This is a genomic window from Ktedonobacterales bacterium, from assembly GCA_036557285.1.
Classification (GTDB): Bacteria; Chloroflexota; Ktedonobacteria; order Ktedonobacterales; family DATBGS01; genus DATBHW01.
This window is the reverse complement of sequence record DATBHW010000004.1, coordinates 1-53,651: the sequence shown is the minus strand read 5'-3', so window position 1 is coordinate 53,651 and position 53,651 is coordinate 1. Positions and strand designations below refer to the sequence as shown.

Genomic DNA, 53,651 nt, shown 5'->3' with positions numbered 1-53,651 from the left:
TGCCAAAGCAGCCATCAAAGTGATGGGCATACGTCTCCAAAGGCGCGGGAGCAGGCGTCACGAGGCGTTGGTCGGTCATAAGCGCTTCCCTCCTCCCGCTCCTTGTACCACCTGGCCTGCCCCCTCGTCAACAAACTACCGGTAGATGCACATTACCTGCGCAAACACTATCAGACTTTGTTAGAACAGCAGCGTTATCTGACATTGGTAGGCAAGGTAAGAATCTCCGAGCTTGTAGGGGCCTTCCAAAATTATTTCCCCAGTGCATTACTCACCTTGCTGCACTGTGAGGTCGATCTGACGGCGAGTATGCACTCTAGCTGGCTCATGAGACTTGTTGGAACAAAAAAAAGGCAGATTCCTCTCCATCATATTCTTACCCTGCAGTTTCTCAAGAGTTCGGTGCAGCAATCTTTTCAAGAACCACAGAGTACTCCTCGCTCAGCTGTATTTGGGCAAGGACCGTGGCCATGCTTAAACCCGATCTGTCTGCATTACAAGCAATTGCATATCCACATCTGCCGCATCCGCCAAAAAGCTCGCTCAAAGTTTAGCGGCATCTTCGCTTGCGACTGTGGGTTCGCGTATTCGCGTAGCCTCTCTGAGGCTGACCCGGACGACCCCTATCAATACAACAGCATCCTTACTTATGGAAAACTATGGGAAAGCACGTTATCCGACCTACGGCTAGATTCCACACTGAGCAATGCACAGATTGCACAACAGCTAGGAGTAAGTGTCAACACCATTTTTCGACAGGTGAAAAAGTTGGGTTTGCCCTCGCGTCTCCAGATGCTAGAACGTGAGAGAAAGACCCCATCTGAAGTTGAGCTATCCTTTCATCGCGAACAGTGGCTGAAAACGATAGCAAACTACCCTGGTCAGGGAATCGGTGTCGTGGTCAGGCAATCAATGGGCGGATATGATTGGTTGAGGAGATATGATCTTACCTGGCTTCAAGCCCACTTACCTCCTCACAAAGCCCGCCAACCACCAGGTAATCGCTGGCATAGGCAAGTCAAACCATATGGATCAAGAGGGGGCCAAAAAATTCTCCCACAAGAGTGGGAAGGACGCGATCGAGAGACTGCTGAAGTCATACGACAAAGAGCACAAGAACTTCTTGATGCCCCTGGCGCGCCGCAAAAAATAACACTTCTAAAACTGCAGTTGGCCCTACCCTCCTCTTCAAACTGGTTCAGAAATGCTGCCTTCTTGCCATTGACAATGCAAGCTCTCGATGAAGTTCTAGAATCAACTGAGCAGTTCGCGGTTCGTCGCGTCAATTGGGTAGCTCAGCAAGGGAATATAGCACGGAAACCCCTTTCGCACCGGGAGTTAGTAAAGCTAGCTGGGGTAGATGTCCAGCAGCATAAACCGTTGGTGCAAGCAGCAATTCAAGAAGCCATGAGAATGCTTGATCGCTTGAATTAGAACAAGGGCACAAGCCACATGGTGCTAACCGGCGCAATTGGCGTGTGGGAAAAGCAGCAAGTCCCGCACCCCGTTGCAATAAAGCATCATTGGAAGTGAATTGACTCTCGTTGCTGGAAATTAAACTCACTTCGAGGAAAGCCCAGCCATCATCTCTTGCTCCCATGAGCACTGGCTGGGCATCTCCTCTTGTTTCAGGAGAAATTGTTAACTCTCCCAAGTGAGGTTGAGCAGGAAAAGAAGATATGCTCATGCTCACTGAAAAACGAGAGAAGGGGCCGCTATTTCATGGCGGCCCCTTCTCTGCTCGTAACGTATACCAGACAACATCTCATAGTTCACAACCAAGCGGTCAGGAAACCAGCGAAGTTGGCGAGCGACTTTCTTCGCTCGGTCTATCCTCATCAACAAGTGGAGACCCAACTTTATTGTCCGAGACCCAACTTTATTGTCCGGCTACAGGAGCATCTTGAACAGCGCTGGGGTCGCCAAGAATCAAGCAAGCTGTACAACCAGACATTCCACGACAAGTGGCACAGGGTACAATTCGATAAGCTGATAGCTGGAGCGGAAATGTCGATCTACGGGGTGGCTGGGAATCCACTAGGCTTGACATTATCCAGCCTTCAGACTAATAGAGGCTCTCGAGGACTTCAGATTGTCACCTTGATTTTCAATAGTGTCTCCCCTGCCAAAGCTTTGTGTACTCTCACAATGAGTTCCTTCGACTTCTACAGTTTGCGGCGTTTCCGGTGGCCTCCTCCGGGAACAGAGATGAACACAGCGGAACGTCTGGAGCGAAGTTTTACCATCTCTGATGTATCGTTGGTAGCAGAGATTCATTGGTGGGCACGTGAAGAGCGTTACCAATTTACTCTGCGCGGCGAACAAACATTCCTGATGGGAGAGGCGTCTAGTTTCTCACAGACAGAACTTTTCCAGTTGCTTGAGCATTTAGTAGTCATCAACGACCGTCCCGAACTCATCGCCCAGTATCAAGCTGAACTATACACAAGATGAGTTTTGAGGCGATTTAAGGAATTGTATGTCCGCCCATTGAGTCTACCTCAGTGTGCCCGCCATCTGGTTGTCGCGGCGCTCTATAGACTGCGGCACTTCCTGATGCAATGTCTCAGCCTCTGACAGGCCAGCTGGGAGCAAACGAGGATTCAAGCCGTCATGGTGGTCGTTGCGAGTGGCACAGCATATCCACGGCCACAGCCGAGATGTTAGCATGTTAGTGGTTGAAGGGCGGCGTTCGTGCTATCCTGTCCGTGTTTGAGGGGAATGGGGGGTACGCTCCAGGAGAGCGGCGCAGCTCTTTTTTCATGGGATATGCTCCGGAGGGGCGCGTCTCAGTCCCTGGACAAAAGTTTGGAGCTACGAGTTGGTAGGTACGGTCAACGATGGGAGCAGAAAGATGAGGTAACACGTGGGAGGGCTTACGGCCTACATCTTGGATGATGTCGCATTTCCTCGTAATCTACCATCGTCATTTGCCTTCTTCATGGTCCTCTTGGGAAGGACTATTACGTTCGCCCAGCCCATTATGCCTGCCCCGTCGGAGAAGCTTGATCAAGCGCTCACGGGAAATACCAAGTGCTGTTGCCAGTAAATCGATGGCGCCATAACGGGCGTTCGCGCCACGCTCCAAGCGACTGATGGTACTGACGCCATCGCCCGCGCGTTCGGCGGGTTCGGCCTGGGAGAGTCCTTGCTGGCGGCGCAGGGTTGCCAACCGGGGTATGGGTACACCACGCGGGGAGGAACGCTGAGGCCACTGGGACGACCGCTGTTGAAAATTGAAACGTTTCTTCATGGTTCACCTCATCACAAAAATTATCTGCTCCCCAAGGCACTACGCCCTGGAGAGCAGATAAGAGACAAAAGACACGCTAAAGCTAGGCTAGCACAGCTCCAGAAAACTACTCATGGGCGAGCCGATTAACCAGTTCCATCACCTGGGATGGGCCTAAGAGTAGGCATCGTTTCGCATGCCCCGTTGCCGCGATCACCGCGGCGGCATCGTGGTGCTGTTGCTCGGTAAGGGCAAAGCAGGCCACGCGAACGGCGTGGAGCAGAGGCGCATAGCGCTCCATCCTGCTTTTCCAGAACATGGCGCTGGCCTGGGGATGTCCAATGATGATCAACACCAGCGCGTTGCCAGTCTCCAGGAGCAGATCAGGGCGCACCTTCACAGGTGTGGGGACGATGGTATGCGTTGGGAAGTGCTCGCCATACCGGGCATAGGCGACCCCGGTGAGCAGCCCGATCAGCGCGGGACGGCACTCCTCGTCAGTCGTGAGGAGACGCCAGCCATACCGTTCAGCCCAGAGCGCCAGTTCATGCCGTACCTGCTGCGCCTGGTAGACTTCCCGCCTCTGCTTCCGGTAATGATCGGAACGCAGCGACGTCAGCCCGATGGCTCGCGCGCCTTTCAGGAGCAGGCGATAGGCGCGGGGCGATCCATGCCCCCGCTCTGGGAGCAGCAACTCGGCAGCCATATATCTCCCTTCCACCAGCCTGGCTAACCTGCGGTAGAACTGGGTTCTTGAGAGGTCACTGCATGCGTGTTTGTGGAGATCGCCTGCCGTCGCGCGCCTGACCCGGTGGAGGAAGGCCAGCAGGGCGACCTCGTCTGGGTGTAATTCGTTCATAGTTTGTTCACCTGTACGACCTGAATATTCGCCTGCCCTGCCGTCGCACGACTCACCGTGCGGAGCCGGGCCTGACTTGCAACGACCCACAAGGTGGGCTTCCCCGCTTTCCCAAAGCCTGCCACCTTTTTTCGTAACCGCTGCCCGGTGTAGTGCGGGGAATCAATCTCCAGCAGATACTCCACTCCATCCAGGCGCATCCGCCCATCAGCCAGCACCGTGCTCAAGCCTCGTTTATGTTCCCCCTTCAATGCGCGCTCCGTGGTCACGTCTGTCACCCTGTACCGCTGCTTCAACTTTTCCAGCACATCTCCCATCGTCAGCACATGCCCAATCTCGGCCTGGGCTGGCCTCCCTTTGACAAAGCTGGCGCGTTCTGCCGCAGCAAAGAGGTGCTCCGCCTTCCGACCGAGCCAGTATATCTGTTCAGCCTTCCCACGGGCGTCGGTCATGGCGGTATGCAGATAGCCTCCTTTCACGAGTTGGGCGAGTCGGTCCTGGCAGGTTTGTATTTTCCGTCCTGCCCAAAACTGCTGATGAATCGCCTGCGTGTTGGACAGCCCTCGCTGCCCGATGTACCGAAACAGCGCGACATCTCGCGCCGTTGGCTGCACGTACTTCCCCATCTGATACCTACCAATCGGATGCGGCTTGCCTTGTGGCAGACGTCGTTGAAGGCTGCCGGTTCTCTGGCTCTGCCCAGATGGTGGGAGGAGCGTACATGGGGACGGCTGGCTCGTGATAGGGCGTTGTGGGCAGGTCCAGCAGCCTGGGCTTGCGCGCCAGCACATGCGCAGCCGTCTCACGCCCCTCGACGGTCAGGATCAGCACGTGGTTAGCATCCAGCCCCCGGATCTCATGGGGCTGCACCAGATAATCCCAGGTGTCGGAGACGGTGGCATGCGGCTCTCGGAAGCGTGCATACGACCAACTGCGCGTCTGAAAGTTGCGTTTGCCGATGTTGTCTGCCACGACCTGCGCATCAAGATGGAGCAGGCCATTATGCACGATCCAGGTGCGCGCATTGGTCGTAATGGTCTGGCGAAACGGCTCCAACTGCTCAAACGCCTGGAATCCCAGCTGCAGCGCCACCCGACGCTTGCGCGCCGTCGCAATGAAGGTTGGGAAGTTCGCCGTAAAGTAGAGATGCGCCTCATCCAGGAAGACACTCACCAGATGGGGGGAGTGCGTGATCGCGCGCTGGGCCGCATACGCTTGCAAGCTGATCATGTAGAGCAGGCCAAGCGTGTGTTCCTGGGTGCCGACTGGCCCACCTGCACGGATCATCACCACCTTTTTTTGCTCCAGGCACTCGGCCAGCGTGGGGGCGTGGCGCTGGTTATAGAGAAACGCATTGCGGCCTACACAGAGCCGATCCAGGAAGTTGACCAAGCCGGAGAGGTTTTGATCAAAGTCTGATTTCGACCAGTTGTTGCAGAAGAGGGTGTACTCGCGCGCCTCAGGGGATCCAGCCGCTGCTGCCAGGAGGCCCTCGCGTCTCTCGTCGCTCAGGCACAGTTCAAGCAGTTCTTGCAGCAGCATTGGCTGCCGATAGGCGCGTTCGTAGAGTGGAATGGTTTTCCGAAGGAACGACTGCGCCTTTTGCAGATAGTAGCCTGAGGCGCCTTGCGTTCCTGTTTCGCTCACCTGGGCGAACAGGTCAGCAAACAAAGCGGCATGGGCGTGCGGGCCTCCGGGTCCAACCAGGGGATTAAACCCGGCATCCGGGTACAGCACCACCTCGCGGTGATGCCGTTGGGCCAGGGCCAACACCTGCTCGGTCATCTCGCGCTGGCCGTCAAACAGCACCAGGGCGACATCAGGCCGGGCTATATCTGCGGCAATGAAGGTGCTCAGGAAATAGGAGGTCTTGCCCGCTCCCACCGGACCCAGGTTGATCACATTCAAGCAGCGTGACCGTTCAGGCAGGATGATGTCCTGCCTGGGCCACGCCTGAAGGTTCTTCCCTAACACCACACTGGCCCCACGCGCGAGTTCCTGAAGCGCCTTCCTGGAGCGTCGCCGCTGGCGGGTTTTGAAGCGATCACGCAGCTTTCTGGAGCCTGGTCCCCCACGCCGTCGCTGGATCAGGATCCGCGCCAGCATCGTGATGAAGCCAATCCCTACGAGCGCCAGGACAAACACCATCAAACGATCATTCCATGCCTGAAGATCGGAGAGCAAATCTCCAAAGAACATGATTTTCTCCTTCACAACTTAATAGCTTTTCGCAACAAAGACGATGTGAGGCCAGAATCCTATGAAATGGACTGGGAACAAGCGTGAGGCGTCCACGACTGAGGCAGTTGGAAGAGCATGCTGTCCTGACGAAGCACGTCAATGAGTATGGGACACTCAGCGGCGATCTGGAGGTCAGATGAGGCCATCTCATGTTCTGACCTGTTCGATGCGACTCTGGCTCCGAAGAGCTGCCCCTGGGGACCAAACAGTGAAAATGAACCGCAGCCCTCCTTCATGCCAGGAAATTGCTCCCAAGCATGGCTCCCCAAATGGCTCCCCCTGGTGGCTCCCGTTAGATCACTTCCTGTTCTGGCTCCACCTCCTCTTGCTGATTCCCCGGAGTGGCTCCTGTTTTAGCGCGGAGCCACTCCGTCGCCGCCGCGCGTTTGCACCTGGCCCGGTCAGCCAGCGCGCGACCAGAGACGCGGATGCCTGTCGCCACCAACTCCTGATAGGCAGCCTCCAGCCTGGCGGCTCTCGCCTCGCGCCCAGCGAGACTTTCTTCTGGCTCAAGCTGCCCCTGGCGTGGATCCCTGGCTGGCGCCAGTGCCACCACCTGGCGCCCAGAGGTGGCTCCAGACCCAGGCAACGGCTCCAGCGTGTGGCTCCCACCCGTGGGACCGGAGCCAGGTAGTGGCGCTGGTGCCTGGCTCCCATGTGCGGTTCCCAGAAGAGAGCGTGGCTCCTGTAAGCGGCTCCCCAACGGAACATGGGAGCCACTGATTGGCGCCCGTGTCTGGCTCCCAAGGTTGGCTGCGAAGCCACTGTGGAGAACTGGCGTCGCTGCGAGCGTACCCTGGATTTCTCGAATTTCCCGTACCATGGTCGCCTTGAACGTGGCCTCCAACTGCTGCGCAATCGCCTGATAATCAACGTGGGGTGCTGGCATCAACGGCACCAGATGCCGTGCCAGCTCCTGATAGTCGATCTCGGGGGCAGGTGCTGGCTGTGGGAAGAGTTGCTGTCCCTGGTCACCTTGGTCATGGGTCAGCACGCGCAGCAAAATACTGTAGCTGATGCTGACAGCGCAGCGGCCCCACATGAGCACACTCACCGCATCCTGGGGCCAGTGGAAGAGAAACAGGTCGCCCAGTGTCACAAAGGTCAGCATCACAAAGAACCAGCTAACCCAGTACAAGAGCTTCGCACGTGATTCACCACGCGCGCTGTACTGGCCTGCCAGCACAAAGGAGCCGGGAAGAATCACCTCTGGGGCGCCAATCATCACCGCGACTCCGGTGTTGTAGAGGCTCTCCAGCTTCCACTGCGGGATGCCCGCGCACAGAATGATGTAGATGGCGGAGAGCGTCATCAGCGGCTCGGCCAGCCGACTGAGCAAGAGAAACAGCCAGGTAAAAAAGGCGGTGATAAAGTGCAGTTCGCAGATAGCTCGCCAGAAACGGCGCCACCCGCTCATCGGCGCCTGAGGTGGGACGGATACCATAGGAATGGCCTCCTTTCAATCAAAGCACTGGCTTTGGCACGTCAGCGTCAAGGTGACGGGAAATCTACAGGCGTTTGTGGTCGTCGGTGGCGGCCAGACTCGCTAGAGCGTCCAAGATCAGACTGCCGTAGATGAGCCACTCGCCGCGGCGACCCTGCCGAGGATGAAACCAATGCAGGGCGCCGCTTGTGAGGGTCAGCCGCGCCTGCGCTGCCTCTACTCCTGCCTGTGTGGAGGCAATGAGACGGATCTGAATCGCAGGCTGGCGACGAAAGGAATGGGGCATGGGCATCAGATGGCTCCTTTTTCACTGGGTGACGCCTCAGCAGACGCATGGTTTGTTACCTGCTGAGCCTCAGTGATGATGCGCTTAATGAGCGCGACTTTGTTGTTGCTGATATGCAGCAGACTGGCGAGCGCAGACGCCGAGAGGTCCGGGTTTTCCTGGTGAGCCGCTAAAATCCTCTCTCTCTCCCTCTCTTCCGGGGTGAGCGCCTTCGGGACGCGCTTGAGCGGCGCCACAGGAGAGAGAGAGGAAGAGAGAGCAGAGGCGTCACCTGTCACTGGCAATGGGGTCCGTCCCGGCTTGTAGGGCAGCGGAGGCAGGGTGGGCATGGTCGGGTTCGCCTGCGGCGATGGCAGCCGTAGGTATGCCGCGATCAGGCGCAGGTCCGCCTCGGAGAGAGAGGGGATCTGGACAAAGAACGGCTCCCCGGCGCCCTCGCTATCCACGTAGACCTGCCCGCGCTCCAGCCGGGCAATCTGCTGCTGCTGTTCAGTCAGCCCCAGCATCTGGGCCTGCTTCTCGCGCATAGCGTGGACGATGCGCGTGTTGAAGGTATCGCGCACCTCGGTACCCCCATTGCGTGAAGCGTTAGTCGCCTGTCCAATGCAAATGGCATAGCACTGGTGTTTGCGCCCCTCAAAGTTCAGATCTTCGACGAGGGCCACCAGCTCACGCGCGACCGTCTCCCAGGGGCCACCGGACTCGCCTTGCCGCAGGATCGCCGAGAACTCATCCACGACCAGCAGCAGGGGGAAGGAACAGGGTTCCCCTGCTAGCCGTGCCTCGAATATGGCGCACGCCACCCCAAGCACCTGGAGCGCCGTATTGGGGGCATCCCCTACGGGACAGACCAGGCACGCTTCCAACGGGCGCAGCTTGGCGTACAGACTGTCTTCCTCTGAGCGGGCATGCTTATCGATCACCGCCAGCCGCCCGCCGCTAAGCACCACCTGCGCCAGCATCCAGCAGGCTGTTGTGGTTTTCCCGCCGCCTTGCAAGCCGAGGATGAGGATGGCCTTGAGCTGCTTCCAGGCCCGGTATATGGCGTTGCCTTCGGCATCAAAGCCCAGCAGGATGTCTTGCCCGCGACCAAGCGCGCCCTGCTCGATCAACGTGCGGGTGGAGGGTACGGGACGAACCGTGACCGGCATGGCCTCCGGCGGGACGGATACTGATGATGCAGGGGCAGGCAGCCCGCGCGGTTCATAGGAGTAGGTCAGCGTCTGCAAGCCTGGAGGCAAAACGGGCTTCTCCAGGGCAACCCAGGCGCCATCGCGTGAGGCGACAACACGGGCAGGCTTTTCCTCACGCTCGTAGTAGACACGGGGACCATGCCAGGCCCACCACGCCCATGCCGCGAGTCTGACGCAGCCAGCTAGCGTGCCTATACACAGCAAGACTAGCAGCAGCGCAGCCAGCAACTCAGAGAAGTGGAGGAGAAACGCGATCAGGAAGATGGCGACCACCAGGCCGATGATCCCACCTGCGATGGTGGCCGCCCGTTTGAGAAATTCGGTCATGGACCACTCCTTACGGCCCGCGAGCCGCTACCGCGCTGTGATGCAGTGCTCACCACGAATGCTGCCGGGGCAGATGTGCCACTGGCGCACGCTCGAATGCGCGCCACCAGACGATCCGACCAGAGGGGCGCCGGGTGACAACTGCAACAGACCTCCTCTCCCCAGGGCAGGCGGCGCCACAGATGCCCGCCACAGGCGCCGCAGATCAACCAGGGATGAGAGGCCACTCGCCAATCCGCCGCGAGGTCGGCCACCAAAGCCTGCGCCTCCAACTCATCGTGCGGCGCCCTCCTGGAGGGCAGGGCAGCGAGCATAGTTCCCGTGTTGCTATGAAAAGCATCTGTAGGGAGCTGGGAACCAGCAGAGAGAGCACTGGTGGGGGTCTCCCGCGGCTCGGTCTGACGGTGGATCCTCAGCCAGGCGCTGGCGGTCGCTTTGCGCACATGAGCGGCCTGGCGCAGCGCCTCCACTGTGACGCTGGCCCCTGCCTGGCAGAGGTCTGCATAGGTGCGGGCCAGGCGTTCCTGCTCGGCAGCGCGGCGCACTGCGGCGCGATCCTCGCCGCCTGCTGTGAGGAAGGGTAGCGTGGTGATTGTCTCGCTCACGGGCAGGAAGTCAATCGTGCCCTGGCACAGCGTGATAACCGTCCGCGCTTCCTTCCCGGTGTAGCGCAGAGGCCGGTTGCGATGAGCGCATTGGGTCAGTTCCGCCCGGCTCAAATACTCTGCCAGCCGCTGGAGGCGCGCATCAGCATAGCGCCAGGCGCCTGTCTCCGCATCGCGGGTAGCCATCTCGTCAATGGGCACGGGATCGTGTCGCCACAGGGCTCGCGCCAATCGCGCGGTCTCGCTGGGGCGCAGCGTGGGCGTGCCCACGACCAGCAAGAGTCGGCAATCCTCCAGCGCATTGCTCCCCCGCGCGCCCCAGAACCAGAGTCGCCGTTCCTTGGAGATGCCCAGCGCCTCGCCCAACGCATCCACACAACCCTTGAAGGAGATCAGCCCGATTTGGCCGGAGGCGGCCAGCATCCCTTCCGGGTCTTCCCGGCGGAGCAGATAACGACACTCGGCGAGAGCGCGGAGCAGATCAGGTTGGGAGCCATCTTTGCGCAGGATACAGAGGCTCCGCTTGCCATAGCGCTTGCCTGTCCTGACGGCCACATGACGCATGCCTGGAGGAGCCTGCACCTCAGTGCGTTCGACCGTCACCGTCCCATGCAGAAGCTGGAGCAACTCCGGATCAGCGGTGGCATCCAGCACCAGCCGGGGCGGCAGATGCCCGGCCTCATCGGGCGTGAAGGCCAGCGGCTCGGTGAGGAACAGGTTCCAGCCATGCCGCCCTGGTCCCACGCGCAGCAGACTGTTCCAGGGCTGTTCCTGCTCCCATTGGGGCAGTTCGCGGAAGAGCGCCGTCACCAGATGCGGCAGCACGACCGGCGGCAGCCGCTCGGCCTGCTCGGCGGCATCCGGGGCGCTGGTATCCAGGTCCACCCAGGGGCGCGGGTCCATGAGCGTCCCTGGCGCGTTGTGCAGTCGGCTGACCCAGGCCGCCAACTGGCCCTGGCAGCGCTGATTGAGCGCAGCAAAGAGCGCCTGGCCGTGCAGGGGCGTCTGAGCGCGCTCAGCATCGGTGAGGGTCGCCTGCACCGCCAGGAGGAGCTGCTCCGCTTCACTGCCTGGCGCACTGGCGACGGTGGCAGCGTGCAGGGGAGCGATGCTCAGCTCGCGCTCAGGCAGCCATTTCGAGAGGTCCATCTCATCCACCACCAGCCCTTGATGTTGTGCTGGATAGCGAGTCCGTATATGGGCCAGTTGGTAGACCTTCGAGCCGGGCTGGGTGAACTGCTCAACGTAGGCGCAGGGCAAGGCATGCTGGCGATGGATGGCGCGCGTGTTGAAGCCACGCTCGCCTACCAGACGATGGATCATCCAGTCGGGGCAATTACTTGCCAGGCACGCTTCCACCTCCTGGTACCTTTTGAGCGCCTGGACGCTCTCGATCATGCTGTGCCGCTCGGCGACCCAGGCCAGATCCATGTGGCCGGGCAGCCCCAGTTCGGCCACCTGATGGCTCTTGCCTACCCCTGGAGGTGCGAGCAGCACGAGCAGGTCTGTAGCGCCTGTTTCCAGATGCGCGCGAGCGCGGGCCTGAAGCTGCACGCCTACCTGAGTAAGGAGGGCCTGGCGATCCGTCGGCGTTTCAGCAGGGCGCTGCTTCGGCTCGGTATGTGCGACGCTGTGGAATTGTCGTCGGGAACGCAGAGGCTCATGGGGGCCGCTGCATCCTGGCCGCAGCGCGTTGTAGATGGTCACTTCCCCATAGGTATGTCCACGCCCTGAGAGTTGCTGGTCCCACTTGGCGCGCATCAGGCCAGAGCGGCGGAAGAGCCGGTCCATCTGGACAGCGTCGCCATTCGTCCAGTAGGCTAGGAGCAGGCAGAGCCGGTAATCGGCCTCGCTCTGGCTCTGACACCCGGACGGATCGCCCCTCCAGATCTGCTGGAAGGTATCGCCATTCCTGGCGGACATAGCCTTCGCCAGCACCGCTTCATCGTCGAGTGTGATCGTTGGAGGGTCTGCTGGTGGCGAGGTCCAGCGTACCCCCCAACCAGTGCTCTCTCCTTCTTCAGGGGCAAGTTGGACGTAGAGCGTTGTCACCTCTGCCTGGCGGATCTCAATAGTGGTCGGGGTGCCTGCCAGGTGCTGGCCCGTCACCGTAAAGAAGCGCTGATGGTCGTAGATCTCAACCGGACCGCGTTTTCGGCCCCGATGGTCAGGGAGGCGCGCCCGGACCAGGATATGAAAGCCTCTGCCAGAGGGTGTAATCTCCGTGTAGCTGTTGAGACGCGTGATGAGAACCTGCGCCCAGGGGGTGATCTCGCCCGTCTCTCGATTCCGGCAGCCGTCCAGGTCTACCCCGCAATAGGGATCAGCCTGGTGGAAGACATAGCCCAGACCATCATAGCTACCCGACCGGTAAGCGGCCTGAGCCTGGGCGTAGCTGCCCCAGGTGGCCGGGGTAGTGGTGCTGGCGCGTTGCCCGGTGGCGGGGGTGTAGGGCACTTTGGCTGGCTTAGCCTTGCCGGGGCGTGGCTCCAAGCGCCAAATCACCCACTGCAGGTGAGCAATCAACGCAGGTGGAAGCGAATGCGATTCCATAGACGACTCCTCTCTAAAGGCCGGGCGTTTGGAGCGACCCTTCTCTGGAGGGTTGGCGGGAAGACAGGAAGAGGGTAGAGCGAGACAAGAGCAGATGAAGTTAACGTAGCCTAAGAGCGGTATGACGGGTTTGGGTGCGGTGCGCAGCGTCGTAGCGGTTGTGACAGGCAGGGCACCAGATGCGGAACTCGGCATCTGGATTCCAGGGGTCGTGAGCCAGGTGGCAGCCCTGAAGGTAGACCATATACGGTTCGCCACGCTGGTTGTGAGCGATACTGCGATGGACTATTCCACACTGTTCACAGCGGTGCCCGACTAGAAGCAGGCGTGCCTTGACGCGGACACGCCAGTTGCGCGCATAAAGTCGCTGGGAATTCATGGGGATCTCTTCCTTGCCATGACCGGAAAAAGACCCCAGCGAGAGAATGCTGCTCTGCGGGGTCTCTTCCGCTCCGGCCAGACTAACAGGGCAAAAGGCAGTCTGGCCGGTTTTTTTTGCTCACCTACATGCAGAGGGTCGTAGGGCAGGAGACGGGGAGAGTCTCTGCGCCTTCCTGACCCTCCTGGAGAGTGCGCAGTTCGGCCTCGATCTGGGCAAGCTTGCGATCCAGCACGGCCATCTGGGTGCTGATTTCAGGAGACTGCTGGCAATCAGCCAGATGCAGCCAGCGGCGGGTCAGGTCATTGGCAAGCCGGATAAGGCGGCGGTAGACCTGGGCCTGAGATGGGTATGGGGACAGCTCCGATCTCCTCGGCTCGTCGGTGAGCAAGGCATTCACCGCCTGATGCCAGGCGGCATGCGCTTGCTGTGCTGCCTGGAAGGTGGAGGCGATGCAGGCGGGCAAGGCGAACGCGGGGTTGGCTTGGGCCTCGCCTTCGAGTTCCAAGAAGAGCGTGGTGAGCCGTTCCACAAAGGTGTGGCGCGCTTCCGTCGCGCTGGCGAGTTGGGGAGGTATAGTCATCGGCATATATTCCTTTCCCATAGAAGAACCCCTGCATGGAATCCCACGCAGGGGTCTGGGAGATCTGCCCTGTTGGCAGACCCAAGGCATTCCGAAGAGCCTGTTTGACGGCAATTTTGACGGCAGAGCCATCACATGTTGGTGAATGGCAGCGAAAGAAGATGAAGAGGTAAGCCAGGCTGCAAAAGCCTACGAAAAGAAGCTAAAGCTCAACAGTGAGTTCGTAAACCGTAGGTCGTGGGTTCAAGTCCCACCGCCGGCTCCGATTCACACCTGGCCCGGTGCGACTAACAAGCACCGGGCAATCCTCTTTTTGGCGGCCATTAGCTACTAAACAGCCGATGTGATGGCTACTATCTTTGTCCCGCCGCATTGGTTGGCCTGGATTCTGCGGGGCAGAAGACGAAACGCGGGATGAGTGCGGCTCACACAGGAATATCTTGCTTGTATGCCCCTCTTGCTTCGTACCTCTCCTAGAGGCGCACCAGGGAGCCTCTGCCATTAGCTCTGCCTGCCGCCTAGAGAGGCCAGGGAACACCTTGAAGCTTGTCCCCACACTGCCTGCCAGGCCACAGAAAACCCGGCTTGCTCCACGCTCACCTCCAGCGCTGGCCCAGTCCTTCTGGCGTGATCCAGTGCTGCGGATTGCCTTCCTGGTTGTAGGGGGGCTTATTGCTTACCAAATCGCCGTCACCTTGCTTCAGCCACCTTGGATCAATTCAGTCACCGACTGGCTCCGCGCTCTGCTGGCTTGGCCGGAACTGCTGGCAATTGTCTTCGTGAGTTGGTGGCTCACCCGCGCCCGCCAACTGGGCGGACGCTCCGGGTGGATGATGAGCGTGGCTCTGCTCTCCTACGCTATAGCTCGAACCGTGTGGACCCTGGATGATCAGTTTATCCATCCTAACGCTGTCCCCTTTCCCTCGTTTCCCGATCTGTTCTTTCTCCTTCAGTACCCCTTCTTTTTCCTGGCCCTCGCCCTGTTGCCTGGGGCGCCACCCTGGGGGTCGCGGATAAAAGTCATCCTGGATTGCTTGCTTGTGATGGGGGCGGCTGGCGCCCTCTCCTGGTATTTCCTCCTGGCTCCGCTCTATCTGCAAAGTGGAGAACCGCCGCTGGGCAAGGCAGTGAATCTGGCTTATCCGCTGTGGGATCTCTGTCTGCTGTTTGGCCTGACAGTGGCCTTCATCTATCGTCAATGCCAGATGGAGCGTGCGGTCTTGACACTGCTGATCGTAGCGTTCCTCTGCCTGGTGGCCGCCGATTCCCTGGCTGCCTGGCTTCTCTTGTATCCCAGACATGTCTACCGAACAGGCTATCTTTCCGATGTATTCTGGAACGCCTTCTATTTGCTGGTGCCCCTGGCAGGGCTGGTAAAGTTCCGGCTGACCCAGAAAAAACTGGCCTACGCCAATGCGCTGCCTGCTGCAACAGGGCAGCGCCCACAGTTCCTGAAAGAAGACCTCAAAGCTGTCTCCCGTTTCCTCCTTCCGTTGGTGGCAGCGTTGTTGGCAAGCGTACTCATTGCTATTCGGACCATCATCGCGCCGCTCCATTTCATGCACCCGCTGATTCCCAGCGTGGTGATTTTCTCCTTGCTCCTGCTGGCGTTTGTGCGCCAGGCGATCATGGTGCTGGAAAATGCTCAGTTGCGGCGCGCCTGGGAACAGGCGCGTACCGATGAACTGGCTGCGCAAGCGAATGCAGCAGCGCTGCGTGAGACCAACCGCCGCATGGAGTCCTTCCTGGGGATTGCTGGGCATGAACTCAAGACCCCTCTCACGACGCTCATCCTGAGCTTGCAGATGCTCCAGCGACGCGCCCAACATCGGGCGTCCCAGCCGGAAGACGAGACTGGGCAGGCGAAGACAAGGAAAGAAGGTTCTCAGAGCGATCTGGCGCTTCCACTTCAGCAGGCAGAGCGTCTGAATCGCCTGGTCAGTGAACTTTTGGATACCTCGCGCATCCAGGCCGGGCAGCTCCAGCTCGATCTGAAGCTGGTGGATCTGGCGGCCATTGTGTGCGCGACTGTCGAGGAGCAGCGCCAGGCGTTCCCTGGGCGCACTATCTCTCTGTGCTTGCCAGATGAGTCAATGCCGGTACTCGCCGACGCCGACCGTATCGGACAAGTGGTGACGAACTATCTGACCAATGCCCTCAAATACTCGCGGGAAGATCGACCGGTGGAGGTAGGGGTGCAGGTGAAGGGGCAGCAGGGCCGCGTTTGGGTGTGGGATCAGGGGCCAGGGCTGCCGCCTGCCGAGCAGGAGCGCATCTGGGAACGCTTTTACCGCGCGCCAGGGATCGAAATACAAAGTGGGTCGGGGATCGGACTCGGATTGGGGTTACATATCAACAAGACGATCATTGAACAGCACCACGGGCAGGTCGGTGTCCAGAGTCTGCCAGGACAGGGATCCACCTTCTGGTTTACCATGCTGCTAAAGGTTCCAGAGGAAGATGGGTGATTGAGTGATCCAGCGGGATCACAGGTATTGTTATAGCAGCCCTTGCTGATGAACCCTGCTTGAAGCAGCGCAGCGACCAAACCCTATAACTGTATGTCCTATGGCTCTGGCCTTACAAGATGGACGTGAGCCGCGAGATATGATACCCTACTGGGGAAAATGGCCTCTCAAAAGGGCTTTTTATCAAGAGTGGATGCGCCAGTCTACGAAAGTGGTTAAATACTATCAATAGGGCTGGCTCATGATCAGATAAGGCCAGGTGGCGCCAGGATGGCTGAGATAAAGAAATGGCGAACGACAACCCAGGAGGCGAGGCTCTCTCTGAGTCAGAATGCGCTGGCCCTGCTGGTCACGAGGGAGGGAACGCTTGGGTAGATCACTAAAGGGCCTTGAGGTCTTGAAGGTTCTCCGGCACCCGGCCCTGCTGCGCCTCTGGCTGGCCCAGATTATTTACCTCAGCGTACAATTTACCGCCAGTTACGCGATGATCGTGTTGATTACCGATGAGACGCACTCGGCAACGCTGGTGGGCCTGGTGATTATCGCGCTGAGCTTGCCGCTGGTTTTGTTTGGCGCGCCAGCCGGGGCGCTGGTGGATCGACTTGATCGCCGCCGCATCCTCTGGATCAGTAATGTGGTGCGCGCGCTGTCAACCGCGCTTTTTGTGGTTGCGCTGTTGATCGATCCGCACCAATATCTCTATATTTATGCGCTGGCGTTCTTGTTCTCGCTTGTTGGCCTCTTTTTCAGCCCGGCAGAAGGCGCCATTATCCCTCGAATAGTCGGTGAGGCCGAATTGCTGCCCGCGCTCTCGCTCTACAATTTGACGCTGAACGCGAGCCAGGCAGTGGGATTGCTGCTGCTTGGCCCGCTGGCGCTCGATCTGTTGCCCACTCTTGTGCTGGGGACAGACGCTCATCATCTGACCTTGATGCCAGTTGAGACGCTTTTTATCATTCTCACCATACTCTATCTCATTGCGGCTGGTCTGACCGCGAGTTTGCCACGCGAGCGTCATAAAGAGGCACGCCCTTCAAGCGATCTGATGATTACCAGAGCCGAGCAAGAGGCCCTGCAAGCTCTGCCCCTTCCGGTAGACACCTTGCCCGTCCAAATGGAGCTATCTGTTGGTATCTGGAAAAGGCTGCATGTAGACCTCAGCGAAGGCTGGCAACTGGTGCGCAAGGATAATATTTTGCTGGATGCCTTGTGGCAGGCATGCTTCGGGGGCTTGATTATGCTCACGGTTGCCGAACTGGCGACCACCTTTGTGCAGCGTTTGCTGAATCTGCCCACCAGCGATACCGCGTTGATTTTTGCTCCTGCCGGTATCGGCCTGGTGCTAGGCTCGCTGCTGGTTCCGGCGGTGGTGGACCGCCTGGGATCAACCCGCACGATTACTGGCGGAATGATCGGTACGGCTCTAGGGATTGGTTTACTGCCGATTGCACAGAAAGTGGCGAGTCTCTCGGACCCGACTGGCTGGTGGACAAATCCATTCTTTTTGCTGACAGTGGCCGGGCTGACGGCGCTGGTGGGTCTCTGTTTAGATTTGATCGTTGTCCCGGCGCAAACGCGCATGCAAAAACGTTCGCCCGATGAGATGCGTGGACGCGTGCTGGCGCTCTATCAGGTGCTCTTCAATGGCGGCGCTATTCCGGTCATGCTGTTTATGGGCGCGCTGACCGATCTGTTGGGTATCAACGCCGTCATAGATATGCTGGTGGGGTTCAGTCTGGCAGCGGCGCTGGTAACATTGCTGCGGGCGCTGGCGAGACGATCAGGTGGCTCTGGTGATGGCTCGGCGCCTGGACCAGACAAAGACCAGGCACAGGGGAACCAGCCTTCTACAGTGCTAGTGGATGAGGAGACGCCGGTGTATGAGCCGCCAACGCTCAGTAACTAGATTGGGCGCTGGCCCGAACCGCTGTTGTCTTAGAACCTCTGCTCCTCAACTCTTCCTCCATCAACACCCTTCGCCATCTTTCGGGTCATCTCGATAGATTGCCGGATTCCTAAGTTTTGGGATAAGCAGCCAGCCAGGATGTCAGCGCCTTTATAACCAGTGGAGTCGCCGGGTCATAGAGCAGGCAGTGATAGGCTTCGGGAAAGGTGACAACGCGGCGATCATTGGCTGCTACCCGTCGCACAAAGGCGGCGGTCCCGGCGGGATTGGCGACATAATCGCATGCCCCCTGAAGCACCAGCAGTGGAAGAGAAAGCTGGGACGCCTGGCGACGGGTCTGCCAGAGCCATCTGGTCAGGCTGTTGAGGAAGCGCACGCTGACGTGGCGCACGAAAAGAGGGTCAGCACGCAGGCGAGCGTTGAAAGCATCGTCACGGCAGCCCAGTTCCTCGCGTCCGGTTACGGGCATGGCTGGACGGGATGGCGCGGTCAGGAGTAGACGGAGATAGCGCACCGCTTCGCTGATAGTTGGTTGGATGGCAGGGCGCAGGACCGGTGAGATGAGGACCAGCCCGGCAAGCGGGACCGGATCAGCGCGTCGGTGCGTGCTGGCGATGTACTGAATGGTGATGGATGCCCCCATGCTTTCACCCAGCAGAATGATTGGCTTGTCCGGCCAGGAGGCTTGCGCCCATCTCAAGGTCGCGTCTACATCCTCCAGGTAGCGATCAAAGCGGTCAATATTGCCGCGCACGCCGTCTGATCGCCCATGCCCACGTAGATCGGGAGCTACGACCGCTGCGCTCGCAGGGGCAAGCTCGCGCGCCAATGTCTGGTAGTAGTTGCCATGCCCTCCTAATCCCTGGATGCAGACGACGATTCGCTGCGGGGATGGCGGCGCCCAGGCGCGGGCAAAGATAGTGATTCCGTCAGCCAGGTGGAGGCTTGCCTCGGTCTCCACCAATGTTTCCGTTCCAACGGTTTCCCTGGCCCTCTGGCTCTTCTCGATCATGGCGCGCCTCCCGATGGTTCTGGAAGCGCGGCTTTGCCAGGTCGTATGCTTACTTCACGCAGCAATCGCTGGAAGAATGTGAGCCTGGGATGCTTGTGGCTCTCGGCAATCTCTGCTGCTGGCCGGTAGTCTTCATAGATTTCGTGCAGCGTGGCGATGAAGATGGGGCGCATCAACATAATGAGCATCCAGGTAAAACCGCCTGCCACATACGGGTTGGTAATCCCTTGAATCAGCAGGTAGATTGGCCCGATGACCGGCCCTTCGACCAGAACCGAACCAACAAAAGCGGCGACGACCATGCGCCAGCGGCGATGGGCGATGCCTATGCTGATAAGTACGGAACGCACCCCTGGCTGGTCATCAACGATAGCTGCGTAGGTGGCAAAGACCAGTCGCACATGCCAGAAAAGCATGGGGATGCCCAGTAGTACAATGACCGTAAATGACGGCCAGCCCCAGTGGTCCGTCAACATACCAAGTCCCCCCTGGGCAGGAATAAAGATGCCCCAGAAGAGGACAGTCGTAATGCCGTTGGCCCAGAGGTAGCGGGGGAGCCAGCGCACAGCCGCCGGTAAAATCTCTGAGGGAATGATTGGCTTGCCCGCGTCAATCGCCTCGACAGCCAGTACGACGGAGATGTTTCCGAGTGTGATAGTGATCCAGGGCAGGGCGTTGGCGATCCAATGAGCGATCTCTCCTGGCTGGCTGCCAACAACGACTGCTGCGAGCGGCGGGAGCATGAAGAGTCCCACCAGGGCCGTCAGCCCTGGTATGTCTTTGCGGCAGATACGAATGCCAGCCGCGACATAGCCAGCGGCCTGACGCCACCAGGGGCGCGGAGTCCTGGGAAGCACTGCGATAGAACCTTGATCGCCGTCTGTTGGAAGCATTGAAGATGCCTGGGGGGCCATAAAGGGGTGATCTCCTTATCATGGTGGGAGAGCGTTTCAGCTATCATCCTCTCTGCGCATCTCTCCCCTACCGCTTTGCTGCAAAGCATAAGGGGGTGTGTCAAGTCTCTGAAACCTTTCTGATTGGATTTCTACAAGGTATTTTGTAATATGCTATGTGATACCATATCTTTTTGCCTCTCTAGAAGAGAGACGAGCGTTGTGCTTTACCAGTATAGCGTAATTGTCGCAGCTTTGTCACACATGCGCGCGTGACGTACTGAATAGCGGTTTTCATCCGTTCTTTTTGAGCAGAGTATACGCCGGTAGGGCAGGGGAACACGGGGCTGTGCCGATTCAAGTTGAAACGCTGACCTATACCTATTTTGCCGGGACGCCGCTCGCAAAGGTGGCGCTGGCCGAACTCTCCTGTACTATTGAGGATGGAAGCTGTGTCGCTATTCTTGGCGTAACCGGATCAGGAAAATCAACGCTGGTGCAGCACTTCAATGGGCTGCTCCGGCCCACCAGTGGGCGCGTCATGGTGAACGCTATTGATGTGGGGGCAAGAGGCGCTGACCTGGCAAAGCTTCGTCGTATGGTGGGCCTCGTCTTTCAATCACCGGAGACGCAGCTTTTTGCCTCCACCGTGTTTGATGAGGTCGCTTTTGGGCCGCGCCAGATGGGCCTGGGGGCGGAGAAGGTGGAGCGCGTGGTCGCAGATGCGCTGCGCATCGTCGGCCTGCCCACGGAAGAGTTTGGGCGTCGTGATCCCTTTTCGCTCAGCGGTGGACAAATGCGCCGCGCCGCGCTGGCCGGAGTGCTGGCGATGGAGCCAGCTATCTTAATTCTGGATGAGCCAACCGCAGGACTGGATGGTGAGGGGCGCGCTGAACTCTATCGCTTTCTAGCCCGCTTGCGAGGCGAGCGACAAACGACTATCTTGCTGGTGTCGCATGATATGAGCGAGGTTGCGGCGCTGGCCGACCGCTCGCTGGTGCTGCACCAGGGCCGATTGGTTCTGGACGGCAGCCCGCGTGAACTCTTCAGGCAGGCGCATCTGCTGGTAGAATGGGGGCTTGATGTGCCAGCATTGAGCCAGGTAGCAGCTTCGCTGCGTAAGCAAGGCTTTCCCGTTCCCGCCGAGGCATTGACGCTTGATGAGATGGCCCAGGCCATCCTTGCTGGCCTGGTCGGCTCTCAGCCATCCTTTGGAGCGCGGCGCGATGCTGAATAATCTGCCCCTTGGCGTCTATATTTCGGGAACATCGGTGCTTCATCGCTTGCAGGCACGCACCAAACTGCTGCTGGTTCTCTGGCTGGCGGTGCTGCTCTTTCTGGCGAATCGGCGGGCGTGGCATCTCGGCCCCTATATTGTGACGCTGGCGCTTCTGCTGGTGGCGGTAGGTCTGAGCGGCATTCGCCCCGGCTATATTTTTCGGCGGATGCGTTTGCTCGTGCTGCTGGTCGGGCTGGCCGCTATTCCCGCGCTGCTGTTTACTCCTGGGGATACGACGCTGGCTACCATCGGCCCGGCGCATGTGCATCTCTTTGGCGTGGATGTGGCGATTGGTCCGGTGGTCATTAGTTCGGATGGCGCCTGGCTTGTGCTGGGCTTCTCCACCATTTTTCTCCTGATCTTCCTGGCCTCGCAATTGCTGGCGCTCACCACCAGTCCGGTGGCTCTGGCTGAGGGACTTGCGCTGCTGCTGCGCCCGCTGCGGCGCTGGCGTGTTCCGGCAGATGAACTGGCGCTGATGATGCTGATCGCCCTGCGATTTCTGCCGCTGCTGGTGGATGAGGCCAATCAGCTTATCAAAGCCCAGCAGTCGCGCGGGGCGCAGTTTACCAGAGGCTCGCTGCGCAAGCGGCGACGCGCGGTGCTGGCGCTGATCGTGCCTATGCTGCGCGGAGCCTTGCGGCGGGCTGGTGAATTGGCGGTCGCGCTGGAGTCACGCGGCTATGCGGCGGCTGGCGAGCAGACGATGCTCTATGAAACACGCCTGCGGAAACAAGACTATGCCGCCCTGGCGCTGGTCATAACGCCAACGCTGGCAGCGTTGCTCTTTTTTTAGCTGCTTCGCAAGTAATGGCTTCGCAGGTCGGTATCTGGCATGCGTGTCGCCTGGAAGCCCTTCTCGCGTCTCATGGGGCATTCCGCACGTAGAGGTTTCGCCCGCTGCCATAGGTGCGCGCCAGGTGAAAATGCTGCTCTACCCAGGCGCGAAAGCCTCGCAGCTTACCAAACCGGCCAGTGTAGAAGAGAATCGCGCCAACCTGTGGCTGTTCAGCGATGGCAATGACCTGCTCAGTGGTCAGATAGCCGGTGGTGATACGCACTTCGGAGGTATCTACTAACGCTGGCGGTATATCGCGGTTTGCCAGCATCGCCATGTATTGGTCATCGGTGATTACTTGCTGCTGGGGCGTGGTCAGATGTTGCAAGTCGCTGACGACCTGCGAGATTTGGGCTGCGTTCACCAATGGCGCATGCATTTCGGCAGCCGGTCTGTCTAACGGGTAGCGGACGATGTCTTGCAGGTTGAACGCCAGCATCCCTATCAAGAGCAGCGCGAGCAGACCCAGGATCACTATCTTACTCACGCGCGCGTTCCAGGCTGGTCGAATGCGTTGCAGCCGGGCGTGCAGAATCGCCGCCTCTGCGGAGAATGCCTCCGTCGTGGGCGCGAGACCAATGGCGGCGCTGAGGGCCAGGCCCGGAATGAGCAAGGCGAGATGGTGCGTGAAGAGCGGCGTCTGACGCAAGAGGATAACCAGTGCAGCCAGTATCCAGGCAGCCGCCGTGAGGATATGCCAGCGTCGGCGGATCAGACCCACAAGAAAGCCGAGGAGTCCCAGGATCGCCAGCGGGTACTCTGTGGTTGCGTTGAGCAGCGTCTGGGGGTTCCGGCTCACCGTACTGGCAAAGCTCTGGTCGGCAGCCAGGTGGAGAGCGATCACCTGCTGGTAAGCGGCATGAAGCTGGTTGAGATAGGGGAGAAAGACCAGCAGCCCCGCCAGCGCCATCCCCGCCAGGTACGCGCTTATCAGCAGTGCGGCGTGTGTGATCGTTTGCCGCTGTGGCAGGCGCAAACGGGAAAAGAGACCTGTGCGCTGCTCTGGCTGCTCTTCGGATCGCCGCGCGCGCTCGAAAGCGATCAAACAGCCCAAAAAAAGAACCATAATCGGGGCAATCGCCGCGACGGCAAAAAGCTTCTCCAGCGCCGCCAGAGATGTTGCCGCGCCTGAGAGCAATGCAGCTTGCCAGGGATAACGATTGACATAGGCGGCGGCGGCCACCGCAGCGATCATCAGCGCGACAGACGGAGCTTCGGCCTGGATGGTCTGCGATTGAATCAGGTAGAGGTAATCGCAGGCAAGGAGCAGAGCCGCGATAGCGCCTGCCCAGCGTCCGCCCAGCCGTCTGGCGAGCAGATACATCGCCAGGATGCCAATGAGTGAAAAGCAGACGATTCCCCAACGCGCTGCAAGCATGGTTGGCCCAAACAGGGCGACCAACGGATAGAGTGAGAGCAGGAAAAGCGGAGGTTGCGAGGAAAAGACTGGGGTAAATAACCCATGTCCTTCGTACATGGCGCGGAGCGAGGCCCAGTAAACGCCCTCGTCATAGTTGTCTGTCAGGGCGGAAAGATGCCACAGCCGCAGGAGCAGCGCCAGCAGCAACACAACACCGACCAGACCTGCTTCCAAGAAGAAAGCGCGGCGGCCTTGCCCGCCTGGCGCTGCTCCTGAAGTTGGCAGGGTTTGGTCCTGCGGAGGTAACGTTTGTTGCCGGGCCACCGTCTTTTCTTGACCTGCTCTTTCTATCAGCCGCTTCTACCAACGTCTCTGAAACGCCGCTGCTGGGGTCCAGGCGTCGGCGCTTCAGAGGCACAGTATAGCCCCCAATGAAGCGCCGTGTCAAAAAACGCTCCCTGGCCTGGTAGGGCTATATTTGAGAACTCCCATAGGATGCTCTCAGAAGATGGCAGAGTATTGTGCAGAATGCACAAGAAAAGTTGTATTCTTTCCTGCTAATCTGTCCAAAGACAAGCGGAAAGCCGCTCTGGTATCCTTATCACAACTGATAGGTGCGCCGTCATATTGTGCATTGCGCACAGTATGACGGCTTCTCCGTTTACTAGAACCTTTGCTGGCGTCCGAAAAGGAGTTGAAGAACAAATGACCCCCGATGAAGTCTTACGGTTTGCTGAAGAGCGGAATGTAAAGATGGTGGACTTCAAGTTCACCGATGTGCCAGGCACCTGGCAGCATTTTAGTGTTCCCCTTTCTGCGTTCAATGAAGATGCCTTCGAGGAGGGCGTGGGTTTTGACGGGTCGAGCATTCGTGGTTTCCAGGAGATCAATGAAAGCGATATGCTGCTGATGCCGGACCCGGATACCGCTATTCTGGACCCGTTTACGGCTGTTCCCACGCTCAGCTTGATTTGCGATGTAGCGGAGCCAGGGGCCGTGCATCGGCCATATAGCCGCGATCCGCGCTATATCGCCCGTAAGGCCGAAGCGTATCTGCGCAAGAGCGGCATAGCGGATACGAGCTATTTCGGGCCAGAGGCTGAATTCTTCATTTTTGATTCTGTGCGCTATGCCTCCAACCAGAATATGCAGGTTGCCGAGGTTGATTCTGCCGAGGCCCATTGGAACAGCGCAGGTGGGGCAGCGGGCAGCCTGGGCCATACTATTCGCGGCAAAGAAGGCTATTTCCCAGTTGCGCCAGCCGATACCCTGCAAGATATACGAACCGAGATGGTGTTGACGATGGAGGCGTGTGGTATACCGGTGGAGGCGCAGCATCACGAGGTTGCCACCGCAGGCCAGTCCGAGATCGACATGCGTTTCGATTCACTGATGCGCATGGCCGATAAGCTGATGCTCTACAAATATATTACCAAGAATATTGCGAAACGGCATGGCAAGACCGTGACCTTTATGCCCAAGCCCCTCTTTGGGGACAATGGGTCGGGGATGCACGTCCATCAAAGCCTCTGGAAGGATGAGCGCCCGCTCTTCTTCGGCGACGGCTACGCCTGCTTGAGCAAGACGGCGCTCTACTACATTGGTGGTTTGCTCACCCATGCTCCGGCGATTCTGGCGCTGGCAGCGCCCACGACCAACAGCTACAAGCGTCTGGTGCCTGGTTTTGAAGCGCCCGTCAATCTGGTCTTCTCGCAGCGCAATCGCTCGGCGGCGGTGCGTATCCCTATGTACTCGGATAACCCCAAGGCCAAGCGCCTTGAGTTCCGCCCGCCGGACCCGTCGTGCAACCCATACCTGACATTTGCCGCGCTCTTGATGGCGGGATTGGATGGCATTAAGCGCCAGATTGATCCCGAAAGACAAGGCTTTGGTCCGCTGGACAAGAACATTTATGAACTGAGCGCCGCCGAGGCCCATGAGATTCGTTCGGTGCCCGGTTCGCTCGATGAGGCGCTTAGCGCGCTGGAGGCGGATTCCGACTTCCTGCTGGAGGGTGGGGTCTTCACCGAGGATCTGCTGGAGAAGCATATCGAGATCAAGCGCGCTCAGTCTGTTGAGGTGCGTCTGCGCCCCACGCCGCTGGAGTTTGCCCTCTTCTACGATGCCTAGCCTGGCAGCAGGTGAAGCTGCCTCTTAACAGCCTTTTCTATGCAGAAGTGCCTTGCCCATGTACTCGGGCAGGGCACTTCTGTTTCTGAGCGTTCCAGGCAGCAGCGATTCAATAGGATGTGCTATGATTTGTCGCCGACTCTTTGCCAGCTTGTATGATCGATGCTCTCGGCCATGTCCTTCCCATACAGGAGCGTCGCCAGAATCTCAGCGGATCCGACCAGGCGCGGCCCGGAGCGGTTGAAATACTGGTTGCCATCGACGGCGAAGACGCGCCCATTACGCACAGCGCGCAGGTTTGACCACCCAGGGCGTGCTTCCAACAGGGGAATATCTTCGAGCGTGCGCTCAAGGGTAAAGCCGCAGGGCGTGAGCACAATGACATCAGGATCGGCGGCCAGCAGGTCTTCCCAGGCCAGCCAGGGCGAGTGCGCGCCAGCTTCGCCAAAGAGGTTGATGCCGCCTGCGTACTCGACCAGTTCAGGCGTCCAATTGCCACCAGCCATTGGCGGATCGATCCATTCGAGTATGGCGACGCGCGGATGCTCAGGCTGTGCGTCAGAGCGGCTGCGCAGCCGCTCCAGGCGCGCTTGATACCCTGCTACCAGCTTCTCTGCCTGTGCCTGGCGCTCCAGGGCAGCGCCCACGCGCAGCACGTCCTCCCAGACATCAGCCAGCCGGTAGGGCGCCAGCGAGAGAATGCGCGGCTGGATGCCGATCAGTTGCGCGACGGCGCGCGCTACATCGCGCTCGCTGACGGCGCAGACCTCACATTGCGTCTGGGTGAAGATGATGTCAGGGCGCAGGCGCTGCAATTGATCCGTGTTGATGCTGTAGATGCTCAGCGCCTTCAGCGCAGCGGTATCTTCGTGCGCTGCGCGACTCAAAGCCTTGACCTGCGCGTCGATCTCGGCGCTGCTGGTGTCAACGTTAATCTGTACCCGGCTTACTACCGGCAGCATCTGCACCGCCTTGGGGTAATCACATTCGTGTGAACGGCCAACCAGTTGATCGAGGCATCCAAGTTCTGCGATCATTTCTGTGGCGCTTGCCAGCAACGATACAAGCCGCATAGCATCCCCTTCCTAATTTTATGCGCCGCTGGTGGAGAAAGGCGCTTCCAGCAATATATCAATCAGCGCGTAGCCGGGCGTGGAGACACGCTCCCCCAGGCTAACGGGAAGCGGATAGCGAAAGAGCGGGCCGCCGCTGACAAAGGTATGATATTCACCGCGCTCGCCGCAGGCATCAATGCCTGCTGTCTCGAACTCGGCGATGAGGGCTTCGCTGAACGGCTGGCCCAACCACACCTCTCGGGCGCGTGCCAGTTCCACGCTGGTCAATATCGCGTGATAGCCGCGCTTGATGACCTCACGCGCCAGCAGCCCCACTGGCTCGCCCCAGAACGGCTCCAGATGCCTCAAGCCCTGGCCGGTGGTGCGCTCTTCATACCAGGCGCGCACATCGGCCAGGTGGATATTGCCGAAAATGATCGCGTCCACGCCGCGCTCGCGCAGATCAGCCAGCGCGTCAAGAAAAACCTGCTCAAATGTTTCTGGCTGGGTCGGATAGGCGAGCAGCGCGATGCCCAGCGCGTCGGCCTGCGCCTGGATAAGTTCTTTGCGCACACCATGAAAGCGAACGCGCTGGCTGGCCGCATCGTAGAGATTCAGCAGAGAGGTCACAGGCCAGCCGCGCCGGATGGCGCGGTCCAGGGCAAGCATCGAGTCTTTGCCGCCACTGAAACTCAGGGCGCAAGATTTCGGCTGGCTTTGCATGCTGGTTCTCCTGCTCTCCATAGCACTATCTTTTGTTACTATACCGCTTTGAGGGTTCTACGCGCCAGAACTGCCGGTTCTTTGCTTCGCTGTAATTGAGAGTGATACAATGGGCTGGAAGTTCAGCTTTTTACTCCCTTATTGTGGTTGCTCTCTTTCAGTTGAGAGGATTGCTTTTGGCCTTGCCGGTGGATCAGCAAGCGCGAATGCGCTGTTATGAAGTGCAACTGACCGGCTTCACCCGCGAGGGCGATGCCGTTGGGCAGATCATTGCCAGATTGCCAGATGCCAGCCAGCCAGCAGAGGAGGCAGACGAACGCTTTCCCCAGGAGGTGAGTGTGCCGGGAGGGATTCCAGGCGAGCGGGTGATCGTCTCTGTCGAGGAGCCACCGCCGCGAACAGGGCGGCGTAAGAACCGACGGCGGCGCTTGTCGCCGCGTATCACCATGCTTCAGGTGCTTGAGCGTTCGCCCTGGAGGGTTGAAGCCCCATGCCCGCATTTTGGCGTGTGTGGCGGCTGCCAGTTCCAGCATATTGACTACGCCCGGCAATTGGAGATCAAGCGCGAAATGGTCGCTGATCTGCTGCGCGGTGAAGGCGGTTTTGTTGATCCGCCTGTGCTGCCGACGCTGGCCTGCGAGACTCCCTGGCGCTATCGCAACCATATGCGCTTTTCGGTGAACCGCGAAGGACAGGTGGGTCTGACGGTGCGTGGCTCGCACCGGCTTATTCCGCTCGATGCGTGTCCGATTGCCCACGAATCCATCAATCGCGCCTTGAAGGCGCTGTCTGAGCTACCGCAGCCGCGTCCACAGGTATTGGTCCGCTGTGGGGCCAATACCGGCCAGCTTTTGCTGCAACCTGCACCCGCGCCGGAAGTTCAGGCGCAGTTAGAGGCGTCGGGGTTCGAGGTGCGCGAGGAGAGCATGGAGGAGGAACTGGCGGGAGCGCGTTTTCGGATACGGCCCAGTTCGTTCTTTCAGACGAATACACTCCAGGCGGACCAGATGGCGGCGCTGGTCTTGCGCGGTCTGGAGTCTGGCCCGGAGATGACGGTGGCCGATGCCTATTGTGGCGTGGGAACGTTTGCCTTGCTGCTGGCGCGGCATGCGCGGCGCGTGATTGGCATTGAGGAATCGGCAAGCGCGGTGCGCGATGCGCTCTGGAACGTGCGCGACGCCGCCAACGTGCAGATTCTCCAGGGTAAGACGGAACTGGTGCTGCCGTCTCTGCCAGAGACGATTGACGGGCTGGTACTGGACCCGCCGCGCCAGGGCTGCCAGCGCCAGGTATTGGATGCGCTGATAGAGCGGCGCGTCTCCCGTGTAGTCTATGTTTCGTGCGATCCGGCCACGCTGGCCCGCGACCTTCGCTACCTCTGCGAGACAACGGCGGGCTATCACCTGGTGAACGTGCAGCCGCTAGATATGTTTCCTCAGACGGCGCATATCGAGTGCGTTGCCGTCTTGCGTATATGTTAAGCGGCTAACAGCGTTGTTGATCAAGTAGGATGGATGCGTTGAGCGAGCAAGAACACCCAATGGCTTCTGGGCAGATGCCTTCGCTGCTGCTGGCGTCGGGTTCGCCCAGGCGGCGCGAAATCTTTGGCAGGCTGGGGTTTCCGTTCAGGATTGCGCCCGCTGATCTGGACGAAGATGCCTTTGCCGAGGCGTTTCGAGGCAGCTTTCCCGATCTGGTCGAGGCGTTGGCGGTAGAGAAGGCGCGGGCCGTGGCGGCCAGCAAACTAGATTTTGACGGCGTGATTCTGGCCGCCGATACCACCGTGATTCTGGATGGCGAGATGCTTTCCAAGCCGTCTGATAGCGCGGATGCGGAGCGGATGCTGCGGCGGCTGCGCGGGCGGGCACATCAGGTGGCGACAGGTGTTGCTTTATGTGACTGCCGGAATGGTATCTTAACGTCAGGGCAGCGTTGTACAGCCGTCTGGATGCGCGGCTACAGCGACGCGGAGATCGCGGCCTATGTGGCGACGGGCGATCCGCTGGATAAAGCCGGGGGCTATGCCGTTCAGCATGAACTTTTTCATCCTGTCGAGCGGGTTGAAGGATGCTATCTGACGGTGGTGGGTTTGCCGCTGTGTCTGGTGACGCGCTTATTGCTTGAACGTGGCATAGCGGTTGCTCCGCTTCTTTCCGCTGGCGGCTCCCAGGGCTGTTCGTGGTCGGCAAGTTGTGTGCCGCCGCTGCCATCGGGGGCGCGGACGCCCGAAGGCTGAGCCTGGCTGGGCGCTCTATTTGATGTTTTCCATAATTGGTTCCATTGAGAGAATTGCTTCCTATAGTCATGAACAAGCCGCCCATTCGGGGGCGTTATGCTCCCAGCCCAACCGGCGACCTGCACCTGGGGAACGTTCGCACAGCATTACTCGCCTGGCTCTTTGCGCGCAAGGCGGGCGGCGCGTTTGTGCTGCGCGTGGAAGACCTGGATCGGCCTCGCGTGCGCCCAGGAGCTGTGGCGCGGATAGTGGAAGATTTGCGCTGGCTGGGCCTGGATTGGGATGAGGGGCCAGATCGGGGTGGGTCCTTTGGCCCCTACCTGCAAAGCGAGCGCCAGGCTATCTACAATGATTATCTAGCGCGTTTGCGCGCGGCTGATCTGGTCTATCCCTGCTATTGCAGCCGCGCCGAGGTGGCGCGAGCAGCGAGCGCACCCCAGGACGCAGGTGATGAGGGGCCGCGTTATCCAGGCACGTGTCGGAACCTGAGCGCGGCGGAGCGGCAAGCGCGAGAGGTGGCGGGCAGACGGCCCTGCCTGCGCTTCCGGGCGCCAGACCGGCTGATCCAGTTTACCGATCTGGTCGTTGGCCTGGTGACGCAAAATGTGGCCCAGGTCGTCGGGGATTTCATCCTCTCGCGCAGCGATGGCATCCCGGCCTATCAGTTTGCGGTTGTCGTGGATGATGGATTGATGCAGATAACGCAGGTGTTGCGTGGCGCAGACCTGCTTAGCTCAACGGCCCGGCAAATCACGCTCTTTGAGGCGCTGGGCTTTGCGGCTCCGGTGTTTGGGCATGTGCCGCTGGTCGTTGATGCGCAGGGCGCGCGCCTGGCGAAGCGCGAGCAGGCTGCTGGTGTCGGGGCGCTGCGCGCGGCTGGCCTTTCACCAGAGCGCGTGCTGGGCGCGCTGGCGGCAAGCTGTGGGCTTTGCCCAGCAGGTGAATCACTCAGCGCCCACGAACTCTTAGCCTTCTTTAAGCCTGATCGGCTCTCAGGGGTAGCCGCCGGGCCAGTTGTAGTGTTTTGAACTTGCCCCGTTTCTAAGAAAGCCGTCGGACCGCTCCTGACGAGGGCCAGGGCGCGCTGTGATATAATGGCGCGGGGAGAACTCTGGTGAACACTCAATGGTTGCTAGGGGTGATGCGGTGTTGTTACTATCGGGTATAGCCAGAACCAGAGACAAAGGGGATGGTGAGCATCTGTGCGATCTCACAGGTCTATGGCGCAATCTTCGGAACGCCCGCGCTCGATACAACGGCAGTTTGGCGTGTTGGGCGGGACGTTTGATCCGATTCATGTCGGGCATCTCATTGTGGCCCAGGAAGCTGTCTCGGCGCTGCATCTTGATAGGCTTTACTTCCTTCCCGCGGGCGATCCTCCTCATAAGCGTGACCATCTGATTACCCCTGCCCAGCACCGGCTGCGCATGGTGGAGCTAGCCATTGCGGGCAACCCCGCCTTTGCTATTTCCCTGGTGGACCTGGAACGCCCTGGCCCATCTTTCACGGTGGATACGCTCAGGCTGCTGCACGAACAATGGGGGCCAGAGACAGCTATCGCTTTTGTGATTGGCTTTGATATGCTGGATGATCTGCTCACCTGGCACGATCCGGCGGGTGTGGTCCGGCAGGCGGATACATTAGTGGCCGTTCACCGGCCCGGCTATCAACTGGACCCGGACTACCTGGCGCGGCTAGAGGAAGCTGTACCGGGCATCAAGCAGCGATTGATGCCGCTGGAAGCCCCGCAGATTGCTATCAGTTCAAGCGATCTGCGCAGACGGGCAGCGAGTGGCTGCCCCATTCGCTATCAAGTACCGGATGCCGTAGAAGCCTATATCCTGGCGCATGGCCTCTACCGCCAGCCACTCGCGGCATGGCAAGAGGTACGCCAGTCAGCGCCTCATCGTTCGCCCGGCTTGTGAGGTTAACCAGGCACATAGAGGATTAGATGATGAAGTTTGTCCCGTTCGCGTTGCATGATCGCATCCGGCTGCGCAAGCCACATCCCTGTGGCAGCTATGATTGGCTGGTGGTGCGGCTGGGCGCTGATATTGGCCTCAAATGCGAGGGCTGTGGCCGTCGGGTTCTGTTGCCCAGGAGTGAGGTTGAGCGCCGCTTGAAGCAGATTCTCAGCCATGCTGCGGAAACGAGCGCGTCCGCTGACAATGAGGGCCAGGAGTAACCAGGCGGAGCGGACCTTTCCCTGATGTCGAGGGCATTTTGTGACCAGGAGGCGCGGTCAAACGATTTGTCTATTGGTGGAGGCTGCTGGTTTCTGGCCTGGTTTACTGATTGCCCGGTGTAGTTTGGGGAACGCATGACGAGTGTTGCGCCGCAGGTAGGCTATCGCAGCCTGCTGCGGAATCGCTTTTTTTTACAACTCTGGCTGGCACAACTTATTTCGCAAACCATCCAGAATGCGGCAAATTATGGTTTGCTGGTCCTGATTGCTGAGGTGACAGGCTCTTCGACACTTATCGGCCTGGCAATTATCTCTTTCAGCCTGCCAGCGGTGCTCTTCGGCGTTCCTGCCGGGGTCATCGTTGATCGCATCAATCGGCGGCACGTCCTCTGGATGAGTAACTTGCTGCGGGGCCTGTGCGCCCTTGGGTTCGTTGTCAATCTGATAATTGATCGACATGATGTGCTGCCAGTCTATATCCTGACCTTTATTATTGCGGTCATCAGCCAGTTCTTTACCCCCGCAGAGGGGGCAGCCATCCCCCTGCTGGTGGATGAACGTGAACTGGTGAATGCCCTTTCGCTGTTCAATATTACCTTTACGCTGGCCCAGGCGCTGGGATTTGTGCTGCTTGGCCCGGTGATTCTGAATGTCATCTCTTCAGTGACCATTGCTCCGAATCTTTTTGCTACTACACTTGATTCGGTGCAGTTCTTGTATCTGATTATCGGCCTGGCCTTTTTCCTGTGCGCCGTCCTGACGTTTCTGCTGCCAAATCGCTTTTTTGTCTTGAAACGCGAGGCGCTGGGAGCAAGAGCAGATGTCGCGCTGCTCCGGCGGGTGCTGGGCGAGATTGGGGAAAGCTGGCGCTTTGTCTATCGTGATCGCCGTTTGCTGATTGCGCTGCTGCAACTCTCGTTTGGCAGCGTTCTGCTGCTGGTGATCGGCCAGCTTGCGCCGAAGTTTGTCGTCGAATTGCTGCATCGCCCGCCCGCCAACGCTGCGCTGGTGTTCGTACCGGCTGGGGTCGGACTGGTGGTTGGCTCCGCCTTGATGCCCAGGGTCGTGAAGCGGTTGGGCAAGGCGCGCAGTATCAGCGCCGGAATTATTGGCCTGAGCGTGACGAGCATTCTGCTGGTCGTGTGTCAGCGCCTGGCTGAGCGGATTGACCCGCTGCAATGGTTCAATGACTGGCCGTTCCTGGCGCTGATCATGGCGCTGATCTTTGCACTGGGGTGTGAACTCGATTTGATGACTATTCCGGCGCTAACGCTGGTTCAAGAACATACCCCCGATACGATCAAGGGGCGGGTGCTTTCGCTCCAATCAATTATCTATAACGCGGCTTCTATTCCGGTGATTTTGTTCATCGGTGGTATTGCCGATCTGTATGGTATTGCTACGGTGATGTGGGTACTGGCAGGAATGGTCTTTGTTGGTGGTCTGCTCAGTGTCGCCCTTGATGCCCGTATTGGCGCTCAGTCGGCGCGTGAGGCTCCGGCAGCGTCGCCCGAATTATCCAACGAAGCGACTGGTCTTTATGAAGAGAAGCTTGAGTCGCTGCTTCCCAGCAACATCCAAAAGTGACACAACGACTCCTGACAGGCGTCGGCGCCTGTCGCCCACGCTATCCCGATACAGAACTTTGGTAAGAGCGAGGTAGGGGTTTTATGGATCGTTCTCTGCGTACATTGGCAAGTATTGCGTCTCTAGAGCCAACTCAGCATATCCTGGATACTGGCGGCGTGAGCACGGCGGCGCCCGTGCCAGGAGAGCCACGCAAGATTTTAGCAACCGTCCTCTGTCCCCTGGGCGATACGCTCCTGGCGACCCCTGCCCTGCATGCCCTGCGCAAGCGATTTCCCTATGCGCAGATCGTTGGCCTGACCAATCGCAGCAATTATGGCATTATGGAAGGAAACCCTGACCTCGATTCTCTGGTGCAGGTCAATCCTGCTGGCGCAGGATTGGAGTGGGCGCGGGTTGCCCGTGTCCTTTATCAATTGCGGCGCGAGCAATTTGATATGATCTTGAACTTTTCGACGCTGGGCCAGGTCTTGACCAGCATCAGCGGCGGACATGAGCATGTAGGTTTTCCGATGCCTCGTCACTGGTGGCTGCGCTCAACCCGCGATGAAAAGTTTGGCGCCAGCCATGCCATTGATCGCTATCTGGATGTTGTCAATCAAATTGGCGCGCCCCTCCCGACGGAGGCGTCGGAGCGTATCCCGCGCATCTATCTTAGCGGGAAAGATCGCGCTGCTGCGCGCTCGCTGCTGCGCAAAGCGGGCGTGGCGGCTCAAGATGTGGTGGTGGCAATCCATCCAGGAGGCGAGGGCTTTCAGCGGCGCAAGCAGTGGTCAACTGAACGTTTCGCGGCAGTCGCACAGCGCCTGATGACGCAGTATAAGGCGAAAATCGTGCTGGTGGGCGGCCCCACAGATAAGTCATTGGCTGAAGCCATCACAGCCCGGCTTCCTCTTGCGCCGATAGACACAACCGGCCTAACCACGCTCAAGCAAACGGCAGCCTTGATCGAGGCCAGCACGCTTTTTATCGGCAATGATTCCTGCCCGTTGCATATGGCCGGGGCTGTTGGCACAGCAGCCATTGGCATCTTTGGGCCTTCGAATATCCAGCAGTTCCACCCGGTAGGGGAGCCGGGTTTCCGCTTTCTGGCGGCCCACCGCGATCTGCCATGCAGCCCCTGTTTCCATTTTGTGGGCAACCGGCCACCCTGGAAGGTGAATCTGTGCTATTCACGACGCTGCTTAAAAGCCATCCCCCCGGAGGATGTGATCGCCTCGGCCCACGAACTCTTGAGCGACTATGCAATGCAAGCCGCCGCGTTGGATCGCCGCTAAACTTTCAGGCTTTTGGCAAACGCGCGCACCTGGCGCACAACCGGGTTGGATGGTTCGAGCCGTTCGGCAAGCTCCAGTTCGGCTTTGCCGCGCTTGATCGCTCCGGTTTGCAGCAGAAGTGCTGCCAGATTGGCATGATAGAGCGCAACAGTGGGCGCCAGCGCGCTGGCGCGTTCCAGCAACGCTATCGCTTGCGCAGGCTCTTGCTCTTCCAACAGCGCCGCCAGGTTATTATGTGCCTCGGTGTCGCTAGGGTTGCGGCGAATCGCCTCTTCATAAGCCAGTCGGGCGTTTTCAGGCTCTCCGAGAGCGCGATAAGCCCTGCCGATATGAAACTGGATGCCGGGCAAGTCCGGGTTGCGCTGTGCCGCTTGCTGAAAGCTTTCGAGCGCGGCGCGTGGTTCGCTGCGGTTCATCTGGATGCTGCCGAGTTCGCCCCACCGCTCGGCGCGGGTGGAGTCAAGCTCAAGCGCCTGGCGTATCAGTTGTTCGGCCTCTTCCAGCCGATTCGCAGCCAGGCGCAGTTCGGCCAACGCCTGATAGGTATCGGCGGTTGGCGAGAGCGAGCGCGCCTCCTCTAATGATGCGCTGGCGCTGTCCCACCAGCGTTGAGCGCCGGTCTGGTTGCCCTCTTGCTGGTCGCGCGCGCCCGCCAGGTATTGCATGATGCCTAGTTGTGTCAGCAGGCGCGCCCGATCACCAAAGCGATCAAGCATCTTCTGATAGTAGGCGGCGGTGCGCTCATACTGGCCGATGGCGCGTGCGTCCAGCGCGGCCTGATCGTAGGGGGCGCGATCCAGGGGCAGCCGCGCGATCAGGGCATCGTTCGTATGCAGCGAGGTGACAACTGCGCCAAAGAGGGTGCGGGTGGCTTCCTCGGCCTCTGCTTCCGTTGCTGGTTGCGTTTGCGCGATACGGTTAGCCTCTTCGGTCAGTTCCTTGACGCGCTGCTGAAGATCGGGGATGGGTAGACCTTGCGCCAGCAGCCCCTGGTCGCGCTGGCGGCTGATGCGCCAGACCCCGCTTTGTTGAACGAGCGTATAGCTGGTCCAGTACCAGTGTCGGCCCGTCTCGCGGTTGATGATGGTTGCCATCGGCAATTCCTCCATCTGGCCGCCCAGCGGGCTATCCTTGAGGAGCAGGGACCAGAATGCCTCAACATCTTTGCGCCCGCCCGCGTGGATGCTGGTGGGCGTCCAGAGACCACCCGCCTGTGCTGCCTCTGACTGCTCGCGGATGAGCAGCGCGCGCAAGGCCGCCGGGTCTGCTTCGTCGGCCCACTGGCGGCGCTGCTGGATGAATTCATCGCGCGTTTGCGCCCGCCGCGCCGGGTGTTCGTCGGCCAGCAGGTCATAGAAGAGGCCATAGTCGCCAAATGACCACGCGCCGAGCGCATTGGCGATCAACTCTTCAGGCTCCAGATGCTGCGCGATCCAGGGACGATCCCCTTCCTGAAGGACCGCGTGCTCCTCTTCTTCAGCAATTGCGCTGTTGAGCAGGAGGTCACGGATAGTAGGATAGTGACGCTTGTAGGCGTCAGGGAGCGGGGTTTTGCGCCAGGTGTTGATCTCCAGAGCTTCCTGAACAAGCTGGCGCGCCTGCGCCAACGAACAGGCCACAACAGCGTGGTTTTTAGCGAAGTCTTGCTGAAAGCGTCTGGTAGTCGTGACATCCGTCATATAGAAGTCTTTGACGCCATCGCGCCAGAATTCGAGTAGAAAGACCACCCCGCGCACATCGCCTGCGGCCTGATTTTCATACCAGGCGAGCGCAAGCTGCGCCTCCCCCTGCTCGCGTGTCTGCGTGACGTAGCCCAGGTAAAAGGGACGCTGCCGTTGCGTGGCGGTAGTTTCGATGGCCGGGACCGAGAAGCCGGGGGCGATGCCTGCCGAGCGCAGGCGTACCAGGGCGCGCCGCGCCTCTTTACGCAGCGCCTGGCTCTGGCTGAGTTCTGCCAGGGCCAGGGCGACATCGGCTGCCTCAACGATGTGTCTGGAGGCGAGGGCATCGGCAACGGCGAGCGCGACGCTGGCGGGCTGTTGTTCAATGAGAGAGAGCGCCTGATAGGAGGCGGCGCGATCACTGCTCTGGCGCAATTGCTGCGAGAGTGTAGGGAGTTGGTCCAGCACTGCTTGCACTGCTTGCTTTGCTGAAGCGTCAAGCGTTCTGGGGGCAGCAGGCTGCTGATGCGGTTTGGGGCCGGGCGTTTTCCTGGGTTTGCGGGTCTCCCTGGGCATATGCGCGCTCCTTCACACAGACTGAAGCTGATTGTATCACGCGCTTTCGGGCGGACACAAATGGGCTGGGGCTACCGGGCAAAAAGGCAAAACCGATGGGTTGACGCTGCCTGGTGGGTGGGGTAGGATGGCAGTGGCGCTCAGAACAAAAGATGTTGGTAGGAATGTATGGCAAAAGTTATTTTAAGTACCCAGGCGCGGCAAACCATCCGCGCAGATATGCTCCAGCGTCCGCGTATTGAGGCGTGCGGCTTGCTCGTCGGTGAAATCACCCCGGCTGGAGATTGGATCGCCGATGATGCGCTGCCGCTGCGCAATACGCGCAATTCCTCGGTGCGCTTCGAGTTTGATAGCCTGGAGCTGCTGGAATACGATATGGCCTATGGAGAGCGGATCGTGGGGGTCTATCATAGCCATCCGGGCGGGCCTCCCTATCCAAGCGGGATTGATACGGGGAATATGGAGAATCTGCAAGATTCACCCTGGGTCTGGTTGATTGCCTCGTTCTCTGGTCGTCGTAGCTCTGCGAGAGATGACAGCGAAGCAGATGAGTTGAGCATTGCCGCCTATCGGCATGACCCGCAGAGTGGGTTACAGACCATTCCTATTTTTATTCCTGCTGCGCTTCAGCGCGAGTCGGCGCAAAATGCTGATGCCCCCGGAGATCAATAGCCCCCAAATCAGAAAGCTGAGCTTTCTGATGGCTGAGCGCCTTGCATCTGTTGCGGCCATTTGCATTAACTCTTCATCTTATCAAAATGAGGGCGACTTGCGCGCAACCCCCAGCCATGCAAGAGCCAGTCTATACTGAACGTTTTTTCACAGACGATATGGAGGTCCGCCTCTCTACAGAGTGATTCCGCTTCCTTCAGGGTATAGACATGCACCTGCCTCCCAACCACTCGCCGCACCAGCCACTCAAACACCTTCCAGGGGAACGGAGGCGCACGGCGGGCAAAATCCTCCAGTACTAATTGTCCTCCCGATGCCAGGAGTCGCCTCAAGCGCACGAGCATTCCCACCGGGTCCGGCAGGTCATGCAGGGCGTTTGTACAGGTAATCAGATCAAAGGTTTCTGGCGCGTAGGGAAGAAGCTCTGTCTCGCCAGTACCCACCTCTACCTGTTCGAGGTGTACCTGCGCGAGTTCAGCAAGGAGCGCCTGTGCTTGTGCCAGCATGTCGGCGCTCGCGTCTATTCCATAGGCTTCGAGATTGGGTACCTGCTCAAGCAATTGCTTCAGGAAGATGCCCGTTCCACAAGCAACATCCAGCACTCGTGGGGGCCGTCCTTGTCGTTCTGGCATGCTGCGCAGCGCAGCAATGTCAATCATCGCTATGGCCTCTGAGAGCGTTCGTTCAGTGAACCTCTGCAAGCGCGCATTGTAGCTGCGTGCCTGCCTGCCCGTGTAATACCTGCTCATGTCTCACATTCCGATCTTTTCTGCAATCTAGCATGGTGTTGGGTGTATGTCTAGATGAGTTCACCAAGTTTCTGGCGTGAATGCTTGTACAAATCTGCTCATCTCTAGAGCGTGTTATGCACTTTTACGAAGGCAGTTCACGTCCGGGCTAACAGCAATGGATCGCAGTTTGACATAGTTGCTGCAAAGCTTGGTGAAAAGCGAGTCCGCGCAAAAGTGCATAACAGACTCTAGCGGGAACCCTCTGAAAGCGTTATAATATCCTGGCCCGATGTTGAAGAGAGGCTACCCGTTCGGGGTGTGTCTGGAAGAGCGAGTCTGATGCGTATTCGTGTGTTGAGTCTGGTATTCCTCAGCGGCGTTGTCGGCCTGGCGATTGAGATGTGCGCGGCGCGCTTGCTCGCCCCCTATTTTGGCACCTCTCAGGTGGTCTGGGCTAACCTGATCGGGTTAATTCTCCTGTACCTCAGCGTTGGCTATTTTCTAGGTGGTCGGTTGGCAGATCGCTATCCCTCTGAGCGCGCGCTGGCGCTGCTCTTACTGCTTGCCGCTGTCTCGATGGCGCTGATCCCCTTGATCAGCGGTCCGATTTTGCAGCAGGGGGGCATTGGAGTGAGCGAGGCCAGCGTCGGCATTCTGGTGGGTTCGCTGGAATCAGTGCTGCTGCTCTTCCTGGTCCCTGTGACGCTGCTAGGGATGGTTCCGCCCTTTGCCATTCGCCTGACGATGACGAGGCTTCAGAAAGCTGGCTCCAGCAGCGGCGGGATTTATATGCTTTCGACGCTGGGCAGCATCCTGGGGACGTTTTTGCCGGTCTTCTGGCTGATCCCCACCATTGGCACGCGCCGCAGCTTTCTCGTCTTTGCAGGACTGCTCTTCCTGGCTTCGGCCTGGAGCCTGCTCGCGCGCTCCGGCTTCGGCGCGCGCCCTGTGTCGGCTAGCCTGGCGCGCCAGCCGCGCATTGCCCAGATTATGGCGCAGGCTGGATTGGTGGTGGCGCTGATCGTGCCAGCGGGCGCGCTGACCGCCGCGCCGCTGGGGCCGTTGAAAGCTATTCCTGGGCTGATCTATGAGCAAGAATCGCTCTATAACTACATTCAGGTGACGCAGGCGTCCGATGGGACCAGAGAATTGATCTTGAACGAGGGCCAGGCCATTCACTCGATCTATAACCCTCAGCAGATTCTGACCGGCTGGTATTGGGATTATTTTCTGGCCGCGCCCTTCTTTAATCCAAACTTTCAGCCGTCACAACTGCATCGCCTGGCGATCATCGGCCTGGCGGGCGGCACGATTGCGCGCCAGTTTAGCGCCGCCTATAGCGCAGTACAGATTGATGGCGTAGAGATCGATCCGGCTATTGTGGATGTGGCCCGACAGTATTTCGCTATGCGCGAGCCGAATCTGCACATTTTTGAGCAAGATGGGCGCGCGTTTGTCCGCCAGACACAGGCCAGCTATGATGTGATTGCCATTGATGCGTTTCAGCAGCCCTATATCCCTTTTCACCTGACGACAGAGGAGTTCTTTAGCGAACTGCGCGACCACCTGGCTGATGACGGCGTGCTGGCGCTCAACACGGGGCATACACGGACCAATTTCCGGCTGGTGCAGGCGTTTGTCAATACGCTCAGCCGGGTCTTTCCGAGCGTGTATGTCTTTTTAGTGCCTGGTACGTTTAATGCAGAAATTATGGCGACAAAGCACCCTACCAGCCTCACGACATTTCGCCAGAATCTGAATGCGCTGCAACCCGATAGCCTGCTAGGCCAGGTAGCGCAGGAGGTGGCGCCGCAGGTATCAGTCTGGCGGCCAGATGGGGGCGTGGTCTTTACTGATGACCGCGCGCCGGTTGAGCAATTGACGAATGATTTGCTGATTAGCTATGCCGAGGGGAATTGAAGCCCCTCCAGAGAGGAAATAGATGGTGAGTGTGACAGCGGTTGTCGGCGCTCAGTGGGGCGACGAAGGCAAGGGCAAGATCATTGATGAGCTAGCGGCGCAGGCGGATTACGTGGTGCGCTATCAAGGCGGCGGCAATGCTGGGCATCGGGTGGTGTATGACGGCGGAGAGTTTGCTTTTCATCAGGTACCAGCAGGAGTGCTGCACCCGCAAACCAGGGGAGTCATCGGTAATGGGGTCGTCATTGACCCCAAAGGATTGCTGGAGGAGTTGGAAGCCCTGCGCCTTCAGGGCGTGAATCTCGATCAGATTCATATCAGTGATCGGGCGCATCTGGTGATGCCCTATCACTTCTTGCTAGATCGTCTGGAAGAGGAGAGCCGGGGCGCTGACAAGATTGGGACGACGCTGCGCGGCATTGGTCCGGCTTATGTGGATAAGTATGCTCGAACGGGCATCCGGGCAGGCGATTTGCTGGATGCCGACCAGTTCCGCGCCAGGCTGACCAGCGTGCTCCAGCAGAAAAACCGGATTATTACGGCTGTCTATGGGCAGCCGCCGCTCTCGCCGGACGCGATCTGTAGCGAGTATCTGGCGTATGGCGAGCACCTGCGCCCGCTCATTACCGATACCCAGACGCTCTTGCAAGACGCGCTCGCTGCCGGGGACGCTCTTTTGCTGGAGGGCGCGCATGGCGCGCTGCTTGATGTTGATTTTGGCACCTATCCGTTCGTCACGTCCTCGACTACCGTTGCCGGATATGCTTCCACGGGGGCCGGTCTCCCGGCGCGCAGCATCGAGCAGGTGATCGGCGTGTATAAAGCGTATACGACTCGTGTAGGCAGTGGCCCGATGCCAGTGGAACTGCTGAATGAGACGGGCGAGGCCTTGCGCGAGCGGGGGCGCGAGTATGGCACGACGAGCGGCAGGCCGCGCCGCTGTGGCTGGTTTGACGCGGTGGCGGCGCGTTATTCGGCGCGGTTAAACGGGCTGTCGAGCGCGGTAATGATGAAGCTGGACGTGCTGGATGTGTTTGAGACGCTCAAGCTTTGCACAGCCTATCGCCTGCGCGGGCAGATTGTGCGAACGCCTCCGGCCAATCTGCTCGATCTGGCGGCGTGCGAGCCAGTCTATGAAGAACTGCCGGGCTGGCAGTGCGAGACCAGCCGGATCACGAACTACGCCGATCTGCCACCAGCGGCAAAGTGCTATCTTGATCGCCTCAGCGAACTGATTGAGACGCCTATCTCCCTGATTTCGGTTGGCCCCAGCCGGGGGCAGACGATTTACCGGGAGTCTGCGCTGATCGCGCAGGCGTGATAGATGCTTTCACCCCAGCGGCTGCTTGACTGGCGCGCCTGCCCGTCGTGGATACTGGGCGGGCGCGGCGCGTGTGGCCCGAAAGACGGCCAGCGCCCGTTGATCTTCTAAGCCAGGCAGGCTAAAGGGGCGCACCTCAACAAAGCGCCCGCCAAGGAGAACGGCAGCGCGTTTGCCTTGCTCCACTTCCGCGCTGATCGCGCCTTTTTTGGGGGCGATGACCAGGCCACCAGGGTGACAGAAGGGCAGGCAATATTCCAGCAGCGTGGGGAGCGCGGCCAGCCCCCGCGCAGTGACAAGATCGTAGCGGGCGCGATGCGTCTGGTCGTGGGCCAGTTCCTCGGCGCGCCCCTGGATAGCCCGCGCTTGACTGAGCTTCAGGCTGGCGATAACTGCTTCCAGAAAGCGCACCTTCTTGCCGGTTGCCTCCAGCAGCGTGACTCGCCAATCGGGGAAGACGATCTGAAGCGGCAGTCCTGGGAAGCCTGCTCCGCTGCCAACATCAAGGAGTCGGAGCGACTTCTTTTGCTCGGCTGGCGGGATGGCGAAGAGGCAGGCCAGCGAATCCAGAAAGTGTCTGGTCAGTACGTCCTGCGGGTCGGTGATTGCGGTGAGGTTGACGCGCTGGTTCCAATCGAGGAGCAGATCGCGGTACCAGGTGAACTGCTGAAGCTGCGCTGGCGCGAGGCTCAGCCCTATCTGCCGGGCGCCGATCAGCAGGGTTTCGAGGTCTGGTGGCAATTCGATCTGCTGCTGGCCGACGCCCGCCATAGGGTCGTTTCCTCACTCTTTACAATCGCGGCAGCGCCGTGAGCGTTATTGCTTGACACGCTTACGCTTGTTGCTCACATAGTCAACGAGAATATATTCGCCCAGGTTTTCAGGCGTAGCGAAGAAGGTGCGCCCGCCGTTGATCTGGGCCATCTCATTAACGAACTGAATCATCCAGGGATCACGGTCCAGCATAAAGGTGTTAATCACGATGCCATCACGCGTGCAGCGCTGCACCTCGCGTAACGTCTGCTGCTCGGCGGCGAAGTTGGGCGGCATACCGAACCACCATTCGCCCTCTTCGTAGGACATCGTGGGGCCGCCATCGGTAATCAGAATGATCTGGCGATTTGTACCCTTCTGTTTTTCGAGGAGTTGCCGCGCCAGGATCAGCCCATGCGCCATGTTGGTGCCTTGCTCATGGTCATACGACCCCAGCCCCACCAGTTCTTCCGCCTTGCGCTGTCGGGCGATGCGGGCAAACGTGATGATCGAGAGCTTGTCACGCGGGAACTGCCCGCGAATCAGGCTCTCCAGGGCAACCGCTACTCGTTTAGCAGCCTGATACAGATAGCCATAGACCATGCTCATACTCATATCGAGCATGAGGACTGTTGAGGATTGCGTCAGAAACTCGGTGCGATAGACCTCAAAGTCATCTTTGTCCAGTCCGACGGGCGTGCCGATGCCGTTGCGGTGGATGGAGTTCATCAGGGTTTTTTGCAGGTCGAGCAAGAACGGATCGCCGAACTGATAGAGTTTGCTTTCGTCAATGCGTTCGCCGCCGACGCCGCGCGTGATCGTCGCGTGGCGGCCAAAGCGGTCCTTCTTCAACTGGGCAAAAATATCCTGTAGCGCTTTTTGCCCGATCTTGCGGATACCGCGCGCGGTCAGTTCCCAGCGGCTCCCCTGCTTCTGGATGTAGCCAGCCTCTTCCAGCAGCTTCATCAGTTCCTGAAGCTGTTCCAGCGCCTGGCCCTCTTCGTCGCCCACCAGTTGACGCACTTTCTCGGCGTCAATCTCATCCAGGTCGCCCAGGCGGCGGGCGTCGCGGAACTGCTCCTCCAGTTCGTCCATCCCCTGAAGCCGACCCATCAACTGCATCGCTTCTTGCAAGCTCAGCGGCTCATCTCCTCTGAAGTTATACTGCGTGCGATAATCGTTGGGCGAGAGCCGGTCCAGATTCATCGCCAGTTCCATCATGTCAACGCGCAGGCGGTCGTCACCCAGCAATTGATCGACCATGCCGCGCAGTTCATCGCGCTGCTCTGGTGTCATGCTGTCCATCAGCGCCTGCATTTGCGCCATCTGCCGCTGCATCTGGTCAATCAGATCATCCAGGTTGTTGATGCCAGGGCTAAAGAAATCGCCGTATTTCTGCATGAAAGCATCGAAATCCGGTTCGCCACCCTCCTGCTTTTCGCGCAGCATCTGATTGAGTTCGCGCACCATATCGCGCATGCGCTTGAGGTCTTCCGGCGACATGTTCTGGATGGCCTGCTGCATGCCCTGGAAGTATTGCTGCATCACCTGCTGCTGGAGCATCTGCAAGAGTTCTTGAAACGCCTGGCGGGCGTCGTCATCCATGAAATCGTATTCGCTCAGCGATTTGATCTGTCCAGCCACATCCGGTGGCAGGTTATCCAGATATTCAAGCTTGCGGTTGGCGACTTTCTCCAGCATCTTGCGCAAGGCTTCGGGGTCAAGCCCTTCTGGCATTCCCCCCTGCTGCGAGCCAGCCTGTGGCGAGCCGGATTGGCCTTCTTGCTCTTCACTGTCCTGCCCCTGCTGACCGGATCGCATACGTTCGCCCTGCTGCGCGCCAGATTGCCCCTGCTGCCCCTGCAAGCCTTGCTGACCAGTTTGTCGCTGGCCGGATTGTCCGCGCTGCCCTTCCCGACCCTCCTGCCCTTGCTGCCCTTGTGGTCCTTCCTGCCCCTCCTGGCCGTTTTCTCCGCCCTGGCCTTGCTGGTCTTGCGCGCCGCGCTCTGGTCGGGGCTGCTGTGGACGACCGGCGGCTTCGTCCAGGCGGCGCTGGATGCCCGCCCGCTCCATCTGCTTGACTTCTTCGAGTTTTTTCTGAATATCTTCCATCACAGAGGACATATTGTAGCGCTGGAGCTGCTGCTGGCGCCGGTTGCGCAGCCGCTCCATCAGTTCTTGCAGGCCCATGCGGCGCTCGCCATTGCGGCCCTGGAAGCCCTGGCGCATCATCCGTTCCATAGCGCGACGCAGATCGCCCTCACGCAGAAAATCTTCGGAGAGCGCGTCCAGAATCTCGTCGGCGTCCAGCCCCTCGATACGCTGCGTGCCATCCCAACGCGAGTAATGATACCGGGAGAACATTGCCTGTCCCTTCCTGGTAGAAAGCGAGCGCCTTCTCAAAAACTCGTCAATACCGAAGCTTTCGGTTTGATAAGAGAAGGCGCTGCGCTCTAAAGCACTACAATGCTGCCTGCGCTGTCTAACGGCTGTAGCGGGCGCGCCCGCCGGTTTCATTTTTGTTCAGGCGGCGGTTCAGATGCAGCCCTTCCAAAATGAATTCGATGGCCGAAGCGACAGAGGCCGGCGTACCATGTCCGTTGAGTTTGGCAACCGCCTGCTTGAGACCGCCGACCCGGGCAAGCTGGTGGACGTACTCCATCGAGGGCAGGTTATCCGCTGCCTGCACGCTCAGCCCCTTCTCGAAGCCAGCCACAAGCTGCTCAAACTCGCGTACCTCGAAATAATCGCCAAAGACTTTGACGATGGCGTTCTTCATGAGCTTCTGTATGATGCGGTCCTCTTTGGCGTCACCAACGGTATCGAGTTCGATCTTGCCGCTGGTGGAAGCGACGAGCGCCGGAAGGTCGCTGATGCGCGGCACCGCCTGATGCTCGTTAAGCCGGATGGAGCGCCGGATGGCGTTGCTCATGACGTTTTCGTAATTGGAGATAGAGACGCGCACACTGACACCGGATCGCTGGCTGATGTCCTGGCTGCGCCGGGCCTGATGCGTGATCTCGGCGATAATCTCCTTCATATACTTGGGATAGCTCGTCTCCAACCCGTCGGCGACGAACCGGGCGCTTTCGGCCTCCATGATGGTGATCTCGTCTTCCACTTCGCGTGGATAGTGGGTGCGAATCTCGGAGCCGCAGCGGTCTTTCAGCGGGGTAATAATACGCCCGCGATTCGTATAGTCTTCAGGGTTGGCGCTGGCAACGACATACACATCCAGAGGCAGGCGCACTTTGTAGCCGCGAATCTGCACATCGCGCTCTTCCATGATGTTCAGCAAGCCCACCTGGATGCGTTCGGCCAGATCAGGCAGCTCGTTGATGCAGAAGATGCCCCGGTTCGTGCGCGGAATCAGGCCATAGTGAATGGTGAGTTCATCAGCCAGATAGCGCCCTTCGGCCACACGAATCGGGTCCACCTCGCCGATCAGGTCGGAGATGGTAATATCCGGCGTTGCCAGCTTTTCGCCGTAGCGCCGGTCCCGGCCAATCCAGGTGATGGCGACATCATCGCCTTCCTCTGCTACTTTATCCCGGCAGGCTTTGCAGATCGGGCTAAAGGGGTTGTCGTTGATTTCACAGCCCGCAATAATGGGTACTTCTTCATCAAGCAGGTGAATCAGGCTGCGGGCAATGCGTGTTTTTGCCTGGCCGCGCTCGCCCAGGAAGATGATGTCCTGCTCTGAAAGGATAGCATTCTCCACCTGGGGGATGACGGTATCTTCATAGCCGATAATGCCGGGGAAAAGGTCTTCGCCTTTCCGAATCGTCTCAATCAGGTTCTTACGCATCTCTTCTTTTACCGAAAGAACCTGGTAATCTGTCTGTCGTAGTTCTCGAATGGTACGGGGCTTCTCTTGTGTAGGCACCGCGCTAGCTCCTTTGAGGATCAAGACCATCACCTGGGGCGTTCATACCAGGCTTGCCTGGTAGACGTATTGCCCGCACGCCTGCATCTCACCTTATGCCACCAAATACATCCATATGAATAAGCTATACTTCCCAACATCTACTATGCCTCCGTATCATAACGCTTCTCTGGAGAAAGTTCAAGGGAACCAGCCCACTTGCCCCAAGGCTTCACCGTCCGCTTTCTGGCCTTTACAGATGGCGAAAGCCTGAGTATCATATTTATCAAATATTCTTTATTTATAAGTGATGTCTGGGAGGTAATGCCGGTGGATGTTCCAGCCATTCTGGCAGAAATCCGCAGCCGGGTGCAACTTTCGCAAGAAGGTCTTGCTCATGTGTTAGGGGTTTCTTTTGTCTCGGTGAACAGATGGGAACGAGGAGCGGGTATACCTAGCCCAGCCCAGTTACACAAAATCCTGGAGATATATCAGGCTTCTCTGGATGACCAGATAGCTCGTCCCTTCAACCAGCTTGAAAGAAGTACATTCTCATCGCGTGGTATACAGCGGCGCCAACCATCCCCTACGCTTTTCGATCCCTTGCCGCCACATATTGACCTCTCTCCTGGTGAGTTTCCTCCGGTCATCAGCCGCGTAAGCACCGGTCAATACTTTGGCAGCAGGGGAGAAGATCATCTTCGCCTTATGCTTGCAGAACACTCGGCGCCTGCTGCCACGGTTGACAATCCACCGCAGAGCAATATGTCGGCTGGAAAAAACACGTACACTTACGACGCGCATACGTACCATACAAAGGTTCCTCCCCAGGGGATAGCAGAACTTGTGAAACACTATCTACCAGATGGAGGCCTGGTTCTGGATGCTTTTGCAGGCAGCGGAATGACTGGTGTGGCATGTAGGATACTTGGCTATGATAGTATTCTGAATGAATTATCCCCAGCCGCTTGCTTCATAGCGAACCGATTTATATCTACTATCGATCCGGGCCTTTTCAATGCAGGAGTCACGGCAGTTCTCAACGAGCTTCAAGACCTGCGTGCCAGCCTCTATACCACCAATTGCCGCGAATGTGGGAAAGCTACCGAGATTTTATATACTGTCTGGTCGTATCGAGTTCTTTGTAATGAATGTGGGCATGAATTCCTCTTATGGGATCATTGTCGCAAGTATGGAAAAAGGGTTCGAGATCATAAGATACTGACACAATTTCCTTGCCCGGCATGTGGGCGGAACTTAGAAAAGTCTCACCTGAAGAGAACGATAGCTCAACCTGTACAAATCGGCTATATATGCTGTGGATCACGCCAGCAAGAGATGGTACACCCACTGAGCCAGGCAGACCTGGAGCTTGTTTCTCGGCTGGAGGCGTTAACGCCGGTAGCCGAGGGCTACTATCCACGTATGGACCTTCCCGATGGCGTCAACTTACGCCAACCGAAGAATCATGGTATTGACCGCATTGATCGCTTTTACACCCCTCGAAACCTTGCCGCCATGAGCCATCTCTGGCGCGCAATTCATCGGATTGCCGACCCTGAACTTGCGGCTTACCTTGCTTTCGTCTTCACCTCCTTGTACCAACGTGTAACCCGGCTCTCAGAATTTCGGTTTTGGGGTGGGAGTGGTAATACGGCCCGGTTTAATGTTCCCTTTATTTTTAACGAAGCTAACGTTTTCATCACGTTTGCCCGCAAGGCACGCACAATTCAAGACCATTTAGAAGCCACAGCCATCCGCTACCGGGGAAGATCTGCTGTTATTCAGCATTCTGCCACCTTGCTTGATTATCTGCCAGATGAGTCTGTTGATTTAATCTTTACCGATCCCCCTTTTGGCGCCAATATCAATTATAGTGAGATGAACATCCTTTGGGAGTCTTGGTTGGGCCGATTCACCGATGCCCATGATGAGGCGATTGTCAACAAGGTACAAGGCAAAGATGTAGGCGCTTACCAATCCTTGATGACACAGAGCCTGAAGGAATGCTATCGGGTTCTGCGCAGCGGGCATTGGTTGCTCCTCGTTTTTATGAACTCATCCAGCCATGTTTGGGATGCTTTACGCGCAGCCATAGTAGAAGCAGGATTTGAGATCCATGCGGCTGACATCTTTGATAAACAACATGGCACCTTCAAGCACTTCGTCAGTGAAAACACGGCTGGCTGCGATCTGGTACTCTATTGTCTAAAACCGCTTCATAGATCGCCCAAAAGCGCAGATCAAAGCAATGAAGCACTGAGAGATTCTATCTTCTCCTTTCTAAGCAAGATTGATGTAAGGAAGCAGACAAATGTGTATCTCCATGTCTCCCGTGAAGAGGAGATTGATTTCCGCAAACTCTATAGTGATTGGATCGCTAAGGCCATTTTTCAGGGATCGAGAGTCCTGGGCTTTGCAGAGTTTCGCACGATTGTCAAGCAGTGGCTTGATAGCTCTCCGTAATCTCATTGCTAATGCTCTAACGCCTTGAGTAAGGGGCTGCCACACTCGAATTGCTAGAAAAGGAAACCTGCATTGGTGCAACGGCCCAGAACCCTCCAAGCGTTCTCACCTAAAGAATTTGCCTATGCTCACCAACTGCTTGCCACCCGCGTAGCATTTATGATGGGCAGGAAATTAGAAGAGGGTGATTGGGCGCACGTCTACTGCATAGCAAAGAACATCCCCTATGTCGGATGGAGCAATCTCAATATTGATGTGATGCACAATGGCCTGGGCGTAGAACATAAGATGCTGAGGCAACCATCGGATAAACCGCTGAGAGACATCTGTGGCACGCGTCTCATGCATCCAGCAGCCACCCGTTCTATACGTATCCCATCTTTGGATAGTCTTCCCAATGAGGCAATGAGCGATGTTCTGACCCAGTACGCCGATTTTCTAGGGGAGCGCAGGAAGTTGGTGAGTGAGAAGGCCAGGGGCGCTCAAGCAGATATGCGAACAGGGTGGCTCCTATGGCAAGCAAATCTACAAGAATTCCTTTACTTTGAAGAAGAAACCATCCTTCCTGACCCTCAAGATTATTTCGCAGAGTGGAAAGAGAGCGGCGGGGGAAGTAGAAAAGCCAGCAAAAACTTATGGGTCTACGAGAAAGAGACGGGTCAAAAGCGGTACTCCATTACGACCGCTGCTGGGGCGAAAATCCAGCCGTATTTCGATGTCCCGCCTCCATCAGATCCTAACCTCTACTATTTCAAAGTCCAGGGTGAGGAACTTACGAATGGGCTTGTGCGCATTTGGGTAACAACAGCAACTGAACGAGAACTTAGGCGGCTGGTGGGCGATTTGACGGTAGAGAATATAGGTCTCGTAATAGAGTCTGCTGCCACTGAGCCAGTTGCTCGGAACCCTGAGCGGATCACCCAGAACGAAGAAGCAAAGGAAATATTACTGGCTCTAGAATCATACGAGTTGCTGGCGGCCTCTTTTCCAGGGGTGAGCGACGAACATATGATCCAGCTTCTTATTCAGCGCCTCAGTAGTCTTTGATCGCCAGATCAAAGTCAGGGGCTAGCTTGCATGATAGGGTTGGTCTCCGCTTTTTCAATATGCCCCCTTCATTTTCTCCTCGGCGCACAGCACACAGAATGAACTATTCGCATGTCTCCTTCGTACCTGTAGAGTAGGTGTGTGATACACTGATTCCGGTTGGCTCTAGCTCGAAAGGAATACTATAGCATGCGGATAATCCTCTATCTGGGGAAAGGTGGCGTTGGCAAGACGACCATCTCGGCGGCGACAGCAGCACGCGCCGCTGAGTTGGGGAAGCGGACCCTGGTCGTGAGCACTGATCTGGCGCATAGCCTCGCCGATTGTTTTGATCGTCCGCTGACGGCTGAGCCGATCCAGGTTGCCGATCACCTCTGGGCGCAGGAAGTGAATGTGCTGGAGGAGATGCGCCAGCAGTGGGGCAAGGTGCAGCATTATGTCGGGTCGGTCTTGAAGAAACAGGGTGTTGAAGAGGTGGTTGCTGAGGAGATGGCGGTGATCCCTGGCATGGATGAACTTATCAGCTTGATGAATATTTATCGCAATGCGCGCGACGGCGACTTTGAGACGGTGGTGATTGATGCCGCCCCCACTGGCGAGACGATGCGGCTCTTGAGCATGCCGGAATCCTTTCTCTGGTACGTGGGACGCACGAGCGCACTGCAAAAAACGGCGTTGAGCATGGCAAAACCGCTGCTGAAAGCTTTTGTGCCCTCAACGGTGAATCTGGCGGAGTCCATCCAGCGTCTCAACGAGCGCGTGAAGGGGCTGCGCGAGGTGCTCACCAACCCGGAGATCAGTTCGTATCGGCTGGTGGTCAACCCGGAGAAGATGGTGATTAAAGAAGCGCTGCGGGCGGAGACGTATCTGGCGCTCTATAACTACCCCATTGATGGCGTGGTCTGCAATCGTGTCTTGCCTCAAGCGGTGTATCAGGATGTGTTTATGCAGCGCCTGCTGGAGTCGCAGGAGCGTTATCGCCAGCAGATTTATAACACCTTCAAGCCACTGCCCATCTGGGAGGGGCCGTATCTCTCTGAAGAGATTCTAGGTGTGGAGGCGCTGGGGAAACTAGCCCATACGATCTTTGGCGAAGACGATCCGACGCAGGTTTTTTATCGCGGCGCGGTGCAGGAACTGGCGAAGAACGGCCAGGGCTATATCTTGCGGCTGCCTCTGCCCCATGTGGAACTGGATAAAGTCGTCTTGACCAAGAAGGGCGATGAGATGGTAGTAGAGGTAGGCAACTTTAAGCGCGAATTGACACTTCCGGCAGTGCTGATGCCTATGGATGCCAAAGTGGCGCGCTTTGTTGATAAAAACCTGGAAATCCATTTTGAACCGGCAGCCGCAACGGCGTAGGGGCTGCATTGGTATTACCCCCGCTGCCAGCGATGCGACGACGGCTAGAAGTGCGAGAAAGGGATGCGCGCGTGCTACCACCTGTCATCGAGAAGGCTCGTAAGATTCTCCTCCATGAGCAGCGTTTGGGACATACCGATCAAACGGTGCGCCCAGGCGGGCTAGAAGCCTTTGTAGCACGCTGGGCCGACGAAGTAGAGAAGCTGCGGCTGTCCGGCGCGCTGGCTGATGCTGCCAGCGCGCTGCCGGTTGAGCAAGCCATTCAACACTTATTGCAGGACTATCACACGCTTGATCCCATGCAGCGGGCCGCGCGAGTGCGCGCCGCGCTCGCTCGACTAAGCGGGCAGGCTCCCGAAACGACGCCGGATGGAAAAGCATCCGGGTTTTCTGCGCGGCCTGCGGCTCGCCCGATGACTACGGCTCAAGAAGCGCGTATACTTCCCTCATCTGAACCGCGCAAGAGCGCGCCTGGATCCCAAGTATCCCCATCGAGAAGCGGGCAATCTCAGGGAGCTGAGCCAGCCACTGCCCCAGGCCCCGTGATGCAAGAGGCAGCGCCCTGGGAACTGCTGCCCTCGCGCGGGCCAATCTCTTCACCAGTGATTCGCAGCAGCCATCTGGTGGATTTATCGAATCAACTCGATGAAACTGCATTCGCTGCGCCTGCTGATGCTGACCAGGAGCAAGAGGCGTATGACCAGGGGGTTGATGGCAGGCAAACGACGGTAGAGAGCCATTTTCTGCTGAAAGCGCGGGTGACGGCGGTTCCTGGGGTTGGCTCGTCGCAAGAGGCGAAGCTGCGTCGGCTGGGTATCCATACGGTGCAAGATTTGCTTACCTATTATCCGCGCGAACACCACGATTACAGCAAGCTAGAAAAAATTGCGACGATTCCGTTGGAGCAGGTGGTGACGATTATGGGGATGATCTGGGAGGTGCAGAATGTACGCAGCGCCAGCGGCAGAGTGCGCACTATCGCCAGAGTCTCGGATGAGACCGGCCAGATTCGCGCTACCTGGTTTAATCAGCCCTATCTGCTCAAACAGTTGACGCGCGGCAGCTATATTGTCCTGACCGGCGTGAAGCAGCGCTTCGGCAACAAAGTCGAGTTCAACGTGCGCAGCCACGAACTGCCGGAGCAGGGCGATCTGGTGAACACGGGACGGCTGGTCCCGATCTATACCCTCACCGAAGGACTCAACGCTAAGGCGCTGCGCCGCTATACCAAGTGGGCGGTGGACCGCTGTGCCGAACTGCTGCCAGAGTTCCTGCCCGCGACGATTCGTTCGCAGGTGGGGCTGCCATCCCTGCCCCAGGCGGTCAGCCAGTACCACTATCCAGAGAACGAGGGGCGGCTGGTCAGCGCCAGGAAGCGGCTGGCATTTGATGAACTATTTTTGATTCAGCTAGGGATGCTGGCGCGCCGCGCGGAGTGGAGGAGTGGGGTCGAGGGTATCGCGCTGAGGGTTGATCTGGGGCAGGTTTTCGAGACGGTGCAGGAGAGCGAGGTCGCGCTGCTGTCCTCAAAACTATCCGCTTCGACACCTGTGAGTGAGCGACCCCCAGCGCCGGGGCTGTGGCCGGTTTCCATCGATAAGCCGTTCGAGGCGGCGCTGCCGTTTCGCTTCACCGGAGCGCAGCGCCGGGTGATTACCGAGATTCTGGCGGACCAGGGGCGCGCGCAGCCAATGTGCCGCCTGCTGCAAGGCGATGTGGGGTCGGGCAAAACGGTGGTTGCGGCGGCGGCGCTCTTGACGGCGGCGGCCAATGGCTTGCAGGGTGTGTTGATGGCGCCGACGGAAATTCTGGCCGAGCAGCACTATCGTACTATATCGCGGCTGCTGGAGCCGTTTGGCATCCGCGTCGCGCTGTTGATCGGCAGCCAGCGCCAGCGCGAGCGCGCGGCCATGCTGGCGGCGGCGGAATCGGGCGAAGCGATGGTGGTGGTGGGCACGCATGCCTTGATACAGGAGGGTGTGACGTTTGCGCGGTTGGGGTTTGTGGTGGTGGACGAGCAGCACCGCTTTGGCGTCGAGCAGCGCGACGCCCTGCGCCAGAAGGGCTACAATCCGCATATGCTGGTGATGACGGCTACGCCCATTCCGCGCACGCTGGCCTTGACGCTCTATGGCGATCTGGATATTTCGACGCTGGATGAAATGCCCCAGGGCCGCCAGCAGATTATCACCCGCTGGCGTTCCGGCACGCGGCGTGCTGAAGCGTACCATGTGATTGCCGAGCAGGTGGCGCTTGGTCGCCAGGCGTATGTGATCTGCCCGCTGATCGAAGAATCCGAAACGCTGGAGGATGTGAAAGCCGCTGTTGTGGAGTACGAGCGGCTGCGCACCCAGGTCTTCCCGACGCTGCGGCTGGGGCTGGTGCATGGCGGGCTGAAGGGCGGCGAAAAAGAACAGGTGATGCGGCGTTTCCGCGATGGCGAACTGGATGTACTGGTCGCTACCGCCGTCGTCGAGGTGGGCGTGGATGTAGCCAACGCGACGGTGATGGCGATTGAAGACGCCGACCGCTTTGGCCTGTCGCAGCTGCATCAGTTTCGCGGGCGCGTCGGGCGCGGCGAACATCAATCCTACTGCTATGTGCTGAGCGAAGGCTCCGGCCCGCA

General features: G+C 58.6%; 41 protein-coding genes. 22 read left to right on the top strand and 19 right to left on the bottom strand.

Annotated features, from left to right (window positions below; translation table 11 throughout):
- The first annotated feature begins 102 nt into the window (after positions 1-102).
- Both VH599_01665 and VH599_01660 read left to right on the top strand, forming a co-directional pair.
- Complete coding sequence (locus VH599_01665) at positions 103-1,434, top strand: TnsD family Tn7-like transposition protein (GenBank protein HEY7346997.1); 1,332 nt, start codon at positions 103-105, stop codon at positions 1,432-1,434.
- Between the two features lie 774 nt (positions 1,435-2,208).
- Complete coding sequence (locus tag VH599_01660) at positions 2,209-2,454, top strand: hypothetical protein (GenBank protein ID HEY7346996.1); 246 nt, start codon at positions 2,209-2,211, stop codon at positions 2,452-2,454.
- A gap of 472 nt (positions 2,455-2,926) precedes the next feature.
- On the opposite strand, the gene VH599_01655 is transcribed toward VH599_01660, so the two are convergent.
- The 8 genes from VH599_01655 to VH599_01620 all read right to left on the bottom strand — a co-directional run bounded on the left by VH599_01655 (position 2,927) and on the right by VH599_01620 (position 12,740).
- Positions 2,927-3,253, bottom strand: coding sequence for a helix-turn-helix transcriptional regulator (locus VH599_01655; protein ID HEY7346995.1), 327 nt, complete (start codon positions 3,251-3,253; stop codon positions 2,927-2,929).
- Positions 3,254-3,359: 106 nt separating this feature from the next.
- Positions 3,360-4,091 (bottom strand): hypothetical protein, encoded by a 732-nt coding sequence (locus VH599_01650; GenBank protein HEY7346994.1) that lies wholly within the window; start codon positions 4,089-4,091, stop codon positions 3,360-3,362.
- Positions 4,088-4,705: a replication-relaxation family protein gene (locus VH599_01645; protein ID HEY7346993.1), complete on the bottom strand. Its 618-nt coding sequence runs from the start codon at positions 4,703-4,705 to the stop codon at positions 4,088-4,090. Before VH599_01645 ends, VH599_01650 begins: the two co-directional genes overlap by 4 nt.
- 19 nt (positions 4,706-4,724) lie before the next feature.
- Complete coding sequence (locus tag VH599_01640; protein HEY7346992.1) at positions 4,725-6,290, bottom strand: TraM recognition domain-containing protein; 1,566 nt, start codon at positions 6,288-6,290, stop codon at positions 4,725-4,727.
- A gap of 334 nt (positions 6,291-6,624) precedes the next feature.
- A complete protein-coding gene (locus VH599_01635) occupies positions 6,625-7,776 on the bottom strand; it encodes a hypothetical protein (protein HEY7346991.1) in 1,152 nt (383 codons plus the stop codon).
- A 64-nt stretch (positions 7,777-7,840) separates the two neighbouring features.
- Positions 7,841-8,068, bottom strand: coding sequence for a hypothetical protein (locus VH599_01630; GenBank protein HEY7346990.1), 228 nt, complete (start codon positions 8,066-8,068; stop codon positions 7,841-7,843).
- On the bottom strand, positions 8,068-9,582 hold the full coding sequence (locus VH599_01625) for a hypothetical protein (GenBank protein HEY7346989.1): 1,515 nt from the start codon (positions 9,580-9,582) through the stop codon (positions 8,068-8,070). The genes VH599_01630 and VH599_01625 overlap by 1 nt, the downstream gene beginning before the upstream one ends.
- Positions 9,579-12,740, bottom strand: coding sequence for a hypothetical protein (locus VH599_01620; protein ID HEY7346988.1), 3,162 nt, complete (start codon positions 12,738-12,740; stop codon positions 9,579-9,581). Before VH599_01620 ends, VH599_01625 begins: the two co-directional genes overlap by 4 nt.
- Positions 12,741-12,861: 121 nt before the next feature.
- Here VH599_01620 and VH599_01615 point away from each other — a divergent pair, with 121 nt between their 5' ends.
- The gene (locus VH599_01615) at positions 12,862-13,059 is read left to right on the top strand and encodes a hypothetical protein (GenBank protein HEY7346987.1); all 198 of its coding nucleotides are present in this window, start codon (positions 12,862-12,864) and stop codon (positions 13,057-13,059) included.
- A gap of 184 nt (positions 13,060-13,243) precedes the next feature.
- Here VH599_01615 and VH599_01610 read toward each other — a convergent pair whose 3' ends face one another.
- A complete protein-coding gene (locus tag VH599_01610) occupies positions 13,244-13,702 on the bottom strand; it encodes a hypothetical protein (GenBank protein ID HEY7346986.1) in 459 nt (152 codons plus the stop codon).
- Positions 13,703-14,241: 539 nt separating this feature from the next.
- Here VH599_01610 and VH599_01605 point away from each other — a divergent pair.
- A complete protein-coding gene (locus tag VH599_01605) occupies positions 14,242-16,170 on the top strand; it encodes a HAMP domain-containing sensor histidine kinase (GenBank protein ID HEY7346985.1) in 1,929 nt (642 codons plus the stop codon).
- A gap of 367 nt (positions 16,171-16,537) precedes the next feature.
- Positions 16,538-18,076, top strand: a complete 1,539-nt coding sequence (locus VH599_01600; GenBank protein HEY7346984.1) for an MFS transporter — start codon at positions 16,538-16,540, stop codon at positions 18,074-18,076.
- Positions 18,077-18,185: 109 nt separating this feature from the next.
- Here the strand turns inward: VH599_01600 and VH599_01595 are convergent, their stop codons facing one another.
- Complete coding sequence (locus VH599_01595) at positions 18,186-19,088, bottom strand: lysophospholipase (GenBank protein HEY7346983.1); 903 nt, start codon at positions 19,086-19,088, stop codon at positions 18,186-18,188.
- Positions 19,085-20,002, bottom strand: a complete 918-nt coding sequence (locus VH599_01590; GenBank protein HEY7346982.1) for a hypothetical protein — start codon at positions 20,000-20,002, stop codon at positions 19,085-19,087. The genes VH599_01595 and VH599_01590 overlap by 4 nt, the downstream gene beginning before the upstream one ends.
- Positions 20,003-20,330: 328 nt before the next feature.
- On the opposite strand from VH599_01590, the gene VH599_01585 reads away from it, so the two are divergent.
- Positions 20,331-21,218 (top strand): energy-coupling factor transporter ATPase, encoded by an 888-nt coding sequence (locus VH599_01585; protein HEY7346981.1) that lies wholly within the window; start codon positions 20,331-20,333, stop codon positions 21,216-21,218.
- Positions 21,208-22,056 (top strand): energy-coupling factor transporter transmembrane component T, encoded by an 849-nt coding sequence (locus VH599_01580; protein HEY7346980.1) that lies wholly within the window; start codon positions 21,208-21,210, stop codon positions 22,054-22,056. The genes VH599_01585 and VH599_01580 overlap by 11 nt, the downstream gene beginning before the upstream one ends.
- A gap of 70 nt (positions 22,057-22,126) precedes the next feature.
- On the opposite strand, the gene VH599_01575 is transcribed toward VH599_01580, so the two are convergent.
- Positions 22,127-23,782 carry a glycosyltransferase family 39 protein gene (locus tag VH599_01575; protein ID HEY7346979.1) on the bottom strand — a complete coding sequence of 552 codons (1,656 nt, stop codon included), beginning with the start codon at positions 23,780-23,782 and terminating at the stop codon, positions 22,127-22,129.
- Between the two features lie 381 nt (positions 23,783-24,163).
- Between VH599_01575 and glnA the strand changes: the two genes are divergently transcribed.
- Positions 24,164-25,588, top strand: coding sequence for a type I glutamate--ammonia ligase (gene glnA / locus VH599_01570; GenBank protein ID HEY7346978.1), 1,425 nt, complete (start codon positions 24,164-24,166; stop codon positions 25,586-25,588).
- A 122-nt stretch (positions 25,589-25,710) separates the two neighbouring features.
- Here the strand turns inward: glnA and VH599_01565 are convergent, their stop codons facing one another.
- Together VH599_01565 and VH599_01560 are read right to left on the bottom strand one after the other, a co-directional pair.
- Positions 25,711-26,661, bottom strand: a complete 951-nt coding sequence (locus VH599_01565; protein HEY7346977.1) for a cobalamin-binding protein — start codon at positions 26,659-26,661, stop codon at positions 25,711-25,713.
- 18 nt (positions 26,662-26,679) lie between these two features.
- Positions 26,680-27,366: a hypothetical protein gene (locus tag VH599_01560; protein ID HEY7346976.1), complete on the bottom strand. Its 687-nt coding sequence runs from the start codon at positions 27,364-27,366 to the stop codon at positions 26,680-26,682.
- A 206-nt stretch (positions 27,367-27,572) separates the two neighbouring features.
- On the opposite strand from VH599_01560, the gene VH599_01555 reads away from it, so the two are divergent.
- The 7 genes from VH599_01555 to VH599_01525 all read left to right on the top strand — a co-directional run bounded on the left by VH599_01555 (position 27,573) and on the right by VH599_01525 (position 34,651).
- Complete coding sequence (locus VH599_01555; GenBank protein HEY7346975.1) at positions 27,573-28,847, top strand: class I SAM-dependent RNA methyltransferase; 1,275 nt, start codon at positions 27,573-27,575, stop codon at positions 28,845-28,847.
- Between the two features lie 38 nt (positions 28,848-28,885).
- On the top strand, positions 28,886-29,602 hold the full coding sequence (locus VH599_01550; protein HEY7346974.1) for a Maf family protein: 717 nt from the start codon (positions 28,886-28,888) through the stop codon (positions 29,600-29,602).
- Positions 29,603-29,670: 68 nt separating this feature from the next.
- Positions 29,671-30,630 carry a tRNA glutamyl-Q(34) synthetase GluQRS gene (gluQRS, locus tag VH599_01545; protein HEY7346973.1) on the top strand — a complete coding sequence of 320 codons (960 nt, stop codon included), beginning with the start codon at positions 29,671-29,673 and terminating at the stop codon, positions 30,628-30,630.
- A 192-nt stretch (positions 30,631-30,822) separates the two neighbouring features.
- Positions 30,823-31,527 carry a nicotinate-nucleotide adenylyltransferase gene (gene nadD / locus VH599_01540; protein HEY7346972.1) on the top strand — a complete coding sequence of 235 codons (705 nt, stop codon included), beginning with the start codon at positions 30,823-30,825 and terminating at the stop codon, positions 31,525-31,527.
- Positions 31,528-31,553: 26 nt separating this feature from the next.
- Positions 31,554-31,787 (top strand): DUF951 domain-containing protein, encoded by a 234-nt coding sequence (locus VH599_01535; GenBank protein ID HEY7346971.1) that lies wholly within the window; start codon positions 31,554-31,556, stop codon positions 31,785-31,787.
- 135 nt (positions 31,788-31,922) lie between these two features.
- Positions 31,923-33,374, top strand: a complete 1,452-nt coding sequence (locus tag VH599_01530; protein ID HEY7346970.1) for an MFS transporter — start codon at positions 31,923-31,925, stop codon at positions 33,372-33,374.
- An 83-nt stretch (positions 33,375-33,457) separates the two neighbouring features.
- The gene (locus tag VH599_01525; GenBank protein ID HEY7346969.1) at positions 33,458-34,651 is read left to right on the top strand and encodes a glycosyltransferase family 9 protein; all 1,194 of its coding nucleotides are present in this window, start codon (positions 33,458-33,460) and stop codon (positions 34,649-34,651) included.
- Here the strand turns inward: VH599_01525 and VH599_01520 are convergent.
- Positions 34,648-36,888, bottom strand: a complete 2,241-nt coding sequence (locus VH599_01520; protein ID HEY7346968.1) for a tetratricopeptide repeat protein — start codon at positions 36,886-36,888, stop codon at positions 34,648-34,650. The genes VH599_01525 and VH599_01520 overlap by 4 nt on opposite strands.
- A gap of 168 nt (positions 36,889-37,056) precedes the next feature.
- Between VH599_01520 and VH599_01515 the strand changes: the two genes are divergently transcribed.
- Positions 37,057-37,560 carry a M67 family metallopeptidase gene (locus VH599_01515; protein ID HEY7346967.1) on the top strand — a complete coding sequence of 168 codons (504 nt, stop codon included), beginning with the start codon at positions 37,057-37,059 and terminating at the stop codon, positions 37,558-37,560.
- Between the two features lie 65 nt (positions 37,561-37,625).
- Here the strand turns inward: VH599_01515 and VH599_01510 are convergent, their stop codons facing one another.
- Positions 37,626-38,219: a class I SAM-dependent methyltransferase gene (locus tag VH599_01510; protein HEY7346966.1), complete on the bottom strand. Its 594-nt coding sequence runs from the start codon at positions 38,217-38,219 to the stop codon at positions 37,626-37,628.
- A gap of 411 nt (positions 38,220-38,630) precedes the next feature.
- Between VH599_01510 and VH599_01505 the strand changes: the two genes are divergently transcribed.
- Both VH599_01505 and VH599_01500 read left to right on the top strand, forming a co-directional pair.
- Positions 38,631-40,211: a fused MFS/spermidine synthase gene (locus tag VH599_01505; GenBank protein ID HEY7346965.1), complete on the top strand. Its 1,581-nt coding sequence runs from the start codon at positions 38,631-38,633 to the stop codon at positions 40,209-40,211.
- Positions 40,212-40,233: 22 nt separating this feature from the next.
- On the top strand, positions 40,234-41,532 hold the full coding sequence (locus tag VH599_01500; GenBank protein ID HEY7346964.1) for an adenylosuccinate synthase: 1,299 nt from the start codon (positions 40,234-40,236) through the stop codon (positions 41,530-41,532).
- Positions 41,533-41,541: 9 nt separating this feature from the next.
- Here VH599_01500 and rsmG read toward each other — a convergent pair whose 3' ends face one another.
- The 3 genes from rsmG to VH599_01485 form a co-directional block, all read right to left on the bottom strand.
- Complete coding sequence (gene rsmG / locus VH599_01495; GenBank protein HEY7346963.1) at positions 41,542-42,303, bottom strand: 16S rRNA (guanine(527)-N(7))-methyltransferase RsmG; 762 nt, start codon at positions 42,301-42,303, stop codon at positions 41,542-41,544.
- A 45-nt stretch (positions 42,304-42,348) separates the two neighbouring features.
- Positions 42,349-44,649 carry a VWA domain-containing protein gene (locus VH599_01490; GenBank protein ID HEY7346962.1) on the bottom strand — a complete coding sequence of 767 codons (2,301 nt, stop codon included), beginning with the start codon at positions 44,647-44,649 and terminating at the stop codon, positions 42,349-42,351.
- Between the two features lie 118 nt (positions 44,650-44,767).
- Positions 44,768-46,171 carry a sigma 54-interacting transcriptional regulator gene (locus VH599_01485; protein HEY7346961.1) on the bottom strand — a complete coding sequence of 468 codons (1,404 nt, stop codon included), beginning with the start codon at positions 46,169-46,171 and terminating at the stop codon, positions 44,768-44,770.
- 198 nt (positions 46,172-46,369) lie between these two features.
- On the opposite strand from VH599_01485, the gene VH599_01480 reads away from it, so the two are divergent.
- The 4 genes from VH599_01480 to VH599_01465 form a co-directional block, all read left to right on the top strand.
- Entirely contained in the window at positions 46,370-48,616 is a 2,247-nt protein-coding gene (locus VH599_01480) for a DNA methyltransferase (protein HEY7346960.1), read from the top strand.
- Between the two features lie 72 nt (positions 48,617-48,688).
- Positions 48,689-49,663, top strand: coding sequence for a hypothetical protein (locus VH599_01475; protein HEY7346959.1), 975 nt, complete (start codon positions 48,689-48,691; stop codon positions 49,661-49,663).
- A gap of 189 nt (positions 49,664-49,852) precedes the next feature.
- A complete protein-coding gene (locus VH599_01470; protein HEY7346958.1) occupies positions 49,853-51,025 on the top strand; it encodes a TRC40/GET3/ArsA family transport-energizing ATPase in 1,173 nt (390 codons plus the stop codon).
- A 71-nt stretch (positions 51,026-51,096) separates the two neighbouring features.
- Positions 51,097-53,651: DEAD/DEAH box helicase (locus VH599_01465; GenBank protein ID HEY7346957.1), on the top strand; the 2,555-nt coding region annotated here is incomplete at its 3' end.

Excerpts from the sequence above, each read along its gene's own strand:
- VH599_01660 (HEY7346996.1), top strand. The coding sequence starts at position 2,209 with ATGAACACAGCGGAACGTCTGGAGCGAAGTTTTACCATCTCTGATGTA.
- VH599_01655 (HEY7346995.1), bottom strand. The coding sequence starts at position 3,253 with ATGAAGAAACGTTTCAATTTTCAACAGCGGTCGTCCCAGTGGCCTCAG.
- VH599_01650 (HEY7346994.1), bottom strand. The coding sequence starts at position 4,091 with ATGAACGAATTACACCCAGACGAGGTCGCCCTGCTGGCCTTCCTCCAC.
- VH599_01640 (HEY7346992.1), bottom strand. The coding sequence starts at position 6,290 with ATGTTCTTTGGAGATTTGCTCTCCGATCTTCAGGCATGGAATGATCGT.
- VH599_01635 (HEY7346991.1), bottom strand. The coding sequence starts at position 7,776 with ATGGTATCCGTCCCACCTCAGGCGCCGATGAGCGGGTGGCGCCGTTTC.
- VH599_01630 (HEY7346990.1), bottom strand. The coding sequence starts at position 8,068 with ATGCCCATGCCCCATTCCTTTCGTCGCCAGCCTGCGATTCAGATCCGT.
- VH599_01625 (HEY7346989.1), bottom strand. The coding sequence starts at position 9,582 with ATGACCGAATTTCTCAAACGGGCGGCCACCATCGCAGGTGGGATCATC.
- VH599_01620 (HEY7346988.1), bottom strand. The coding sequence starts at position 12,740 with ATGGAATCGCATTCGCTTCCACCTGCGTTGATTGCTCACCTGCAGTGG.
- VH599_01615 (HEY7346987.1), top strand. The coding sequence starts at position 12,862 with ATGACGGGTTTGGGTGCGGTGCGCAGCGTCGTAGCGGTTGTGACAGGC.
- VH599_01610 (HEY7346986.1), bottom strand. The coding sequence starts at position 13,702 with ATGACTATACCTCCCCAACTCGCCAGCGCGACGGAAGCGCGCCACACC.
- VH599_01595 (HEY7346983.1), bottom strand. The coding sequence starts at position 19,088 with ATGATCGAGAAGAGCCAGAGGGCCAGGGAAACCGTTGGAACGGAAACA.
- VH599_01590 (HEY7346982.1), bottom strand. The coding sequence starts at position 20,002 with ATGGCCCCCCAGGCATCTTCAATGCTTCCAACAGACGGCGATCAAGGT.
- VH599_01580 (HEY7346980.1), top strand. The coding sequence starts at position 21,208 with ATGCTGAATAATCTGCCCCTTGGCGTCTATATTTCGGGAACATCGGTG.
- glnA (HEY7346978.1), top strand. The coding sequence starts at position 24,164 with ATGACCCCCGATGAAGTCTTACGGTTTGCTGAAGAGCGGAATGTAAAG.
- VH599_01565 (HEY7346977.1), bottom strand. The coding sequence starts at position 26,661 with ATGCGGCTTGTATCGTTGCTGGCAAGCGCCACAGAAATGATCGCAGAA.
- VH599_01560 (HEY7346976.1), bottom strand. The coding sequence starts at position 27,366 with ATGCAAAGCCAGCCGAAATCTTGCGCCCTGAGTTTCAGTGGCGGCAAA.
- VH599_01555 (HEY7346975.1), top strand. The coding sequence starts at position 27,573 with ATGCGCTGTTATGAAGTGCAACTGACCGGCTTCACCCGCGAGGGCGAT.
- gluQRS (HEY7346973.1), top strand. The coding sequence starts at position 29,671 with ATGAACAAGCCGCCCATTCGGGGGCGTTATGCTCCCAGCCCAACCGGC.
- nadD (HEY7346972.1), top strand. The coding sequence starts at position 30,823 with ATGGCGCAATCTTCGGAACGCCCGCGCTCGATACAACGGCAGTTTGGC.
- VH599_01535 (HEY7346971.1), top strand. The coding sequence starts at position 31,554 with ATGATGAAGTTTGTCCCGTTCGCGTTGCATGATCGCATCCGGCTGCGC.
- VH599_01530 (HEY7346970.1), top strand. The coding sequence starts at position 31,923 with ATGACGAGTGTTGCGCCGCAGGTAGGCTATCGCAGCCTGCTGCGGAAT.
- VH599_01525 (HEY7346969.1), top strand. The coding sequence starts at position 33,458 with ATGGATCGTTCTCTGCGTACATTGGCAAGTATTGCGTCTCTAGAGCCA.
- VH599_01520 (HEY7346968.1), bottom strand. The coding sequence starts at position 36,888 with ATGCCCAGGGAGACCCGCAAACCCAGGAAAACGCCCGGCCCCAAACCG.
- VH599_01515 (HEY7346967.1), top strand. The coding sequence starts at position 37,057 with ATGGCAAAAGTTATTTTAAGTACCCAGGCGCGGCAAACCATCCGCGCA.
- VH599_01510 (HEY7346966.1), bottom strand. The coding sequence starts at position 38,219 with ATGATTGACATTGCTGCGCTGCGCAGCATGCCAGAACGACAAGGACGG.
- VH599_01505 (HEY7346965.1), top strand. The coding sequence starts at position 38,631 with ATGCGTATTCGTGTGTTGAGTCTGGTATTCCTCAGCGGCGTTGTCGGC.
- VH599_01500 (HEY7346964.1), top strand. The coding sequence starts at position 40,234 with ATGGTGAGTGTGACAGCGGTTGTCGGCGCTCAGTGGGGCGACGAAGGC.
- rsmG (HEY7346963.1), bottom strand. The coding sequence starts at position 42,303 with ATGGCGGGCGTCGGCCAGCAGCAGATCGAATTGCCACCAGACCTCGAA.
- VH599_01490 (HEY7346962.1), bottom strand. The coding sequence starts at position 44,649 with ATGTTCTCCCGGTATCATTACTCGCGTTGGGATGGCACGCAGCGTATC.
- VH599_01470 (HEY7346958.1), top strand. The coding sequence starts at position 49,853 with ATGCGGATAATCCTCTATCTGGGGAAAGGTGGCGTTGGCAAGACGACC.